Genomic DNA, 57,671 nt, shown 5'->3' on the forward strand with positions numbered 1-57,671 from the left:
TTGTCCTAAACCCGTTTCCTATTATGGAGTCTTCATCATTAGCCATGGAGTTGTATGATCTTTCAAAGGAAATATCATATCCTGTACTTTGAATGTTGATATCCTTATGCTGCTCCATATAGTTTCCAGTAAGTAGGTTGGAACCGTTTCCTGATATCCACTCATTAAGATAGTCATTCTCAGTTCCTGTATGTCCATTGTTAAAATCTATACCAGCAGCATTTTGTGGTTTAAACGCACCTTCCACATAGCTTTTCACATCAAACTGCTGTAAAAGCTCGGAGCACATATTGGTTATCTGCCCAACTACCTGATCTTCGGTCATTCCTGGTATATTATTAATAGCAAATGCCTTCCCACCATCTGCCCCAGCCGCTGTTATCTGAGAGAGTTGATCATATTGTGCATTTGGGCTTATGCCAACTGTGTTTACAATAACTCCAGCTGGTTTCAAATAATTTATAGTACTTAGTATATCTCCAAAGTTTTTCAGTGGTCCACTGGAAAATCCAACAATTATTTTTTCAGAAGTATTAGCGTCACCAAAATAGTCCCTCAAAGTGTTATCAGTAAATGGATAATCAATAACAATAGGATTGGGTACTGGTTCTTTTTGTTCGCATAGGTAATCCAATTTTCTCAGGGCGATATTTATATCGTTGGTAAGGATAGCATTTTCACCAGATGAAGGGTTTACTCCTACATGAGCAAAATATCGACCTTTCTCATCATCATAAGCTAAGACTCCATATCTAAAGTTTGATAAAGACCTTTCAGCCATACATTGTGCCAGTAATTTCGCAACTTGGTATCTCAATAGTTCTTGGTCATTTTCTCGTGCAGATGCAGAAACATCTATATAAAATATGATATCAATATTCTTAGCACTTGGTGCCACAATTTTATCGCCAATAACAAAAGTGCAAATAGACAAACTACTTCCATTAACAACTTTTGCGGCTGTGTTTAGCTTTGAATCCGTTAATATTTCAAATTTGTTTACTGTGTTGTCAAATTTCATAATACATAAATTATTTTCAGGTACATTATTAAGTCCTAAAGGATCATAATTATATGTAATTGATACATTCACTATCCCTCCAAGAGCTCCGATTATGTCAAATGGTGCTGTTACAACATTGGTTTTGTTTTTTGTGATATCTGCAAATTTCTTGTTTTCACTATCAATTATTTGTAGTGGAGAAATAATAATATTACCATCCCCTGATATAACCGCAGATGTTCTTCCATCAGATCTTGTTATTTGCTTTTGTGACTTTATCTCTCCTGGTTTATCGCTTTTTACATGAGTTCCTGTACCAAGTGCACTCTCTGATCCATCAAAAAGTCCATCCTTGTCTGTATCGATATCAACGGGATTAGTTCCAATGGTCATTTCATATCCGTCACCAAGTCCATCCCTGTCTGTATCTGTCAGCATCGGACTTGTGCCAATCAATAGCTCATTAACATTTGCTAATCCATCCCCGTCACTATCAATATTCGCTGCAAAATCAACAGGGCTTATGGATTTATTACTTATAACTACTTCATTTGATTCGGCACTTCCTTTTTCATTAATGGCTATAACTTTATATGAATATATATTTGATCCTATATTCTCATCTTCATATGTATTAGTCAGAAGATTTTTAGCGATCAGCATATATGTGTTTTCTGTTGACAGTTTCCTATATACTTCGTACCTGTCAGCTCCGTTTGGACGTGACCAGGCCAAAACAGCATTTCCGGTACTCTTTTCGCCAAATAACACTGCTTTTTGTGGAGCATTCCTCAGCTGTACCATATTGGAGTTTCTGCTTTCTGCTTCAGCATTGGATGCACAAACAACATAGTAGTATGTTGTTCCGCTTGCTATTGTACTATCTTGATAATTTGTAGCACTGATATTAGATGCTACATCGGTAAATTCTCCGACAGCTGTAGCTCTTCTTACAGTATATGTAATACCTGTACCTACTGCAGCATCCCAAGCCAAAGATATACTCGCAGCCCCTGATGAAGTTATTCTAAGGTTTGCAGGCGGTGTTAGGGTATCTTCTAAAGTAGTTACTGAACAAGTTGCCGAAAAACCACCGTCTTCTGAAGTTGCAGTGATTATTACTGTACCTTTCTTTATTGCCTTTACAATACCTTTTTCATCAACTTCAACTGCTTCTTTATCACTGCTTGTCCACTTTATATTTTTGTTGTCTGCATTTGCAGGAGTGAATTGAGGCTTTAATGGATAGCCATTACCTATCTTTAATTTTAGGCTTGTCTTATTTAAGCTAATAGCTGTAACTGGCTGCACTACAGTAATCCTGCATTCCTCAGAGTATAAACCATCTTCCGGGGATGCTTTTATTATTGCTGTTCCTCCACTCTTTGCAGTAACCTTTCCTGTGTTATCAACAGTTGCAACATTTGCATTGCTTGAGGTCCAGATTATATTCTTATTTGATGCATTCAGTGGCGATATTGTTGGAGTAAAGGTATAGGTATCTCCAACTTTCAAGCTAACTGCCGATTTATCAAGCCTTACCCCTATAGTGGGCTCTATAACTGTTATTTGGGAAGTTGCAGAAAAACTTCCATCTTCCGAAGTGGCAGTTACAGTTGCTGTACCTGTGGCAACTGCCATAATGACGCCGCCTTGACCTACAGTTACTACATTGGAGTCACTTGAAACCCATTTAACATTTTTATTGCTTGCGTTGGAAGGAACAAACACAGGTGTAAGTTTTGCAGTATCTCCCCTTTTTAAAGTCATAGAGGTTTTGTCAATGCTCATTCCCTTAACCGGCTGCACCACAATTACATTACAGAAGGTTTTAAAGCTTCCATCTTCCGTAGCTGCTAATACATCAGCTTCCCCAACGCTTGACGCAATTACAACTCCAGTCTGATCTACACTGGCAATACTGGTATTTGTTGAACTCCATATTATTTTACCTGTTGATCCTGCAGGGGATAAAGTGGCTTTTAGTGTATACTTTTCACCTACATTTATTTTAACCAACTTCTTGTCAAGCTTTAAGCCTGCCGGTTCAGGTTTTACTGTTACATTGCAATTGGCATAAAAGTTTCCGTCTTCTGTTGTAGCTTTTATTACTGCTGTTCCCGCTGCTATTCCAGTTACAAGTCCATTTCCATCAACTATTGCAATTTTTGCATCGCTTGAAGTCCATAGGACTTTTTTATTTGTTGCCTCAGCTGGAGTAACTGTAGCATTTATATTCTGGCTTTCTCCTGCCATCATACTGATACTGGCTTTATCAAGGTTTATACCAGTTACAGGAGTGTTAACAGGATTATTGCCATAATCCTCGGATGTCTGATTGAAATGTTTTGCAATAATCATAACATCAGAAATGTTAATGGCTTTATCCTTATTAAAATCACATGAATCTACATAAATCCCATCTCCAAAAGCAGTATTAAATAATTTTGCAAGCTTAATTATATCTGTCATATTTATTGTTTCATCATTGACAACATCTCCACACCACATTTTTATAGGCTTGTCCTGTGTTGATATTTTAATGTCCGATGTTACTGCTAAATTACTTATGTATCTGGACAAGAAACTGTCTTTGGATATTTTCATTGTATATCCCTGTGTATTCTTTGGTATGTTTAGCAGCTCAAAATATCCATTATCATCAGTACTTGCTGAAATGCCTGTCCCTACAACCTCAACCTTGAAATTTGAGTTCAAGATGGCTGCAACATCTTTTGAAAAAGTAAAGTCTGGCGTTATGTACCCGCTTATTTTATATACTGGGTCTACACTGAATGATGGAGCGGTAAATGTAGTAAAAATTAGTGCAATGATTAAAATATATGATACGTATTTATTTATTTTTCGCATCCTTTCTTACCCCCTAAAAAGTATTATTTTAATTACAAATCTTATAGATTATCTCAGTTTAGTTAATTCTCTGTGGCTGTATTACTGAATAACCTGAGTTATATGTAGCACCATTCCAGTCATATAAATATGTTCCCAGTATAGCTCTTGGCATGGATTTATATCCTTCGAACTTTATATGTGTAGGAGTATTATTCAAAACTTTGAAATTTATTACTGCCAATGTCCCACTTGTCTCAGGCTGAGCATTTTGTCTATATTTAGCCATACAAAGATATGCAGATGAAAAGTTCAAGACACCATTAATTAATTTGTTATCCACCAGGTCAAAAGGGGAATAAGTTTGATTTGATAATATTGTGCCTTTTGTTGGAAATGTCGAATTAGTATATGGGATTCCATCTATTACTGGCTGCAATACAGCTGGATCATACTTAATGTTTATTTGATACCCTATTAAATTAGAAATATCTTGGATTGATACTGTTGCAGTAACAATATCACCAACATTCGCAATAGTTTTATCAACCTGCATTTTGATTTTTCCTGTAGGCATGATGTTTGAAACAACAGGTATATAACTTCCGGGCGTAGCATTGAAATGTCTGGATAATATAGAAATATCAATCATATCGATATTGCCATCTTTGTTCAAATCACGGTCCAACGTATAATCAGGGCTTCCTGCAGAAGTATTAAATCCGCGTGAAATTTCTATCTGGTCAACAGTATTTATTACATTATCCTGAACTCCACTTACAGGCACATCTCCAGTCCACATTAAAATTGGATTAGTTTGTGAGCCTATTTGTATGTTTGAAGTAACGGCAACATTGCCCATAGACCTGAATAAGAATGTAGGTTTACTTATTTTAATAGTATAACCTGATGAGTTTTAAGGAATACAATCAATTTCATAATATCCGCTGCTATCAGTTACTGTGGATAGCTGAAGTTCAACAATTTCGACTATAAAGTTTGATCTTACAATTGCAGAGTTAGTATGATTAATATCAAAATCAGGCTTAATATATCCATTTACTTTATATTTTGGCACATCATTTACTACTTGTTCTGCAAATACTAAAGAAAATTGACTTAACATAAAGAACATCAGCAGTATGCATATACATTTTTTAATTTTTAGCATAGAATTTACTCCTCTCTTATTTTTTATATTTTATATTAATTTATTTAATATCTTATCTAAAATTTAGATATCAAACGAATCAAAATAATTTAAAATATTTGCGTTTTAATGGCGAAATAAATATATTGGATAATTGTCTTCCCCTATTAATAATTATTAATAATTATAATCTATACAGAAATACCTTAAACTCTATATGGTTACTTTTTTAATTTTTATAGATAAATCCATCAGATCATTTTTGATTCTGTTATCTCTTATATAAATATTGACATAATACAAGATAAAATCTTAAAATTATTCTCGTTGTACATTAACATATATTAACATATAAGTCAATTACATAATTTCGACATTTTATTGCATTTATAATTATTGCATAACATATAAGGGTATTGAAAGCTTCTAAATAACTTGCTCCTTATTTTGTTTAACTAAGCAGCTATAGAAATTGTAATTTTTATTGCATAACTAAGGTATATTATGATACATTCTTACAATGGATGTATTTTACTAAACTGTTAATTACAATCCAACTATCGTTGTCTAAGCTAAGGAGGTGGCTAGAGTTCAAATAAGTAATCAAACATTTTATAGAATCATTTATATCATAAGATAATTTTCGAAAATAAGGAGAGAGAATAATATGAAAATTTTAAAGCCAAAATTTACTGCACTTGCTCTTGCATTTACTCTTACTCTATCTACAAGTACCATATTTGCTGAAAATAATGATACTACTACTACAAATACCTCATATGATGTAAGTATTAATGAAGCACGAAATGTTGCTATTACTCATATTATTGGCACCATGAAAACTGATCCAAGTTCTAACTGGAATTCTGGTGTTAAAATTAGTACTGCCAAGGCATTGTTTGACTTGGATAACAATCCTTCCGCCTATCTTTTTGAATTAGAAGATATAGGAAAAAATGACAGTGGATATATTATAGTAAGTGCATCCAAAAATGATATCCCAATTATTGAGTATTCATCACAAGGTAAACCTTTTATTGATAATGCTATAGAAATGACAATTACTAATGCCGAAAAGAATAACAAAGGTAAAAAGGTTAAACGTGACAACACTAAGGTATATTACTTAGACGATTTCACTTATCTATCAGAACATCAATTCGATGATAGTAAGAAAATAGCATATGATATTTCAACTGGTGATTGTACGATTACTAATATTGATAAAATTAAAAAAATAAAGCAAAAGAAAAATAAAGATACTCAATATTTGCAGGCCTGGAATGAGCTTAACAAAAATTTTAAAAAGGCAAGCGGCAGTAGCAGTACTCCACCTGATTCCGGCAGCGAATTTATTACAAACCCATACCAATATGAAAGCGGTTATGTAAGTGCCACTTCAAGTAATGTTACTTCATACTATCAAAAATATATGATGGGTCTCGAATTAGGGTGTGGGGGAGTTTGTGCTCCTACTGCTGCTACTAATATCTGCTTATATTGGTATAATCGAAATTATACAAAATATAAAAATTTGCAGATTACAAGTGGGAGTTGGCAGGCAACGTTTGATAGGTTTTTTACTTTAATGAAAACAGCTAATAATTTAACATCTGATAGCAATATTGCACCTGCATATGAAGCATATTTTAAAGAAAGAGGTGTTGGTGCATTTGTTAGTGGATTAAATTATGGCACCTGGTACGGGGATAGTATTGTCACTAATGTTGACAGAAATAATTGCCCTACACATTTAATATTACATAATCATTATAAATATACCGATCATGCTGTTGTAGCATTAGGATATGTTAAATTTCGTTATACTAGTCTAGGAGGACTTGTTAATAACTACAGTACGTATATTAGAATTGCTGATGGTTGGACTGATTATCCTACCAGGTTTGTATGGGGTGGTTGTAGTGAATATTGGAATTATGTTTTACCTATTCTTTATTAAATATATTCTAATAACACTTATTATTCCATTTTGTTAATAAATTGAACGAAAGGAATAGATGTCTTTATGAAAAAGAATTATTTAATAATTTTACTTACTTTTATAATCCTAGGAGTTGCTGGTTTTAGTTATCTTTATATATTCAGCTCAAAAAGCATTACAAGCTTTTACAATAATGATGTTAGTAAAATAAGCAGTATTGATATACTTGACGGTAATAATGGGAACATAATATCAATCAATGATAAAAAAGTAATAGCTTCTATATCTACCTTTTTATCAACAATCAAATTGAAGCGAGTAATAGAAAAACCAAGTAGCGGTTGGAAATATAGGTTTTCAATCAATGAGTATGATAAAGAAGTATTAAATATAGTATTTATTAATGACGAGTATTGTAAAATTAACAGCATGAAATATAAGATTACTAAATCATCGGATGTTACAATTAAATCCATATACGACGAAGCCGTAAAATCCATTAAAAAGTAAATTAACAGAACCGTATATTACAAAGAAACCGTAAAAAGAGTTTTTTGAAACCACGTATTAATTCGTTTTAATTAACAACTTTTTTACGGTCTTTTTTCTTTACAGATATATCATTTATGTTCCAAATACCACATACGCCTATATTATATGCAATTTCTGTTCATCAATGTGGGACTTGCCTACAGTGACCCATACCCCATTTTGTAGACACATAGAACATAGAGTATAATATATAATATAAAAAAGGAAGGAGATGAGAAAAGTTCATGACCAGGCGTATAAGACTGAGATATGTAAAAGGATAGCTGAAGGAGGATCAACAGTATCGTTTGTTTCTAAAGAAATTGGTATAAGAGATACAACAATATATGGATGGGTATCAAGATACCGTGAAAACAGTTAGAAACCATTTGTCTGTAGTGGTCATATAGCATTTAAAAAGATACAAAGGAAAATTAAAGAACTTAAGGAAGAAAACGAGATATTAAAAAAGGCGGCAGCTTACTTCGCCAAAAATCAAAAGTAGAAATATACAAGTTTATCAAAGCTGAATCGTCAAATTACAGGGCTAGTAAAAATAGCAGAAAAGCTTAGCAAACCGGGCAAAACTACCCAAAATCCGCTACACCTTATCACCAAGCCCTTTCCGCTCTATCAACGCCACCACTTCCACGTGTGTTTTGGCAGTAAGATGATACTGTAACGCAAAAGTATTTTCCACATACCCCCCTTTAAAATTTAGGGGGTCGGGGGTCGTGAGCTTATAAATTTTCGCAAAATTATAAAGTAAGCAGGGTAGTTTTCCCCCGTCTCCACTATCCATCAACTAAAAATATAGACTTTGCCATTCTCATAATATCTGTGTTAATACGGTTTACCAATAAGCCATTGTTTTGCTTCTTCCGGATCTGAAAAAAACTTAATTTGCTGGGCAATATCCATGGTTCTAGCCTTAAACTGCTTTCTAATCTTACATCTGACCAAGATAGAACATCCAACCAGGCACAGCTTATTAATCTTAGAGCGTATGGTTATAATATGTAATACGAGTGTGTCTATGACCTCGTCATCAATTGTGGTTTCATACAAATCAATCCATATCCGGCGATTGTTTAGTCCGGGTGATTTTAAAATGAATTCTTCTTCAGCTTTCATAACAGCAAACAACTTATCCTTGTTTTTAAAATAGCTTCCATATTTCAGTGGGTGTAGTTCACCACCCATGTAATAGTATGGACAAAGACTTCCGCTTGGTGATTTATTCATCATATCCCCCTATGTTACACAGTTGTTCTCTACCTGGCTTTTTCTCACAAACATGCAGTAAACATACCATCAAAACAAACTCCTGTCGAAAAATTTTATAATCTATGTTTTTATTCAACTCCAAGAACTGGTATCCTATATTAGATTTATTTTTTACTTTTCTATAACCTACTATATTTGCCATATTTTTCTAAATATTATACCAAACACATCTTGTTCATGTAAAGTAAATTTTTATTTTTTTATTTTTTAATAAGCTTTTTTAAGCTTTTTTAAGCTTTTTTAATAAGTAGATAAGTATTATATATTAAGGCAATTGTTATAAACTATCCGATATCCATCAATACTCCAATACAAAAAGAGTCATAAAGTTTGAACATCAAATGTTAAGCCAGGAATTCCAGCCTCTCTAAAGAATAAGTCATCTTATTCCAAATGTATTCCAAATAAAATTCTTCACAGCGATGATAGTTGGTTTTGTAGTATATCCATAAACTTCTCTATATCCCCCATGTGTATTGAAGGTTCATAATAGCTGACACACAGTGTAAGGTTATTATGGTATGTACTTGCTCCCAACATAAAACTTGGAGAGTACATTGCAGGGGTTATAATATAGGCATCCGTAACAGTACTACCACCAAACCTAAATGGATACTGTGCAATACCCCCAATGTTCGAAAGAATTGGAGAAGACTTTCCACTGTCTTCTATTCTTTTTCTTATCTTCATTAACGCTTCCGCTGCATCTTTATACTTCATGGTTCTTAATAAATCCATGGATGCGGCACTGTGTACACCCGGATTGCTTCTTTTTAGATTATTCATCACCGTTGAGACCCTTCTCAGTGTTGCACTAAATGTTTCTCCTTCTTTCCTCTCTACTCTGGCATTTACCACCCCTGACAGGTTACATATTCCTGCCGCCTTTCGTTGAGGAAGATAGCGCCGCAAATCAACGGATACATAGATTTCCATAGGCTGTAAAGCCTCAGGCAAAAGCATATCAAACATTGTCCTGTAGAAAGCAGTTAATATCATATCATTTATAGTAGCTCCATTCTCTCTAGCATATGCAGATATTGTATTAAACTGGTCTTTCTCAATTTTCCTAACTGCAGTCTTTAATTTATCCGGTTTGCCTTCATTGTAAGGGAACACCCAGTTAGGTTTTAGTGCTGCTAACTGGGGATTGTATGCCATTCTGGGGTCAGCTATGCCAAGTTTTCTGTATACTTTAGCAGTATCTCCCCTGCAGTTGTTGTTAACTTCAGGCATATAACTCTCATCTGTGCACAAATGATTATAAATATCTGCAAGTACTTGAAGATATTCTTTAATGCCTCCCCCGTCGCAGCACGCATGGTTAATCTTTACACACAGAGTATCCTTTTCATGGGAACGGATTATCCTTACTTGAAGCTGATATAGCTCCGGCTCCAAAGTGCTGGTGATAAACTTATGAACAGCGTCTGCACTATCTTCTGTTTCTTCAAGCATACACCATTCCACACTGTCAATATCCTTAAGCCTTTCCCAGTATGCCTCTTCCGGGTCCTCCACAAAGCTGCAGCCAAGAACAGGCTCTGCATCTACCGACAGCCTTACTGCTTTCTTCATTTTCTCAATATCCAGTCTTTCTTCGAATTCCAATACAGCTTGAATCTGTGCATTACAGCTGCAATACCGTGCAATATGATTTGCCCAATCCTGCCCGTCGGCTTTCATTTTGTTTCTGATCCCTTTAAATTCTTCACATGAGTTCATAATCACTTCTAACCCCTCTCTCATTTACATTAAGTTAAAGATAAATTCCCATTATTCTGAATGCAGATATCTATTTATACTGTTTAGCTCAGCAGTTGCATATAAAACCTACACTTACCCTATAATGCTTCCGAAACATCGCTTCTGCACCTTATCCCGAACTGCTCCGCAATATCGGCAGCAAAGCTTGATTTTGCCGGCGGCCCTGCAACAATGCGATAGGTTCTCCTGCGTATACTTTTTTGGTTATCGGCTTCCAGACTCCTGTCCCCTTCCTGAAACTGGGCTGCCATGCTGACCAGTCTGCTGCTTCCTTCTCTGATTGCCTGTATATCTTTATTTATGCTATCCACCCTTTCAGCAAGCTCATACAGATGGGTGACAAAAGCACACCTAGCTCCTATTACTGCAAGCGCCGACAGAATATCTTCAGCAATCGCACTTCCCTCTCTGGAATTGGTGGAAGCGAATGACTCATTCATAAGCACAAGACTCTTTGGTGTCGCGTTCTCCAGTATAAACAGCATCCTGTCCAGTTCTTCGCCTAATCTGCCTTCATTGCTTTCAGGCTTTTCATCTGCCGGAAAGTGAGTGAACAAGCAATCTACAGGACTAACTGCAGCCTTTGCTGCAGGAACAGGTATGCCCGCCTGCGCAAGCACCTGCAGTATGCCGGCAGCTCTGATATATGTTGTTTTACCCCCCTGGTTCGGCCCGGTGATAATCTGTATCCTGCCTTCATCGTCCAGGCACACCTTGTTTGACACAATTACCTCCATAGGCTTTTCACACCCACTATCGGCAAGATAAAACGCGAAACTCAGATCATATACACCCTGTACATAAATACTGCGCTCACCGGCAGGGGCAATTACCGCCCTGGAGGCTGCAAGGCCAAACCTGTGCATCTTATTTACCAGCTTAAGGGCTCCTTCGTAGAATAAAAGCTCTTCAGAAAGATTCCTAAGGAAGGAGGAAGCTGAAGCAGCCATTGCTTCCAGAATTGAAGAGATGCTTGTAAGCACCTTATCTTTCACTTCGTTGACATTCTGCTCCAGAATGTAGTCTATATGCCTTATTATCTGTGTATCGCTATACTTGCTTCCAATACTGAAAAGCTTTTTCAGCCGCTGCGCCCAAGAACCATAAGCGTATTCTTCCTTGTCGATACAATCGGACCCGAATCCATTGCTGTCAATATCGACAAGCAAGGCCTCTATAAGCTTAAAGGAGGTGTCAAGGCGCACTTCCAGCTTCAGCCTCATATACCCTTTAAGACACTGTTTCAGAGTCAGAAGTGTCTTCTGCAGCTCTGCAAAGTTATTACCGGCTGCATATTCACATACAGTCGCGCAAAACTTTTTCAGCCCCGGAGACATATACTTTCCCCTGTAACAGTTCAGAGCTGCAGCTAGCTTTTTGTAAATTTCACAGTACTCTAAAAATGCAACAATATCCTTTATAAGCTTATACTCTGCCGACACCCTGTTTTTTACCCTTATGGAGGCCTGCCGATCCCTTTCAACAGAATCCAGCCGGGAGAAAAGCACCTCAAGATCCTCAACCAGATGGGGTGACTGAATAAAATCCTGTAAAATGTCGTAGCGGTAATCAATATCTTCACTGTTTTGACAAAGCTCCGTAAAAACGGAAGTGATAATCCTTCTGCAATTTTGATTTTTACTTCCGGCACACATGATATCGATTATTTTATCCAGCTGCAGGTCTTTAATAAACTCCGGCATTTCACTTCTTAAGTGGAGTTTCTCATTGCTATTGCAATATAGTAAACTGACTTTATTAACCATATTCGCACCGCCTTGTTCATACCAGATATCCTCTTCTTTTAAGCAGTTCGTCAAGCTGCTTTGAGGATAACCCATGCTTTAATGTAATATCCCTTGAATATCCGAAGCCGGTAGGCTTTAACCGGTGTATCCTATATGTCCTGTTACCAATCAAACCTTTGCCGTCAAAGTCGTCAATCCCTGCTGCCAGGCTCGCCAGTTTACTCCCTTCAGGTACTTCCCCGTTTAAGTCATCTACATCAAAAGCCAGTTCAGTAAAATGGGTCACATAAATACCAAGGCACCCTTTTTTCATCAGAAGCTTAAGCACATCTCTTCCAAGATAATAACCGTCTACCCTTCTAGTACTGGAAAAGGTTTCATTAAGAAGTATCAGGCTTTGATGGGTTGAGTTATCCAATATCTGAGATATTCTCTGTATCTCCTCTCCCAGTCTCCCTTTTTGCAGCCCCAAAACCTCTTCTTGCGGAAAGTGGGTATGTATTGCATCAACAACATTCATTTCCGCATTATGAGCCGGTACATAACATCCTGCCTGGAACAAAGCCTGGGCAATTCCTACAGAACGTATATAGGTAGTCTTGCCGCCCTTATTCGGCCCGGTCACAACAAATATTCTCCCATTCTCATCAAAGCTCAAGTCATTAGCCACTATAGCTTCTGAAAGATTCATCCTGCCGGAGTCTTTCATCTGCAACGCCAGACTCAAATCATATAACTCCAGAACACTCGCATTCCCGCTTTGGCTCATATGAATCCTGGGCTTACATAACTTCAGCCCACGGTTTTCCATACTCCATACGAGCTCCGAAAACCTCAGATAAAACTCAAGCTCAAACTTGAGTTCACAAATTTCATCAAAGCTGTAACCTGAATAATTCCCGTAAAATTCCTGTATGCTGTTGAATACCAAAGGATTTACCGCCATCAACCTTTCCAGGATCAACTCCTCAAGCCTTGAAAAACGCACATCATAGTATATCTTGCAGTAACTGCGGTCCCTGCCATCCAGGAAGACAGCTCCATTATCAAGTATGCTTGAGATAAAAGGCTTTGCATGAGATATACATCCTTCTATGCTATCCGTGTTAATAACGATATCCTTTAACCCCTCATAGTATCCGAATTCAATAGAAAGCTTCGATACTGTCTCGTATTCCTCTGATATCCGTCTTACAGCTTTCTGCATATCAATAAAAATGCTCTTTTTTGCGATATGTCTTACGAAATCCAGCAGAGCTCTCAACCCTGAGGACTTCAGCTCCCCTTCCCTGCTTTCGAGGCATTCCTTCATTCCGGCGATTAACGATACATATGCTGCCGCCTTTTCGAACAAGCAGGTATAAACATGAATTTCTTTCTGATTCGGGTATTTTTCTTTAGAGGACCTTTCAATTAAAGCAATGATTTTAACAAACTCATTGAAGGCTTCTGAAAGCTCCCGGTTTTCTATGAAATCCTCCATTATGTCCAATCGGTATTGTAGCACACTTCTGTCAGTACACAGCTTTTCAAATAATTCCTCTGCCTTTTTACGGTCTTCCTCCTTAAAAGCAAGGCTATCCAGGATCTTGCCGATGCAAAGGTCTTTTATATAAGAGCCGGATGCCGCACATTTACTGTTCCAATAAGCCCAGTCAGCTTCTCTTGGCCATAACAGGCTATAATACCTGCTGTCTTCCGTTTCTTTGCAATTATTCAGCATGATAATCCCCCTTTCGGCTATATATCACTATTTACTATATCATTATGATATATGGTAATAAAAAAATATAATTACTTATCCTTTATACATCCTCACTACCTGCATTATAAGCCCTGATGCGTTCAATAGTCTCTTCACACCAGCGTACTCTGAACTCAGCATCATATATCCCATAACGTATCGTTGACAGCCAATAGGGATAGCCTTTATCCTCTCTAGCTTTTTTATTATTTGAATATTCCTCTTCCACCTTTCGGAAACACTCCAGGCTTTTGCTATGCCTTTCCCGCACACGTTCCAGTTCCTGCAGAGTGTATTCCACTGGCACCATCTTGGCAAAGGTCAGTTTGAGCATCAGCTCCAGCCGTTGGGGGGTAGGCTCAATGGGTCGCATTAACCAATCAACGAGCTCATCTTTTCCCTTTTGGGTAATAGAATAGACATTCCGTGGAGGTCTGCCTTCATTTTGCTCGACACTTTTCTGAATCACCCCATCTTTTTCCATCTGCTTGAGAACCGGATAGATATGTCCGAAATTCTCATTCCAGAAATAGGAGATTCCCCTGTCACAGTTCTTTTTGATATCATAGCCTGATCCCGGTGCTATGTTGAGTACACCAAGGATTGCATATCTTGTTTTATTTATCTTTGGCATAGAACACTCCTTATACCTATAATATATCACAACTTATTATATCATTCTGATATATATTGTCAATTATTTCTTTGTGGTGCATATAGTTCATTAGTTTCCTTCCTGTAGATAATAAAGATCAGTAACATTCATCGATGCATTGTGCTCTATACCCACAGTAATCTATGAAGTCGAGTGCTGATTTTACTAAGTTTAACATCCCCCCCTTCTAACTGCTTCTGTTTCTCAATAAAAGCATTGAATCCTCCGATGGTATCACTCTCAAGCCCCCCATAGAACCGCTCCTATCAAGAAGAAAAATAATTTCAGTTAAATTCATATCCATTTTAATCATCCTTTCAAATGTGTTCATGATATAATATTACTTGAGTTAGGCTTGAAAAGCGACAATTTATGGGAGGGCATATTACAATGCTGATGAAAAACTATTATTAGAATTACGGCAGTATGTTGAAGAACATCTCAATATTCTTATTTTCTGCACCTGTGAAGAAGCAAGGTATATTGAGAAAAGCGTTTGCGAAGATATTGGTCATAGTGAATTGGAAGAGTATATTAAAAACAACCGCAAGCCGACATTCAATCAGGTATTGTTTAGCTTTATAGATAGGAAAGGGACCACTGATTCAGATATTTACAAAAAAGCTGGTATTGATCGTAGGCACTTCTCAAAAATAAGGTCTAACCCAGATTACCGAATCAGCAAGAATACTGCTGTTTCTCTGTCTCTTGCTCTTGAGCTCACCAAGAAGGATACTGATAAACTCCTCAGTGCTGCAGGCTATTCCCTGTCTGATAGTGATACATTTGATTTGGTAATCCAGTTTTGCATGGAGAAAAAAATGTACGATATACATAATGTCAATGAAGCTTTAGTTTACTTCAGTTTGAAGCCCTTATCTGGGGTTTTGGAATAAAAAAATAAGCCGACCAAGGTGACAGACACCCCAGCCGGTTCGATGCTTAGTTTTATTCAATTTCCGAGCCATCCAGTAGACTGATAATCAATTTCGAATGATTATAAACTGTTATCTTTTCAACGAGTTTGAAGTACAAACCTAAATCAAAACCAGTAATAGCTCCGGTTGTTTTGAAAACCTCTATAAACCTTTTTGCAGTGACCCTTATAAAAACATTCTCACTGTTAATCTGTTCTGCTACATAATCTGCCTCTATTTTTGTTATAGTACCTCGCACTGTTTCTCCCGGAAGCACTCCTTCAATAAATACCTTAATACCATCCACCATTCCGATACCACAGCCATCCTGTGTCAGCCCAATAATATCAAAGGTGTACAAATCTCCTATTATTAGCATCACTTTACCTTTCAAACTTATTTCTTGCTCATTGGAACAAAACCGCCCTTCTCAATCGCTTTTGCACCATCCTCACCGAGAATCCAGGCAATCATCCTGTTTACAGGACTATCCTGAGCCTCTCCCTCTCTTGTCACGGCATATAACACTGCTGTGAAGGGATATTTTTTGCTTATTATATTCTCTTTGTTGCACTCTATACCCTCAACAGATAAAAACTTTACACTTTCCTTCTTATGCATTTCATTTGCGAAGTAATAGAAGGAATACCCTATTGAGTTTTTTGAATTCTTGTAATCCGCAACTGCGTCAATAAGTCCTCCCATGCTGTCGGGTTTCCCTTCAGTAGGTGCCACAGCAAGATTTATGCCTTTCATTACCTTGTTTTCCATAAATGTCTGACTTCCTGAGTTTTGCTCCCTCTGATAAGCCAGTATATCATTATCCTCTCCACCAACCTGCCTCCAGTTGGTAACGTTACCGGAGTATATATCCTGTATCTGCTTTACTGTCAGGTTATTAACAGGGTTATCCTTGTGCACCAGGAAAACAAATGCATCCCTTCCAATGGGCGTCAGTTTCATTTTAACTTTATTTTGTTCGGCCAATTTCAATTCTTCGTCTGATGGCCCTGCAACAAATATTATATCAGCTTTTTTCTCTATAAGCCTCACATACGCATCATGAGTTGTACTGAATCTTACAGTATCAGCCTTTCTATTGCTTACTCCAGCCAGTTCTTTTATGAGAACCTTGCCAAATGGAATGGCAGCAGTAGCACCATCAACTTTTGGATATGTATATGCAGTAAACATTTTGGAATTTGGAACCAGAACAGTTGTCAAAATACAAATTACTAGTATACCTGGAATTGCTGCTGAAACCAGCTTTATCTTTTTCCTGCTGACATACCTTGTAAGATATTTTTCTGACCAAACACCCATAAGGAATGCCATGCATGGAATAAACACAGCTGCCAGATTTAAATATACCAGAATCCCAGTATTGGATACATAATCCTCAAGACCACCAATAAGTACTACTCCCCACATTGCGTATAAATCATATAGAATCCAGGCTAAATCATTTATATTCTTAATTGAGCTTGAATAGCCGGTATACCATAACAAAATCCCCATAACAATTACTGGCAATACAATTATTACCTGTTTAATAAAGTTATCTCCAATTTTCTTTGCCATAATAAATCCCAAAATACCCAAAGGCAAATATACAACGAAACAGTATAATATACCAAAAAACAGCAAGCCTGTATCACTGAGATTATCAAGTAATCCCTTAACGTTTGTATTTATCATATCTGCAACTGCTGTAATACTTAAAAGTGCAAAAAACAAACATTCAAAAACAAAGTACGACAGTGCAAACATAAAACAAAGTGATATTGTGGACATTTTCTTTGTATTACCTTTTATTTGCTCATCCATTTTTTCGCCTCCGCAAATTTAGCTATATTAAAAGTGTTAATGATTTTACATTCCGTTCTCAATTATACCAGATTATTTGTTTATATAAAAAGACAATCACAATTCCAGGCAAGATTAATATATTACTAATAGCAGCAATTAATAATTATATTAAAAGTTTTAATAATAGGATCCTAGGAGATTATTTTCATGTTTATATCAGAAGATAAACAACACTGCCTTTTACTGGCAATATCTTTACTTATATTCATACTGCTTGCAACAGGTTCCACAGGGCTATCACAAACACCCGATTCACCAACTATAATTCCAACTGTCATATAGGCAGAGTACAAAAGGGGGGACATTCCTGTGTTTTCACAAGATAATTTAAACAAGATCTTAAGGGATGTCATGGGTTGTTTAAATAGAAATGTCCCTGGCAGCAATTCAGATAAAAACAAATCAAATAAAAACTCCAATGGCAATAAAATAAACATTACACCTGCACAAGCCCTAGTCATCGCAGGAATTATAGGAGGTGTATTGGAAGTTGACTCAGTTTTGGTTGACAAGGATCAAGTTGTGCAAATTGTTTTAGCCGGATCTCTAAAGCAAAAGACAGAACTGGAGAAAATGTTTGATGATATTGGCTCCATGCCTTTTGATGAAGTGTTAAAGGCAATGCTGGGCAGGCTGTAAGTTTGTTGACATAACAAGCAATTTATATAAGAATACACCATAAGGTTAATGTTACAAGGGACAAGTTTACTATATTCGTTATTGCAAATAAGTAAAATCGATACTTCACTCTCAAGATTTAAAACTTTAAAGCCGATATTTAATTAAAGCAATAGTTATCATGCCCTGCCAAAGTATGGCAAAATGATACTTTTAAATTCAGAAAGGGTAAAAAATGCTGCCAAGATTAAATATCGGTGTAATCACTCACCGCACAGAAGCTTCCTATTTCGGCACTTTACTTAATGGCATTCATGAATCTCTTAAAAAAGAGGATGCCAACATGTTTGTCATCAATACCTTTATGATGTACAGATTTGATTCCAATTTAAAAAGGCAATCAAGTTTTTATCCTCTTGCTTCCAAAAATATAGACGGGTGGATAATTCTATCGCAAGGGGCCGATGATGAATATCTTAACATGCTGTTTAATTCCGACAAACCTGTAGTATTAATAAGCCATGATCCCCAAAAATATAACTGCGACTGCATTATACAGGAAGACAATCATTATGGTGCTGAAACTATCACCCAGCACCTTATTGATCATGGGCATACAAAAATAGCTTATATCGGCTGGTCTCAACTGTTTGACATGAATGAGCGTTTTGAAGGTTACAAGCGTGCATTGAAAAAAAACGGCATACCCTTTGATGAAAAATTAGTATTTGATACCGAGAAAGATGCATTAATAGACTCAGGTAAAATTGCTGCAGCCAGCTTATTGCAAAGCGGGTCATTATTTACAGCAGTTTTTTGTGCCAATGATTTTATTGCACTCGGTGCTATGGAAACTTTTAAAGAGTCAGGTATAAATATTCCAGGCGATGTAGCTATTATGGGATACGATGATGTATTATATGCCAAAAACTGCACACCCTCATTATCCAGCTTTCATCAGAACATAAAAACCATTGGGTATACAGGAGGAGAAACTTTAATTAATATCTTAAGAAATAATGTTCCTCCAAATAAAATCATACACATAAAGTCAGAACTTGTATTAAGGGAATCCTGCGGCTGCAATATAAAAACTGAAGAAGACCTAACCCTTGAAAACCTGAAATTAAAGGATTCAATAATTAAATGTGTAGAGGACATGCTTTTTAGAAACTACGGCTTAGGTACCGAACTATTTTCATTAGATCTGGAAGGAATAAAGAAACTTATGCCACAAATAGTCAACAATTACTCCTGGCTATGTTTAGGGCTATTCAGCGAAGATAATCCCAACAATGGTCAACTCACTATTGAACATATGTCAAATTTTAACACAGAACCGATCCCCAGTCCAGCTTCAGTCTGTCCTATTGAAGAGTTTCCAAATATCAGCATGGTACCTGATTTATACCCCCTCGGGCCTGATGATATAATATGGGTACTTCCATTATCGACAATGGCAAAGAACTGGGGAGTTATCTCATACATAAGTCCTTTTAATGATACCAGTACCCTTTACGCTTATGACATTTCCAATACAATATTTAACCTTTTGGGTATTGCTCTTGATCGTGAGGTAGCCAGCAGAGAATCCAAAAATAACCTACTCGTTCTCCAGAAAACCCTTGATACTCTTCGTGAAACTCAGGAACAATTGATTCAGACAGAGAAAATGGCATCCCTTGTGGGTGTCGTATCAGGTATTGCACATGAAATAAATACCCCCATAGGAGTAAGTTTGACAGCTGCTTCATTTCTTGAGCAAAGCACCAATAAAGTAATTGAGCAGTTTCATACAAAAAAGCTTGGACACAAAGATTTTATGGGCTTTTTGGAAGAATGTCTTGAAACAAGTAAAATTCTCATGTCAAATTTGCAAAGGTCGTCAGGGCTTGTCAACAGGTTTAAGGAAATTGCTGTTAACCGTTCAAACCAGAATAAAGTCAAAATAAACCTTAAGCACTTTATAGATGATATATGGACTCTATTACCTCCTGTACTAGCCAAAAATAATGTAAGCATAAACATAAACTGCCCCCATGACCTTTTAATATTGACCTATCCGGAAGGACTCATTCAAATCATTACCAGTCTTTTTGAAAACTCTATAGTTCATGGCTTTTCTGAAGGAAACAATGGGAGTATCAACATTGATGTAACTTCAAACAATAACCTATTATACATAGTTTATTCCGATGACGGGATAGGAATAGAAAAAAGTAACCTTTCAAAAATATTTGACCCATTTTTTACCACAAAGAGAGGCCTTGGCAGAATTGGTCTTGGATTAAATATTGTTTATAATATAGTAACTCAGGAATTTGGAGGGACTATCAATTGTGAAAGCGAGATTGGCAATGGAACAGTATTTCATATAACAATTCCACTCATCGGTTAAAACACACCACAATTTGACAGTCATAAAATAAAATGATTTTACTGCAAATCAACAAAAGTCACACAAATTTGTAATTGCAGTAAAATCATTTTTTAATGTTTAGAAAATTCTCATCAAAATATCATTAATCATTAATTGAAAATTGCATTAGTTAACCTGTCAAAAAGTTTTTCTCCATTACCTGAACCTGTACAGTTTGTCATTATAATTACAGCCGGATTACCGTTACCTGTAAATCCATGCTTTAAATTATTATTGGCAACACAATTTTTAAGAACATGTGGTACAGAAGCCGTATCATCCCCTAGTTTATATCCGTTTCCATCACCACCTGTTGCGGTTCCGTTAGTCTCTTTGCCGTTTCCGCTGGCTTCACAGTTTTCCATGGTAACAACTCCAATAGCTCCTGTATCGGATTTTGTGTACAAGTCCCATCCGTCATCACAGTTGTATAAAGCTTTACAGTTTCTAAATACATTTCCATTTCCGCTAGTAAGCTTGGCAGCAAATCCGTCTGCATTTTCCAGAGTAGAGTCCTTATTCTCAGTTGATATGCAATCCAATATAAGATTGTTGCTTGGCCATTTGTCTATTGTTTTATAAGCCGAATTGTATCTTGATATCTGAAGTCCTGAATCATGATTTTTCTTGAATAGACATCCCTCAATTTTATTATTGTTTCCAGCTAAAAGCATTCCATTGTCCCCTGCATTTTGAATGGTTATACCTTTAATATACCAATAATTTGCTGCAAGTACGATACCTCTGTTTGAAGATTCCTCACTCATTGCCGAGAAATCCAAGACAGGCTTGTCGCTTCCATATGCAAAAATATTCTTTGTAGCGGCTGCACTTCCGTTATTACCCTCTGCAATAATTATTGTTGAAGATAGATTATAGGTACCGCCTTTTAAGAAAATTGTTTTGCCTGGCTGAATATCTTTAATAGCCTGAGCTAAAGTTACAGATCCGTTAGGCTCAATTATTATATCTCCGCTTGCTGGAGTGGAAGATACAGCACTTGTTGGAGTAGGAGTTGATGCTTTAGTAGGTGTTGGTGCCTTGGTTGATGTTGGCACCTTGGTAGGTGTCGCAGTTGGATTAGTTATTGGAACTATCGTAACGTTTTGAGGATAATCACTTGAGGTTTTACCGAAATATTTTGCAATAACGATTATATCCGTCATATTTACAGAGCCATCCATATTCAAATCATATGCTTCGTTATAACCAGAGCCGCCCTTTGAAGCGTTAAATGCTTTTGCGATTTGAATTATATCGGTCATGTTTATAGCATTATCCCCATTTATATCTCCTGCCATCATTAATACAGGCGAGCTCTGTGGGCCTACCATGACACCGCTTGCATTATTGACATTTCTAATTTCTCTGGTCAAGTATGATGCTTTGCTTATTTTCACTGTATAGCTTGAACCCTGGGGAACATTGGGCAATTCAAAATAACCATTGTTATTAGTTACAGTACTTCCCACTCCTATAACTTCCATTTTGAATCCGCTTCTTAAATCAGCAGAACTCCCATTTAAATCCGGCTTTACATATCCTGAAATTGAATAACCATTACTGTTTGAAGAAGAAGGTGATACTTTAACTGTAGGTGTCGACGTTGGTTTCATTGTTGAAGGTGGGTTGCTGGCTGTTCCTTCAAGTTTTCCTACGCCGGCATACTGTGTTACCATCGCCTTAACACTGCTCGCAGGACTTAATGCTTGGGAGTATTGATACGATGGAGTAAAACTGCATGTTGATGTAGTAGGCTGGTTTCCCTTACAGTTTATAAACTGGTTGTCCTTTACATCCCACATACCAACTTCATCACTGAAATATGTACCTATCGGTCCTTCAGCACATCCAGTTGTATCGTCAACTGATCCGGAGCCGACATTTTCAAATACATTGCCTTCAACACGGAGTTTGGCACCTACTCTGGAATTAACAGCTGAACTTTCTATGTCCAGATAGTAATTGTTGAATATGTGTCCGGTTCCTCCTCTATAGCTAGGCAAACGGGATTTGCAGTTTTCATAGAAATTGTGATGGAAGGTAATTTTTCTGTCATAGTCATCACTATCTGACGAACCCACAAGGCTTGTCTTGAATGCATCATGGAAATAGTTCCAGGATACGGTAATGTACTCACTGGTTTTCTTTGCATCAAGGAGTCCATCATACCAGTCAACATCTCCGCCCGATATATCTCCCTTTTCATCTATTTTACCATCTCCGTTACAATCACCTATCATATTGTATATCTCGCAATGATCAACCCAAATATGATTGCTGCTTTCTATGCCTATTCCATCAAGGGGTGCCAAAGTATGATGAATCTTTAAGTTCCGGACTATAATATTGCTGGACTTATATATATTTAATCCGATACCTTCCAATTCCCCCTCGTTCCAACGCCTATAACAGAGATATTTTTAACTTCTTTTATATCAATTTTTCCAGCACCGCTTATCTTTCCATCAATTTTCATTATCAGCGGTGATGTATCATCTTCCTTTTTGCGGGTATTTAAAAGATCATTTGCTTGAGTAAGACTGGTAATGGTTACTTCTTTTCCACCAGTTCCTCCAGTAGTGCCGCCTTCCAACGTTGCAAAACCAATCAGATCGAAATTAACCTGTCCATAGTTCTCAGCTGCAAAGACACCTGTTCTGAATAAAAATACCTGTGTACAAATTAAAGATACCATCATGCAGCCTACAAGTATTTTTCTAAAAAAGCTTTTACTATTCATTGACTTACCCCTCCCTAAAATCATTGTTTTAGTATATTCTTAAAATTCTCTAACCTAAACCTCCTTTTGATATTTTTCACTTTATTATAGTAGTTCGAAAGTTATATAAATTTTTTTGTGCCACATTTGGATAAAAGAACATTTTAATATCTAAAAAATCATGGAAATGGTGTAATAAATAGTTAGAACACTGCTAAATGCTTAGTAACAGCTAAGAAATAACATTCGATATAAATTTCGCTCATGTGTTGACTTAGCTCGTCAACAACCGTCTTAATATAGATTATAGCACTTATAAGAACTGTTTTCCATACAATATATAAAAGCAGGTGAATACCTTAATCCGGTACTCAACCTGCCTTAGTAATGATTCAAATATAACTCACATCTTATCCATCATGTCTTCCAAGCTTCTGCTTATTAATTGTGCTATCATCTGATAGCCTGCTGAATTCGGATGCAGGTTATCGGATGCAATAAAGCGATTAAGGTTTAATTTAAACATATCATAAGTCGGAATAAAAACAGCCTTAATGTCATCGGCAAAAACCAGTGAAGTAGCATGGTTCCAGCTGTTCATAAGCTGTGCATAATCATTGGTAATTCCGTCATCATAAGGATTGTATAACCCTACAAACATTATAAATGCATCCTTGTTTGTATTGCGAACCTTATTTGTTATTTCTTTCAAAGCTGCAATGTATGCTCTTTGCTTTTCCTTAAACGCATTTTCCAGGTTATTACCTTCCTGCCTCTGTATTTCCAAGAGGTCATTACCCCCTATGGAGATCAGTATAATATCTGAACTTTTAATCTCATTATCCAAACTGCCATTTTTAATCTGATCCATCAATTCTGCACTCTTAAGCCCGTCTATACCAAGATTGCTTACGATAATATCTTTTGCAGTATAATTCTTAAGGTTATCGGATAGATATCCTCCAATCCCTCTAAATGTTTCATCACCTGTTCCTTTTGCTATTGAGTCACCCAAAATAAGAACCTTCACTGTCTTTGGATCGTTGGAAGAATTCCCTCCATTTGGTACCCCCTGCTGTGATATGGGCTTGCTTACTTCCTTAACCGGCCCGGTTGAAACTTTTACTGCCATAACAAAACCAGCACAAACAGAAATCAACGATATAAATACAATTACTAGAATACTGAACCACATGACCTTTTTAGCCATCAAAGCACCCCTTTCACACTAGAATATCCCTTTTGGTAAAATATCCAAAACTAACAACAACAGATAATAAAATCCATGCAGACAGAACTGCTAATGAAAATGCCATGTTCATGCCTTCAATCGGATGCAGTGAGCCTGATATATAATCTGTTAACTTCAGGTTCGCAGTAAAAAAGTAGCGAGGAAGTTTCCAGTCTTCCAGGAAGGTAGTCAAAAGAGATCCTCCTATAAGGGTTGAGAGCACAATTCCAATAGAAGCTGCAGTACTTCTAACAAGTGTTGATATCATAAATGAAACAGATCCCACAACCACTGCTACGAAATAGGCCAGCCCGTACGTCATCATCAAATACTTCCATTGTGGTACATTAACAACATCAGATGTAACAAGCTTTCCCGCTACAACCTTAAATCCTGTCACTACTGGGGTTGTCCATCCCCCATATCCAAAGAAGATTCCTGACACCCCAATGGTTAATATCAATACAAAAAACATGACCAGAGCCTCTAATAGTATTATGGTAATATACTTGCTAAGCAATATCTTCCACCGTGAAACACCCCTGACAAGAAGAAGTTTTATAGTCCCTCCGGAAAGCTCCCCAGATACTATATCTGCCGATAATATTATCATTAATAGGGGCAGCAGAAATAACAATGATTGTTCAATAAACTTAGTACTAAAGCTTACAGCAGAAACTTCTAAAGGGTTTATATTCTTATCCAGATAAAACTGCATCTGCTCCGCACGTACCCTAAGGTTGGCCCTTCTATCATCATCTATATATGGACTATCCATTCTTCTTTTTATATCAATAAGCTGCTGCTGTAAAACATTTTTCCAATCACTTGTAGCCTCAATACCTATTCGTTTTGAAAGGTTGTCTTTGGTCCTGTCAAGTGAATGGTACTGCCCATAGGCAAATGCAGCAATTATTACAAGGATAATTCCCAGGGTAATATAAAGCCTTTTCTTGCCTATCATTTTGAAAACTTCATTTCTTACAAGATTATACAATTTCATCACCCTCAGTAAGTTTTAAGAACAAGTCTTCCAGTGAGTTTCCATGGGATTCGCAGTAAGATATTATTAAGCCTTCATTGAAAAACATCTGGTTAATGTCTTCCACACGTACCGCTCCAATCCCTGCCCTTACAGAATTTTTTCTGGTCTGTTCCCCATCAATATTCCATCGTTCCTTCAGTATTTCCAATGCTTTTGCAGGTTTATCCAAATACCACTCTACAATCATATCCTGTGCAATTTCATTAACCTTTACAGATTTTACAACCCGTCCTTTACTTACAATAGCTACTGTATCACAAACCAATTGAAGCTCCGATAATATATGGCTTGATATAAAAACTGCCATTCCTTCCTCATATGCCAATTTCCTTATAAGGTGCCTGAATTCAGCTATTCCTGCAGGATCAAGGCCGTTTGTAGGCTCATCCAGTATAAGAAGTTTGGGCCTGCCCATGATAGCTTGTGCTATTCCAAGCCTCTGCCTCATGCCCAATGAATAGGTTGAAACCTTATCATTAATGCGATGACTAAGTCCAACCATCTCCACCACTTCATCAATTCTTTCCCTGGTAATACGTTTATCCATTGCTGCAAAATGCTGTAAATTCTCCATACCTGTAAAATACTTATACATATCCGGACTTTCAATTATACATCCTACATTGGCCATGGCCTTTTTAAAGTCATTCCTAATAGAGTATCCGCAAACCTTTATTTGTCCGCTGCTTGGCTTGATAAGTCCTACAATCATTCTAATAGTAGTTGTTTTACCTGCACCATTAGGGCCTAAAAATCCGAATATCTCCGAGGAGGACACCGATAGATTCACATCTCTCACAATATCTTTACTGCCAAACTTCTTAGTCACTCCTGTAAGTTCAAGTACCTGAGCCATCACAGTTCACCTACCATAATCAAAGTCATATTCCACAAAATTATAACATATATTATAAGGCATTTCCATGAACACCCTATTATATGGTATTGAAAAAACACATTATACTAATCCTTTATTAATAATACCACTGAATTAAGTTTTTTCAAATGCTATATTAACCAGTTAAGGCATGATTGAAATATTACTTCCCGTTTTGAGCGTGTGTTCACGAGTTAAGTTAACTTAGAAAGCGAAATTATACGGGAAGTTATATCTTCAACATGACTAATTTTTAGCATTGTAAACATCTCACGAGAATTATTCCCATGTTTATGTATTATTATTAAGAATATACCCAATAAACAAAAGTACCAACAGGAATTCCCGTCGGCACTTTAAAATTATTTGCTTTTACATTTTATTACAACATTAATAACATACAAAGCTTTCAATATTTCTCAGATCCACACCAAAATAAATCCATCTGAATCCTGTCCATCTCCAGCCTGCTGCCGACCTTCTTCCTACATATACAAGCCATGCCCAAAAACTCTCACCAGTATTTAGCCAAATATAGATATATCTAAAAGTACATGGCCTTATTGCACCAGGATCAACGGCAAAAATTCCAACTCCCTGAGTTTGAGACTGCTGCGGCACAAAGGAAGGCGGCGGGCCTGACGGAGGCCTTGATGCTCCCCCTTGCATCATTGATGGCGGTCCGAATGGTGGACCGAACTGCTGCCCTTGCCCGAATGGCTGACCAAAGGGCGGTCCAAATTGCTGGCCTTGCCCGAATGGCGGTCCAAACTGCTGGCCATCCTCCTGTGGCTGCCTATCCAAGCTGTTATAATATTCGTACATACTTATTTCTCCTTAAATATAGGTTTCCATAATACATTTTATGCTATATAAAAGAGTTGGTTACATAATATGTAATCACTTTTCCAGACATTATTCAACAAAAGCAGGATTGCTTTGTTTACTGCAACCCTGCTTTTGTCAATTTTCCTTAATTGGTAATTCTTTGAGCATTACTTATATCCGTTTTCTCTATCAATAGCTTCATCTCTGATTTCTTTCCTCATACCATTAAGTGCATCTCTTCTTCTGTCATTCTTCTCCATGAGCACTTTCTTCATTTTTTCATCATCTGTATTGTGAATCATTTCATCTGCGAGCTCCATATTGTGAATAGTCATATTAATATTCTCTTGAATTCTTTCTACATTATCTCTTCTATCATCTGGCTTTGGCTTATTTTTCATAATTAAATCACTCCCTGAAAGTAAGAATGTTTTCTTATTTATTATGCCCGTTAATAAAACAAATAATTTCACTGGATAAAAATCACTATATATATCTTGGAAAAACCTGAATCATTTTTATGATAATTGTACATATTTTATATGCAAGTGCTTTTAATTATGGAATGCCTTAGAAATAACTTCGTATTCTCAAGGACAAAATCCCGACGATTTAACGGGGTTTTTGGACGATAAGAATCAGATGTTATTTCTTAGCCATTACTAAGGAAAGGGATGAAACTATGAAAAATCATCAAAAAGGTGACAAAGTTTCTATTAATGTCATAAAACAACCAAATCATGTTGATACAGTCTCTGACAAACCGGTTGGAAGAGCATCTGAAGTTCCATCATGCATTTATAACCATATGAGACATGCTGAAGGCTCAAAAATGACAAATGATGACGGTTCCGAAATGATATGCAATAAAGAAGGTTCATGGGAACACACAAAAAAGAAGTAATTTCCCAGACATAAATTAAGCAGGCTGCCTTTATAGGTAACCTGCTTTGTTCTTATTTGTTTTATTTATTGTCATCCACAATGATTTCAAATGCCCCAGACTGTTCCATTACTGACTTAACTTCCTGTGCCTTTTTCTTTGCGACTTTAACAGATACAACTATTCCATCTTCCTCATCTAACTTTTGTACATTTTCAGCAAAAGCTTTAAGCTCGCCTACATCATCCTGATCAGACATTATTACAGGTGTGGACTGAGTGGCATTTTCCCTCATATCTTCAAACTTTTCTTCATCATAAGCACTTATAATCATGTCTCTTCTTTGAATGCCGCTGTTTTTAAGGGTATCCACCAAACCTCCAACCTGACTGGGTTCAAGAAATTTACCTATTATATGAATAAGAATCCCTCCTCGTAACTTAGCATTGAGTTTTTTAGGAGTCAATACCTTTTATTTTATTTTGCCCACAAATATATTTTGTAGACTATAAAATAATTAGTTTTTCTTTTCATATAAATTCTGCCCGGCTAATTTAGTTTTGGTAGATTTTTCAATAAAATGCTTGGAAGCCAAAGCTAAAATCATTCTTCCCAAATCATCCTAAGGTATCTAATTATGCTCTCTTTCCACCATATAATCCAGCAAAACATAACTCCCATCAGGCATTTTCTGTATATCTGCTGTCATTGTCTTTACCAGTTTTGGCTTTTCAGTGTTATAAACCCATTTACTCTTTTTTTCATAACAATTTTCCTGATTACCATCCACCACAGTTGTGGAATATATTTCTACCAAAGCAGAAAATTTACCACCACCGTTATCTACCAAATTTGTCACATATGAAAAATCAGGAGTATCCCAAGTTGCATAGCCATAAACATAATATCCATTCTCAAACTTATAGTCATATGCAGATTTATGGTTTTTGAATGATAGCCCTAAATATTTTCTGATAGTATTTTCAACATTAACAGCCTTTATCCTTCCATATGTATCATCATAATGCTCCAAAGCCTTAGTCTTATTTATTATATTGTGACTTACTCAAAATCTGATTAATTCAGTATCATCAACCTTGCCTTTTTCAAAAGGTTTCATGGCGGCCTCTGAGAAGTTGCTGAAAAATATATTAAGCTTCTTTTGCTGCTCATCATTTAGTGCTACTTCTTTTTCATTATGAAAATTGCTTTTACTTTTTGAATTATTTTCTTGTTTATTTTCTTGGATATTAGCCTGCTTCTCTTCTTGCTTATTTTTTTTAATTGCGTCTGTGACTTTATCTTTACTAGATATATCTTCAAATCAGATGGCTTTGTATTCATTCACGCAGTAAGAATACAGAGCAAAAGCATGTATGCTGTAAAAATTGCAAATTTTCTCAATATGTTTCTCCAATAAAAGATTTTAAATTAAATAAAACTTTTTTATTTATTTAGGCTTCTTATTTGCATTAATTACTTCATCCGAATTCATTACATCATCGTTTGAAAATTCATCATTCTGTTGAATTTTTTCGCCAGCACCAGTAGTTTTATTTGAATCATTGTTTAAACCTGGTGTTGGTGTAACTGTAGGTTTTGCCTCAGGTTTAGAAGTAACCTTTTTATTTGCGTTAATCACTTCAGTAGGACTGATATTGTCTTTTGGAGTTTCATCAATGGATTCAGGAGTTACTGTCGGTGTTGGAACAGGTGTATCGATAGGCAAAGGCGTTTCCTTTTTGTTTGCTTCTATAACTTCATTTGAATTCATCACATCATCATTGGAAAACTCATTTTTCGATTTGCTGCATGCTGTTAATGAAAAAATAACGGCCACAACTAAAAATAGAATCTTAAATTTCTCCATAACTACGCCTCCTGAAAACTAATTTCTATTTATTTGTATTATATAACTTATTATCAGTATTGTAAATAATACCATTAGGTATATAATTATATATATGTATAAAATTATCATATTTACCTATATAGATCTATATAAGTATATATGTTTATTGACATTCCAAGCCTCATCTTAATATTATATACTTAGAGATCGGTCTATAAAAAATCACTATAGGCTTGGCTGGAAAATTTCTTTCAGCAATAATAACTAATAATTTTGGGGGGAGTAAAAAATGAAATCAAGGTTTTTTAAAGTATTAGTATCAAGCATTTTAGCACTAGTGATGCTGATAATGCCTTTGGGGAATTGCCTTGCAGCTAGCGGAGGCAGCGTATCGGGAGGTATTATCAATCTTAATGTCATCGTAATGGATGACACCAATTCCAGCATTAAATACGGTCAGACACATGAAGATGTGGTAAAAGCAGTAAAAGACAGTTTTAAGGAAGCATCCAGTTATCTTTATAATGCCACAAAACAGCAAAACAGGTTTGGAAAAATTACAATTTATGTTCCTGCTGCGAAACCAGGCGGCTGGCCTGAAATAGCAGGTGCCCTTCCTATGAACAATTTCGATCCCGAAAAGTCCGATGTTTACATACGGCCTGGAAATGGAGCTTCAGCAAATGTTGCCGGCTTTATGGGTGCTGAAGATGCACATATGTATATAGGGATAGGCCAGGCTTTTTCACAAGGTGCAAAAAGTATGGGTAAAACTTTAATTCATGAATTTGGTCATTACGGATATGGTCTTGGTGACGAGTATTGCGACTATAAAAGCAATATTATCGACAAGTTGTTAGGAAGAAATTACCAAGTTTTTGGTAAGAAAGAAAACAACAAGATTGTCTGGAATAAATGCGAGGAAAGTGTAACTTTTGCTGTTTATGATTCAGCAGGAAATACAATCTTAGAAGTTCAGAACGGTTCGTCATATTCCCCTGTATACAACTCAAACGGACGTCCTGCAAGTATCATGTGGGTACAACATGATAACAGTATTGTTGATTTTTGTGACAGCAGTAATCACAATTCTTCAGCCCCGAATAATCAAAACAGAATACATAATGGGAAATCCTGCTGGGAAGTGATGGCTGCTAAAAGCCAGTTTGGTCTCACTGCCCCGGGAGGAGCAATAACCTCAATAGGCTACCAGGAGCCTGACTTTGAAGTAAGGCAAGCCAATAGATGGAATGATATTGAACTTGTCATTGATAGATCAGGTTCTATGTCCGGCAATAGTATTACTTTGGCTAAAGGTGCAGCAAAGATGTACATCGACTTGACAGAGCTGCCGCAATCCGGTGATAGCGGTGATGGTATAGGAGTTGTGTCATTTAGTAGTCAATCCAAGGTTGAACAAAACCTCAAAAAAATCACTACAGCTGCAGATAAATCATCAATAAAAAGCATTATAAATAAAATCACTGCAAGCGGAAGCACTAATATAGGTGGTGCTTTAGATTCAGCATTGAATGATCTGGTTTCATCAGGATATAAACAAGGAACAGGTGCTATAATACTCTTATCGGACGGAGAGCATAACACAGGCACTGACCCGACAAGCGTAATACCAGCAATCAAGGCTCAGGGAGTTCCTGTCTATACAATAGGTATAGGAAATGTTGATAAAAACCTGATGAATCAAATAGCTGAGCAAACTGGTGGAGAATTCTATTATGCATCAAGTGTAAGCGATATTAACCTCATTTATAAAACTATTAAAAATAAGCTTAGTATTTTTGATAGATTAGCAAAGTTCTTTAAAAAAGTGTTTAACTCATTGGAAAAAAGCTCAGAAATTATATATGTTGACTCAACGATGGAAAGAGCAAGGTTCACAATAAGTTCAATAGATGCAAAGAAAATTGCTTTTTCACTTAAATCACCTGATGGCAAAATATACAGCTCGGAAAATACATATGGTGCAGAATATATATCAGAAGATACATATACAATGTATACAATAGATAATCCTGTACCAGGTGCATGGGAAGTAATAATAGAAAATCCGTCGGATGCCAAGGCAGAAGTGGTATTTGACTTATCAGGAAAAACATCAATAGCTTTGCAGGGAAATACAGATTATAGTTCATATACTTATCCTTCTCCTGTAAAAGTGACTTCCTTACTGCACAAAGAAGGAAAACCCATATGCAATGCCAATGTATCTGCAAAAGTAACAAGACCTGATAATTCCGAGTCAGCTCTTAGCTTGCATGATGATGGATTGATGGGAGATGAAATGCCTGGAGATGGAGTGTATACAGGATATTTTTCCGATTTCAAAGGCGATGGACAATACCAAATTTCCATAACAGCGAATAATGAAAACAAAACAGCTGTTGTAGGAGAATCTTTTATTGATATTTTACCTGACAGCACCGGCAAAATAGTTCTACCTCAAAGCGAACCGATAGATCAGGACTTTTCAAGAACTATGATGCTCCCTTCTATCAGCATAAGCGGAACATCAATCGAAAAAGGCCTTATCCAACTTGCATCTGATTGCTTAATTTTAGATGAAAAAACTAAAAATGTAACAGCAAGTGTATATAGATTAGGCAGCAATGTTGGAACTGTAAGCGTTGACTATTCAACTTCCGATGATACAGCTGTTGCAGGGGTTGACTATGAAGCAGCAAAGGGCACCCTTACATTTGCCAGCGGTGAAACTGTTAAAAATATTGAAATTAAGAGCCTTAAGGATAAATTTGATACTGAGAGAATAAAAACTTTTAATCTTAATCTTAGCAACCCTGTAAATTCAATTTTAGGTGTGCCATCAAGTGCACAGATTAACATTTTAAGAACAACTCTCTCAAATAATGCTGATTTGTCAGGTCTTAGTGTAAGCTGCGGTGCCTTGGATAAGGAGTTTTCCAACGATGTATATGAATATAATGTATCGGTGCCATATAATGTTGATTCTACAACTGTAACATCATCAGTGTATAACGATTATTCGACAGTAACCGTTAATGGAATGAATGTTTTGAGCGGTGAACCGTCAGCAAGTATCAATCTAAAACCAGGATTAAATAAAATATCTGTTGCTGTAAAAGCTGAAGATGGTATTACGGAGAAAGTATATTCAATAAATATAAACAAAAGCAACTCACCGCCTGCAAATACACCAACAAATACACCAACAAACACACCATCATCAGGAACAAGTTACAATTACAATACCAGTACATCAACTCCGACTGCTACCTCAACACCAACCCCTACTGCTACAGCTACAGGTACTTCCACAGCTACTCCAACACCAACGCCTTCAGTTACCCAGGAGCCTACAAGTAAAGTACCCCAAATATCCATACCTGATGCAAAAGGTCACTGGTCAGAGCCATATATTCTTGAACTCAAACAAAAAGGAATATTGGATATGTATGAGGATGGAACTGTTAGACCCGATATTCAAATAACACGTGCAGAAGCTGTAAAGATTTTAATTAAATCACTAAATATTAAAACCAATAAGAATGTGAATCTGAAATTCTCCGATTCCAAGAAAATACCTGACTGGGTCAAAGAATACCTTGCAGCTGCACAAGAAAATAAAATAATCGTAGGTTTTGAGGATGGAAGCTTCAGACCTGACAATAAAATGACCAGAAGCGAAGCAGCAACAATGATTCTAAAAGCATTTAAGCTTGAGGAGTCAGCAGGAAAAACCAATTTTGCAGATGATAATGTCCTGCCATATTGGGCTAAAGGTTTTATAAAGAAAGGATCAGAGCTGGGTATCATTAATGGCTATGAAAACAATCTTTTCATGCCTCAAAGGGCAATCACCAGAGCAGAGTTGTTTAAAATTGTATCAAAAACCATGAAGGATTTACAAAGCAAAAATATTACCAAATAAATGTACAATACAATAAAAGCAGAATACACCATAATGCTTCGAATCACTAAAAAAGGGCTGTTGCAACAGCCCTTTTTTATATAATGTTGGAGTTATTAACCCTTGTATAAATTCTCCAACTCCGCTTTTAATAAATCCCTTCCTTCATCCTGTTCTAAATCCTTATCATATGTCAATTCAAAAATTACATTTTTATTATTTGTCGTACCTCTTTTTCTTATTTCATATATAGAATCACTCTTCCTGGAAATAACATAAGTATCATTACAAAATAGCTTTTGTTCCCTCTTAAACTTACTTGGTACACCCAAAGTAGCTATTGTTCTCTTGCCGTCTTGACTGGTAGTAAAGCTGTTTCCCATACTTCTCAAGTGTGCTTCAAGTGCTGCTTGAGCCACAGCAAGATCACATTGCGGCAATGTGCTTGACCCACTCCTTTTGGGCCTCAAACATGCTTTTATAACGAAATTTGCTGCAAGATCTGCTAAAGTTAAAGGAATAATCGCTTTGTATCCTTCTATTTGTTTTGAAGTAATAATAAATTTACAATTTTTTTTCTGATAGTGATTGGTAACCCATTCCCTAAGATCATTTGGGTCACAATTAATATAATAATTATTTGACTCAGAATTTTTAATCGTTTCATAACGTGACTTTACATTTATGAAATCCAATATATTTTTAGTGTTTCTATCCATAGAGGTTTTATTACCTTGGGAGAATACGAATTCTTCACCTGTATCTATGACAGAAAACTGTCCGCTCTGGGCTGGTGAAAACTTGGTTTCAATAGAAAATTCTTCTTTTCCACCTTTAGTTATTACAATATCAGGCTTTGTTGAATTATGTCCGCCAAAGCGTTTTGCAATAATAGGTACCTTTTTCCCAGTACTCACCTCTTCACATAATCCTACAACATAATTAAACGCTGATTCCTCAAATTTCTCCCAATTCTCTTTTTCTACAGCCATACTAATCTCCCCCCAATATTTATTGATACATCTTATATATAAATAATAAACCCAAATTTTGTATAGTAAAATCTTATCATAAAACATATGAAAATTAAAGCTAAATGTAGTAAATTGTAAAAGTCTGGTGTCAATATAAAACCAATTCTACTCTCACGCATATTATAATTTCTAACCATTAAAAAATCCTTAAGAGTATTATCGAATCTTCAAATAGCGAATCTGTGGTAAATATTGACACACGGACTACTAAATAGCCTATACAAATGCCCCATCAACCAGCTAATTATTTTATAGTACTAATATGCATATACACTTTATCAGAAACGTAGATATTATAAATACTAAAAACGAGCGAGGGATAATAATGCTTTTAAAGGGGAAAAAGATAGGTTATTCGTTTACTGGAGCCAATGGATTTACTTGATATCTCACCATGTACAGGATGCAGCTTGTCAAAGCTGGCCGATGGTGCTACCGATACATCTGTATTAATGATGGCAAAAGAGCTTTATAGAAACAATAAACCTGTAATAATCGGAATTGCAACAAATGATGGACTTGGAATAAGTGCAAAAAGTATAGGGATATTGCTCAGTACAAAGAATACTTACTTTATTCCATTTGGTCATGATAATCCAATAGATAAGCCCAATTCTCTAGTAGCAAAATTTGAATTAACTGTCCCTGCCGTAATAGAAGCATTAAAAAATCAGCAAATTCAGCCAGTCCTTGAAAAATACTAACCATACTAAAACTGTCTATATTAAGTAATAGACACTGTAATATATAGAGACTGCATTTTGCAGTCTTTATATATTGCACACTTAATTTCTCTGTAAATAACCTACTTATCTTAAAGTTATCTCAAAGTAAAATTTTGTGATGTATTACAAGTAAATATTTACAATACACCACATTGATTATATTATTGTTCTATAACAAAACGAACATAAATCATTATATTATTATGGGAGTGAAATTAATGAAAATCAATTTTAAAAAAATGGCGTGTATCCTATTGCCACTAGCATTATTGACAGCAACCTTCTGTCCTATGGTGACCGGTGCTTATCAACAAGGTACACTTATTGCCGATTTTTCCGAGAATAATCTAAATGAAGCAATTCTTACATCATTGCAGGATCATACTTTATATTCGGAAAAGATTTATCATGATTATTCCGGTAAAATTCCCGGGACAGGCTACTTTGGATCAGGTGACAGCGGAGAAGACGGAATAAGAACACATAACAATTATTTATTGGTATATGCATTTCTTTTTTCAGAAAATTCAGGCAAGCTTGACAGAGAATTGCTTAAGTCAAGAATCATAGCTGGTATAAAATACTCGGTTAACACCCATAAAGTTGGAAGCTACAACTGTGCATCAAACGGAAAATGGGGTCTGGTATGGGAATCATCCTTATGGACATCTGCCCTTGCATATGCAGGCTATTTGATGGGGGACGAGCTTGACAGCGAAACAAGAGAGAAACTCAAAAACGTAGTAGCAGCTGAAGCTGACTATAATTTAAACCGCACAATACCTACTCAGGTAAAATCTGATACCAAAGCTGAGGAAAATGGCTGGGACACAAACGTTCTGGCAATAGCAGCAAACATGTATAAGGAAGATTCAAGGGCAGCACAATGGGATGAAAAGTCAAAAGCCTTTGCCATGAATACATTATCCATGAGTAAGGATTTGACAGATCAAACTATTGTTGATGGAAAGATGGTCAAGGAGTGGGTTATAGGGCCAAATCTTTATGATGATTACTCACTTGAAAACCACGGCATTTTCCATCCCGTTTACCAGATGAACCCAATACTGGAATTGGGAGATTCTGCACTTTATTACAAAATGACAGGCAATGAAGTTCCAAAAGCCTTTGAACATAACATATTGGATATGTACAATACTGTATTGAAGAAAATTGTATTAGCTACCGGAGAATGGGCATATCCCAATGGCTGCGACTGGTCGGTGGACCTTTTGGATCATATAAATTCTGTAGCATTTATGTCCACATACTTTAAGGATGTTGACTCCAAGATGCTAGAGCATAGACTAATCCAGTTTATAAGGGCAAGACAGTTGGATAATCAGGACGGAAGATTCATAGGACCAAACAGTGATATAGGGGCCAGGAGAGAATCGGTTCAAGCTGAAAGACTGGTATATACATATATGTTCCATAAGTATTTCGGGCCAGGGCCAAGCGAAAATACAACATGGGAAGACTTTGTTTCAAGAAATTCCGGCAGCAGCACATATACTGACGGCGATATAATATTAAATAAAAATCAAAATAGGTTTGCATCATTCTCATGGAACAGCAAGAACATGGGACTTGTAATACCTGATAGCAACAATTATTTAGATAACGGTTTTGTTAATTTTCCATACCAAAAAAGTTTAACAGGAAGCTTTACTGTTAAAAACAAACCTACAAATCAATTTCATATCAAACATAAAAACAGAGTAGAAAGCACTAATTTCACTACCACAGGACTTTTATCCGAAAATGACTCCACAATAGATCATTATATATCATTTGCAGCACTTCCGGGTAATGCTGCAGTTTATATGGATGTGGCCAAGTCAAAAGCAGACATAACTGTGACTAAGGAAGAAGGAATTCCTTTGGCCTTCCAGACTGACAATATTTCCGGTAATACCAGAGTGGTGACCTCAAATGACAACAGTGCTGTGTTAGATGGAACCTCCTTAACCAATATCAGCGGAAATTGGGTTAATGTTGACAACAGCCTTTCGGTAGTTGTAGATGGAAGTAACGGCATGAAATATGGAAACAGAACCCTTTCAAACTCAGTTTATTATTCCACTCTTTATGGTTCTTACAACGACCAGGAAAAACTATCTTCCAAGGGTGATACAATAGCAAACCGTACTGCTGTATTCTATTCCAATATAGATTCCGGTATGACAGCAAACCTGTCAAAAGGCATAATCTACCCGAAGATGGCTGATGGGTGGAAATCAGCTGTCACTCAAGATGTATACTCCAATCAATACCTTATAGCAAGCAATTTCTACGGAAATGCTTCAAAGATAGCTATATCATTGCCACAAGGTGCACCAGTGCTTGCAGAGGACACTATAATAAAGAAAAACACTTCATATTCCACTTTAGATTATGAGAAATTGGATACCCGGATAACCAACTTGTTTGCTTTTGTTGAAAGCCCTTCCTGCTCAAATTTGCAAGCTGTGCAAAGCAGCAAAGTTCCAGGGAGGTTTTATATAAAGAACAACGGATTTGATGCTAAAGTTAAAATCAGCATTATTCATAATGGTGTTAACACAACAGGTCAAAAATTATTAAAAGCCGGAAGGTCTTACATGCTAGAGTTAAAAGATAAAACCATAAAGGCAGTGGAAGCTAAATACCCTGAAAAACCAGAGCTGGAGAAAATTCATGCCTTTTTATATGATGATAAAATAACTGTTGACTGGAAGGTTAATTTTGGCAATACAGCCAAATACAAATCACTCAACAATTCAAATAAAGTCCTGGAGTATATTATTGAAAAAAGGAAATTTGGTGGCAAGTGGAGTAAAGCAGCCGCAGTTCCCTGCAACCAAACAATATATGTTGATAATGATATATCAAGCTCCAGCACATATCAATACAAAATAACAGCCGTTACAGATGAAAGAACATCTTCAAAGGCTTCCAATTATGTAGCTACAAGCCCGCAAGCAGATAAATACGGGCTTATCAATATTTTAAAAGGAAAGCCTGTTTATACATCCTATCAGCAGTCCCAGTATCAGCCGGCAAACGTAAATGATGGTGATCAGAATACTTTCTGGGTATCGGAGAATAAATATCCCTCAGTAACAAATTCCGTATACTGCACTGTGGATTTATTGAATAAGGAATCAATAAACCGTATTAAAATAGTTCCAAGGAAAAACTATGGGCCAAAGGATGTGGAGATTTTAATATCCAATGATAATATTAAATTTACTTCCATCACAACCCAAACGCTGCCAAACTCTGCATATGAGATAATAATTCCACCTGTTACTACAAGGTACATTTCTCTTATGGTAAAATCCTCATATGATACGGTTGCACCATCAAGAAATGTTCAAATAGCTGAATTAGAGGTTTATAAGAGTGCACAAAACCTTTTCTCGCCCTCCTATTTGACTGCAGAAGCCGGAACATTTAAGAATAACAATATATCTTGGCAGGATATATCCAATAATGAAGACGGCTTCATTATTGAAAGGTCATCGATAGAAGGTGTATTTGAAAAAATAGGTGTAGTTGGACCAAACACAACGGTATTCTATGATACAAATCCGATTTCGGGACAGCAGTATACATACGTTGTAAGTGCATATAACAAAACAGGCAGAAATTACAGCAGAACTTCCTCAGTTACCACACTAAGTTCGGGTGCCGGAAAAGTTCAAAATGGTGACATTACTGCTTATGCATCTTCTGCACAAGCAAATTATCCAATTACAAAGGCATTTGATGACAATGCAGGTACTTTCTATGTTTCAAATGAAGTCCCAAGCAGCACATCTCCCGCTGTTATCGATTTAACGTTAAAAGAAACTTTAACTTTGGATAAGCTTACATTCCAGCCCAGAATAAACGGTTCTTATTATTATAATCCAAAAGATATATCTGTTTATGTGGCTGTTTATGGATCTGACTATACCAAAGTAAAAGAAGCAAGTATTCCTGCCGGTAATACTGTACAGACAGTTGATATTGACCTTGTAAAAGCTGAAAAGATCCGTATTGTTGTAACCTCTGTCAATAATCCGGGTGCTACTAAAAACTTGCAGTGTGCAGAAATTGGTGTATACAGCGGAGTAAACTCCTTTGACAGAATCACCACTGCCATAGATAATTCAAGCTTAACTAAAGGCAGCACCGCCAAGTTGACAGTAACAGAAGGAAAAATGTCAGACGGAAGCACTGTAGACCTTAATAGTGCAGAATATTTCTATACAACAGATGATTCCACGGTTGCTGCAGTAAATGATAGCGGTGTTATAACTGCAATAGGTCAGGGAACCGCAAATATCTGGGTTTATGTAAAGGTCGGCGATTATTGGGTTAGAAACAGTGCACAAGTAAGTGTTATTGAATTGATGACATGATTTATACGAATTGATGCTAATACAATTAAAGGTCTGGTTCCGGATATATACTGGAATCAAGCCTTTTCTAATTCATATACGAACTATTTAGTCATACCTTAACATTGATATAAACAAAAATATGTATATTTCCGATAACTATGTAGCAGATTGGTATTTATCGAAATGGAAGGTATTAAAGGCCAATCCTTAACTCAAATACTAAAAGAAAATAAATTAAGTCTCACTGAAAAGCTATCACTTGCTGTTAATTTAACCGATTAATTACTACAGATTCATAAACATAATATAATACATAAAGATATAAATCCCTCCAATATTATTTAGAATATGGATAATAGCCAACTGCGAGTTGTTGATTTCGGTATTTAATCAGGCCTTTCTATTGAGAAACCTCAAAAATTGTCAGTATTGGAAGGCACAATACCATATATTTCAGTTATTAAGGAGTTATATAAAAAATATTCCTGTAAAGCTCAAATGCAATAAACAATATAGTTTTGAAACCTCTTGAAGAAAATGCAGTTAACACTATGGTATCCGGAAGGAACCGTGCAATACATTTTGGCCCTCAACAATCCAGCAATTATACTGCAAAGGAAATAAAAGGCTATATATTGAGTCTGACCGAAGGATCGGATATTGATGAAAAATATCTTAGCATTGAAGAAGTGACTTGATTAATATAGTCAAATTTACAGTAAAATGATTATAGCAAAGCACTTTAACCAAACCTCCTTGGATTATAGTTCAATAATTTGCAATTATTTTTTATCTACCCTTTTTACTTCCCTGGTGGTTATGATATCTGCACCTGAACCCAGTATATCCTTCAATACTATCTGATGAAATCCAACTGGTGCCTCCAGCTCCACATCCTTAAGAATCTTCATTATCTCGAACATTTTCTCCTTGGGAACAGGCTTATTGCTGCGGACACTTACAAGAGACAACTCTCCATTACTTACTTTAACTGTAGAAGTCAGGTTTCTTACAGGATTTATCAGTTCATTGCTGGCATATTCTTCACCCTTTGGACACAAAGCATTTTTTACAATTAAAGAATCACCATAAATTACTTCCAGCCTGCATCCATTGGGGCAAATAATACAGGTCATTTCCTTTTTATTCTTCATCTACTGACACCTCCAACCCTTTTATTCCTTGCAGCTCTGAAGCCTTAATGGTTACTACCACCATCTCGGAGGGGTTCAACCTTCTGTGCCTGATAGATTTTATTTTTTTTCCATTGCTTTTAAATGATAGCTTTTTATTTTCCCACTGTCTGTCAACCCTCATTGAAAAGGTAACATCATTATTTCCTGATATTGTGTGAGGAATTACATATCTTACGCCCATTCCTGCTTTTATTTCTATTTTTTCATGCCATATACATTTATTCTCAAGGCCCTCAAGATAGCACTTAACTGATCTTGCGGCTTTTTCCGCTTCATTGGAAACATGGTCAACAAGATCATGTACCTGCAGCACATTTCCACATGCAAAAACACCCTTGATACTGGTCTGGAGATTTTCATCAACAATCGCTCCCTGGGTTATGTCATCCAATTCAATACCAGCACCTAAAGTCAGCTCATTTTCCGGAATAAGTCCTACCGAAAGAATCAGAGTGTCACACGTGAACTTCTGTGATGTCCCCTCAATAGGCTCCCCTTTTTCATCGACTCTTGCAATTGTAACACTTTTTAGCCGCTCCCTGCCCTCTATATTGATTACAGTATGACTTAACAAAAGTGGTATGTCATAATCCTCAAGGCATTGGGTTATATTCCTTGCAAGGCCGTTTGAATACGGCATTTTTTCAACAACTGCAATAACTTCTACACCTTCTAAAGTAAGCCTTCTTGCCATAATAAGTCCTATATCACCTGACCCTAAAATAACCACCTTATTACCAATCATCATGTTTTTAAGGTTTACAAGATTTTGAGCTACACCTGCGGTAAAAATCCCGGCAGGTCTTGTACCAGGTATACCTATAGCTCCTCTTGTCCTTTCCCTACATCCCATGGCAAGGATCACTGCTTTAGCCTTATATGTTATGAGTCCTTTTGAGCTTAGGACGGTTATCTCCTTTTCCCTGCTCATAGCAATTACCGTATGGCTTGTCAGAATTTCAATTCCCAGCTTTTCCGCTTCATCTATATATCTGTGTGCATACTCAGGTCCAGTTAAAACTTCATTAAACTTTATAACACCAAATCCATCATGTATACATTGGTTCAGAATCCCTCCGGCAAAAGGCTCCCTTTCCAGAACAACAATATCTTTGATGCCATTTTTAAAAAGTTCCACTGCAGCCGCAAGTCCAGCCGGCCCGGCTCCAATGATAACAACATCCTTCATTATAACCATAACCCATAACCCCTCTATTTGACTTTTCCTGTAAACAGTCCGGATTCCTTACCTCTAAGTGTTATTTCTTCCAATGGAACTCCATATTCCTTTGTAAGTATCTCAACAATCCTGGTAAGGCAATAACCTCCCTGGCATCTTCCCATCATAGCCCTTGCCCTGTACTTAATCCCTGCAAGAGTCTTTACACCCAAAGGATTCTCTATTGCATCCATAACTTCTCTTTTCGTAATTTGCTCACATCTGCATACAATTTCCCCATATTCAGGGCACTCCCTGACCAATCTGTCTTTTTCCTCTGTGCTTAGTAACCTGAACTCTTTAATTCCTTTTCTCTCATTTATAAATTCAGGCTTTAAGGTTAGGTCTTCTTTACTTCCAATTATGTCCCTCACCATCCTGGAAATAGGAACAGATGAAGTTAACCCCGGGGATTCAATGCCTATCAACTGAATCAATCCTGCTACACTTTGGGATTCTTCAATAACAAAATCCCCAAACCCTCCTACTTTAGGTCCTACCAACTTTGACCTTATGCCTGAATAATTCCTTATTATATCTTTAATGCTTATTGGCGGCAGCAATTCTTTTGCCTCGCTGAAAAGCTGTTTCATCACATCCTGTGTGACTGCATAGTCACATTTTGTCTTTATATATTCGGCACTTGGGCCTATCAATATATTCCCCTCAATTGTAGGCGTAAGGTGGACCCCAAGCCCTCCTATTCCCGGCCTTGGCACCGGATACACAGGCATACTTAAGTACTTGCTTGTCCGCTTATCCAAAATATAATACTGTCCTCTGCAAGGATAAATTTTATAGCTTTTATCCCCTGCCATGGAAGAAATTTTATCGGAATACAAGCCTGCTGCATTTATAATGTACCTGCAATAATAATGCCTGCCACCTGCATTGATACGAAACTTGTTTTCCCGCCTGGTTATACCTCTGACCTCGGTATCAAAATAGAACTTTACACCATTGGCACAAGCATTTTCAGCCAATGCTACCGTGTATATAAATGGATTGGTAATTGCAGTACTTGAAGACAGCATTGCCCCAATGCCTCCAACGTGCGGCTCCAATCTTCTTACTTCTTCTTCATCAATAAACGAAAGCCCAGGCACACCGTTCTTTTTGCCTCCATCCATGAGTCTTTCAATACCCTTAATATCACTCTCATCAAATGCCACTACAAGCTTCCCAGTCTTCTTATAAGGCACGTCCAATTCTCTGCAAACCTTTTCGAATCCCAGATTTCCTTCCACACAAAGCTTTGCCATGAGGCTCCCTGTTTTGTTGTTAAAGCCCGCATGAACCACAGCACTATTCCTGCCGCTTGTACCCGCTGCCACATCACTTTCCTTTTCCAGTACCGCTATATCAAGCTTATATTTTGAGAGCTCTCTAGCCACAGCACATCCTACTGCACCTGCTCCCACGATAATTATATCAAAATGATTTCCCATATTTTCTCATTCCTATGCAAAAACAAATTTTAAATTATTCAAAGAGATTATACCATGAACTATATTAAAAGTGTTAATAATCTTTACATTTGGCGGAGCATGAAAAGTATTATTAAAAAGTTTTATATAATTAATGCAATCTATGCTTCATCTATTATATAATATTTCAGGACACTCTTATATTTAAGAAAGAAGGAGCAAAAATATGCCAAAAAGAAATGACATCCATAAAATTCTTATTATAGGTTCAGGACCTATAATTATTGGACAGGCATGTGAATTTGATTACTCCGGTACTCAAGCATGTAAGGCTCTCCGTAAATTGGGCTATAAAATAGTACTGGTAAACTCAAATCCTGCAACAATTATGACTGACCCAGCTATAGCTGATGCAACTTATATTGAACCGCTTAATGTGGAAAGAATAACACAGATTATTGATATCGAACGCCCGGATGCACTACTTCCTAATTTGGGTGGGCAATCTGCCCTTAACCTGTGTCTGGAACTGTCTAAAGCCGGAGTACTTGAAAAGTACGGTGTTAAGGTTATAGGAGTACAGGTAGATGCAATAGAGAGAGGCGAAGATAGAATTGCATTTAAAGAAACGATGAATAAACTTGGCATAGAAATGCCACGAAGCAAACCGGCATTCAGTGTTGAAGAAGCTGAAAAAATTGCACTTGAGCTTGGATTTCCTGTTGTTATTCGTCCTGCTTATACCATGGGCGGAACAGGCGGCGGACTTGTATACAATCTTGAAGAGTTGAGGATTGTAGCTCAACGTGGAATAACGGCAAGTATTATCGGCCAAATACTCGTTGAAGAATCAGTGTTAGGCTGGGAAGAGCTTGAGCTCGAAGTTGTTCGTGATTCTAAAAACCAGATGATCACAGTATGTTTTATTGAAAATATAGACGCTATCGGTGTACACACAGGTGATTCCTTCTGCTCGGCACCAATGTTGACAATCAGTCCCGAACTCCAGCAGCGTTTGCAGAAATACTCCTACGATATAGTAGAAGCAATCCAGGTTATTGGAGGTACTAATGTACAGTTTGCCCACGACCCTAAAACAGGCCGTGTAGTAGTTATTGAGATAAACCCCCGTACTTCCCGTTCTTCAGCACTTGCATCCAAAGCTACAGGTTTTCCTATCGCTTTGATTTCATCAATGCTGGCTGCCGGTCTTACTTTAGACGAAATTCCTTACTGGCGTGACGGATCACTGGACAAATATACTCCATCTGGTGATTATGTGGTTATAAAATTTGCACGTTGGGCTTTTGAGAAGTTCAAAGGTTCTCATGACAAACTTGGAACACAGATGAGAGCTGTTGGTGAAGTAATGAGCATAGGGAAGAACTATAAAGAGGCCTTCCAGAAAGCTATCCGTTCTCTTGAGACAGGACGTTACGGCCTGGGTTTTGCCAAGGATTTTAACAACTGTACATTGCCTGAGCTTATGGCAATGCTGGCGGAGCCATCAAGTGAACGCCAATTCATAATGTATGAAGCATTGCGTAAGGGAGCCGATATCAATGAACTAAACCGTCTGACACATATAAAGCACTGGTTCATTGAGCAAATGAAGGAACTTGTTTTATTAGAGGAAGAGATACTGAAATACGCTGGAAGCAAACTGCCTGATGACTTGCTTGTAAAAGCTAAAAAAGATGGGTTTGCCGATCGCTATTTAGCAATGCTTATAAACATCCCTGAGGCAGAAATCAGAAAGCAGCGTGTTGCTTTAGGTCTGGTAGAAGGATGGGAACCTGTTCCCGTCAGCGGCGTTGAAAACGCAGCATATTACTTCTCAACCTACAATGCAAATGACAAGACAGATTCCAGCGATAAAAAGAAAGTAATGATACTCGGTGGAGGTCCTAACCGTATAGGTCAGGGGATAGAATTTGATTACTGCTGTGTACATGCAGCGTTTGCTTTGCGTGATTTGGGCTTTGAGACAATAATTGTAAACTGCAATCCCGAAACTGTTTCAACCGACTATGATACATCAGATAAGCTATATTTCGAGCCGCTTACTGTTGAAGATGTTCTCAGTATTTACAATAAAGAAAATCCTATAGGAATAATCATTCAGTTTGGTGGTCAGACTCCTCTGAATATCGCAGGAGAACTTGAGAAAGCAGGAGCAAAAATCCTGGGTACCACTCCCCAAACAATAGATCTTGCAGAAGATCGTGACATGTTCCGCAAAATAATGGATGAGCTTGAAATCCCAATGCCTGAATCGGGTATGGCAAGCAACCTTGAAGAAGCAATCTCAGTTGCAAACAAAATTGGATATCCGTTGATGGTCAGACCTTCATATGTCCTCGGCGGTCGTGGTATGGAAGTTATTTATGATGAAAATATGCTGCTCCAATATGTTAAAGCAGCTGTAGATGTAACTCCTGAACGCCCGATTCTTATAGACAGGTTCCTGGAAAATGCTATTGAAGCGGAAGCAGATGCCATCGCCGATGGAACAGATGCATTTGTACCTGCTGTAATGGAGCATATTGAATTGGCAGGTATCCATTCAGGAGACTCAGCATGCGTTATACCTCCAATTAATATACCACAAAAGCACTTGCAAACCATTTATGAATATACGGCTAAAATTGCAAAGAAACTTAAGGTAGTAGGACTTATGAACATGCAATACGCTATTGCAGATGATCGTGTTTATGTGTTGGAAGCCAATCCCCGTGCATCAAGAACAGTTCCCCTGGTTTCAAAGGTCTGCAATATATCAATGGCACATATTGCAACAGAAGTTGTAATGTCTAGTGTAACTGGAAAAAAATCAAACATAAATGAGTTAAAATCCAAAGAGATTAAGCATTTTGGTGTAAAAGAGGCTGTTTTCCCATTTAGCATGTTTCATGAAGTAGACCCTCTTTTAGGTCCTGAAATGCGTTCCACCGGAGAGGTTTTAGGTATGGCTAACTCCTTCGGGCTTGCATTCTTTAAAGCTCAGGAAGCTACTCAGGTTTCACTTCCAACTTCAGGTACAGTTTTGATCAGTGTAGCTGGCAAGGATAAATCCGCAATGCTTGAGGTTGCTGAAATGTTCATAGAACTCGACTTTAAAATAAAGGCTACTGAAGGAACACATAATTATTTAGCTCAAAACGGTATTAAGTCCGAATTGATTAAGAAATTACAAGAAGGCCGCCCAAACATTACTGACGCAATAACAAACAAGGAAATTCAACTTATCGTTAATACTCCAATAGGCAAACAAGGTCAGCATGACGATTCCTACATCCGTAAGGCTGCTATAAAGTATAAAATACCATACATTACAACCCTTACTGCTGCATTAGCCACTGCTAAAGGTATTAAGGCATATAAAGAAACCCACTTAAAAGAAGACAAGGTAAAATCCTTACAGGATTACCATGCTGATATTAAATAACATAGGAGAGTGTATTTATAATGGGAGGACTATTTGGTGTAGTTTCAAAAAACAGTTGTGTTATGGATTTGTATTTCGGTACGGACTACCATTCGCATTTAGGCACAAGCCGCGGAGGAATGGCAGTTTGGAATGGCAAAAGCTTTGTAAAATCCATACACAATATACAAAATATACAGTTCAGAGCAAAGTTTGAAGATGATTTATCGGGAATGGAAGGAAATATGGGAATAGGGTGCATCAGCGATACAGAGCCACAGCCCCTGACTGTATTTTCACATCTTGGCCACTATGCAATAACCACTGTTGGACGTATAAACAACATTCAGGATCTTGTAAATAAATCTTTAGCAAAACAAAACACTCATTTTCTGGAAATGAGCAGAGGAGTTATCAACCCCACTGAAGTTGTATCAAATCTGATAGATGAAGCAGATTCCTTTAAAGAAGGTATCCTTAATGCACAAAAAGCTATCGACGGCTCATGCACAATGTTGATACTGACATCTGAAGGAATTTATGCTGCCAGAGACCGTTTTGGTAAAACTCCGCTGGTAGTAGGCGAAAAGGAAGGATCTTACTGTGTATCATTCGAGTCCTGTGCTTTTCCCAACCTGGGATATCAAGCCAAATATGAGCTTGGACCAGGAGAGATCATTCTATTGACACCTGACGGCATTCAAAAAATTTCACCTCCAGGTGACAAAATGAAAATATGTGCTTTCCTTTGGGTCTATTACGGTTACCCCTCCTCATCTTATGAAGGAATGAATGTCGAGGTAATGCGATACCGTAATGGTGCGGCTTTAGCCCGCAACGACGATGTAAAAGTGGATTTGGTGGCAGGAGTACCTGATTCCGGTACAGCACATGCCATAGGTTATTCCAATGAGGCACGTGTTCCTTTTGGCAGACCTTTTATTAAATATACACCTACATGGTCGAGAAGTTTTATGCCCCAAGACCAAAGCATAAGAAATCTCGTCGCAAGGATGAAGCTCACACCTATAACTGATTTGGTTGGGGGAAAACGTCTCCTGTTTTGCGATGACTCAATTGTACGTGGTACTCAGATGAGGGAGACAGCTGAATTACTTTACAATTGCAATGCTAAAGAGGTTCATGTACGCCCAGCTTGTCCCCCGCTTGTACACGGCTGTAGATACCTTAACTTCTCAAGATCCAACTCGGATATGGACCTGGTAGCCAGAAGGGCCATACTGGATTTGGAAGGCAAAGAACCCGACTCATTGGATGAGTACTGTGACCCAAATACAGAAAAATACGATTGTATGGTTGAATGGATCAGAAAGCGTCTCAACTTTACTTCATTAAAGTACCAATCCCTTACTGATATGCTGGACGCTATAGGCTTACCGCATGACAAAGTATGTACTTATTGTTGGAATGGTAAAGAATAAAAAAAAATTAGTATTGAATATTTCTCCAATTAGTCATAAAATATTTATAGTAGCACGGTATTATTGTAGAAATATTCCTATTAAAGTAGAAATGGTTCAATATAATCACACCTTGTGAGGCAAATATTGAGGATTTTTCTATATAAAAATACCCTGTAAAGGGTATTTTTTGTATTTTAAAATTAATTTCTACATTCAATAAGAAGATTTTAAAAATTTCCTTGGTCAATTTTTTGAAATCTCCAGTTGACCAGTTATTTTTTAGGAATCAACTAAGTAATGCTTTAGATATAACTTCTCGTATTGTCAAGGACAAAATCGATTTAACGGGTTTTGGACGATAGAATCGAATGTTATTTCTTAGCCATTTCTAATTCTTATGATACCTGCACAAAAATTAATATCTATATTATATAGGGGTGATTAATGGATGTCTGAAGTTAAATTCTATTACGGTGATAGTGTACCTTTGGAAATGCATAAGGTACGAATAGTACAAAAATTGAACCTAGTCCCCATTGAACGTCGCTTGGAAGCTATTAATGAAGCAGGAAACAACACATTCTTATTAAAAAACTGTGATGTTTTTATGGATATGCTTACTGATAGCGGGGTAAATGCCATGAGCGACAAGCAACTGGCTGCTATGATGGAAGCTGATGACAGCTATGCCGGCTCTGCGACATTTACAAAGCTGGAAGATAAAATTAAAGAAATATTCGGCATGAAATATTTTCTTCCTGCACATCAGGGAAGAGCCTGTGAAAATATTCTTTCCCAAGCCTATGTAAAGCAAGGCGATATAATCCCCATGAACTACCACTTCACAACAACTAAAGCTCATATAACATTAAATGGTGGTACTATAGAAGAAATTATAATTGACGAGGGTTTAAAAACAACCAGCAATCATCCTTTTAAAGGTAATTTGGATATTGCCAAACTAAGAGGGCTCATCAATAAGCATGGTGCTGAAAAGATCGCTTATGTCCGTTTGGAAGCTGGAACCAACCTAGTCGGCGGTCAGCCCATATCCCTTGATAATATGCTGGAAGTCCGGAATGTTTGTGATGAATTTGGTATCATATTGGTCTTTGACGCAAGCCTTTTGGCAGATAATCTTTACTTCATAAAAAACCGGGAAGAAAAATATAAAGATATGAGCATTCGCGAAATAACCCGTATTATAGCAGACCTTTCCGATATCATATATTTTTCTGCAAGAAAACTTGGATGTGCCCGTGGGGGCGGAATATGTACCAATAGCCATGAAGTATATATGAAGCTTCGTGAATATATAACACTTTATGAAGGCTTTCTTACGTATGGCGGAATGTCTGTGCGTGAAATAGAAGCACTTGCTGTCGGGCTTGAGGAGACCATGGACGAGGATATGATTAACCAGGGCCCTCAATTTATTTCTTATATGGTTGAAAAGCTTGATAAAAGCGGTGTACCTGTTATAACACCTCCAGGTGGTCTGGGAGCTCACCTCAATGCAATGGAATTTGTTGACCACATTCCACAAAAACAATATCCCGCAGGTGCACTTGCTTCAGCATTATATCTTATAAGCGGTGTTCGTGGTATGGAAAGAGGAACTATATCCGAACAAAGGGATGCAGACGGGAATGAGCATTTTGCAAATATGGAATTATTACGTCTTGCAATGCCTAGACGCGTATTTACCCTATCCCAGGTTAACTACGCAATTGATCGTATAAAATGGTTATATGAAAACCGCAAGTTAATAGGTGGTTTGACTTTTGTAGATGAGCCTAAGATGTTACGTTTCTTCTTCGGCAGATTGGCTCCGGTTTCAAATTGGCAATCTGAGCTTGTTTCAAAATTCAAGAGAGATTTTGGTGATAGCCTGTAGTATTTTCGGGGCATTTCTTTAAAAAGAAATGCCCCTTTTATTTTGTTTAATGGCCTTTTCTCACATTCTATGATTATTTTCTATTCAATACTAAATCATATCTATTGAAACCCCATTAAAATGGTGACTTATTAAGACTTTTGTTATAGCCATTTGACAATTGACAACTACAATAACACATGTTATTATTAACATATGTTATTGTAGTTGTGTTTTTTATAAACTTTAAGACATACTCAAAAACCAAAGTAATTTTTTAATCATAACCAAGCTACATAATAATAACAATAAAGAAAGGGAGTATTAGATATGAAAGATGAACCTATTTTCAAAAGCATGCAAGCAAAAGATAAAATATTGGGAATATATGAGAAACTCTTAGCTGCAATACCTTATAAGAATGAACAATTAACAATTCCAACCAGTCATGGCAAAACCTTCTGTATTTGCTGCGGAAATGAGAATAATCCGCCATTGATACTTATTCATGGGTCAGGTTCCAATTCCTCCATATGGGCAGAGGATATGAAAAAGTATAGTGATCACTTTCGTGTTTATGCACTTGATATAATAGGTGAACCGGGCAAAAGTGAGCTAACCCGTCCGTCTATGGATGGGGATACATATGCCCAATGGCTCATGGACATAATTAAATATTTAAATATAAAGAAGGGTAGTGTCAATATCTTGGGAATGTCACTTGGCGGATGGATGGCACTGAGGTTTGCTACACATTATCCCGAGTACGTAAAGCGACTGGTACTTCTCTGTACAGCTGGCATCACAAATTTAAAGCTGTCATTTGCACTAAAAAGTATTTTATGCTCATTACAAGGAGATGAGGGTATCAAAAAAATATGCCGCATGCTCAGCCATCCACAGCCCCTTCACCCAGAAGCCGAGGAAATTATAATGCTTATATCAAAAAATTTCAATTACCGCCGCTATATACCGCTCTTTTCTGATGAGGAATTAAAAAAATTATCCATGCCTGTTATGTTTGTTGGCGGAGCCGTTGATGCGATGTTTCCTTCGGAAAAAAGTGGAAAACGCTTAAGCAAATTAGTCCCTCAGTTGAAATTGGATATCATCCCTGATACAAGTCATGTATTGATTAATATGTATCCAAGGATTATTCCGTTTCTTAAATCTTGAAAACTATTATCTTTTTATTTTTCTGGAAGTTGTCTTATCAAACTCCCCTGTTCTAACAACCACCTGCGTAATCTGCTTATAGGTTGGTAGATCCCTCGTTACACTTTTGATGTCTTTTAGAACCTCTTGGGGAGTTCTTTCTTCACTTAGGAAAACCTCTGCCATAAGTGATTTTTCATCCCCTTTATCATCGGCAAGTCCTCTTACAACAACCTCCACAATATAGTCAATACCTTGAATATATCCTTCTATCTCTTCAGGATAAACATTTTTCCCATTGTTCAAAACGATAATATTCTTTTTCCTGCCTGTTATTACAAGCTGCTGTTTGTCATTAATATAGCCATAATCACCGGTATAAAACCAGCCTTCTTTAAGTACTTCTGCCGTTTTTTCCGGTTGCTTGTAATAACCAAGCATTACGATATCACCCTTGATACATATTTCCCCTATGCCCTCATCATTAGGGCTGTCAACCTTCCAGTCGATACAAGGAAGCTTTATACCTACAGTATTATAATCATTAAACATGTCATGGTTCGCAGACACAAGTGGAGAACACTCTGTAATCCCATAACCGTTAATCAGGCTAATACCTATATCGTCAAAAAACTTTCCTATCTCGGGGCGAATTGGTGCACCGCCGCATACTATTTTCCTCAGCCTTCCGCCGAAAGCATTGTGTATGGATTTAAAGAATAATTTTCTCAAATCAATGCCAATTCTTCTTAATGCATTGCTTACAACAATTAATTTGTTAAAAGCACTTTCCTTTCCGGATTCCTTAATATTTTTAATTATCTTGGAATGAAACATTTCTGCAAAGGCAGGAACAAGGTATATATAAGACGGATTATACAGTTGCAGGTTCTTTAGCACAGCACTTAAGCTGTCGTTGATACAAATGGTGGAGTGTTTATGAAGCGAAACTAAAAGTCCGCTTACCGCTTCATATGTATGATGATATGGTAAAACTGAAAGACCGGTATCATAAACTGTTGATACCTGCAATCCATAATAGACACTGGATACCAGGTTGTGCTCTGACAGCATTACCCCCTTGGCGATACCGGTTGTCCCTGATGTATAAACAAGCAATTTAAGTGAATTGGGCTCACTTTTAAGTGCCTGGTATTTTTTACAATCGCACTTCTTTCCATATTCAATAAGTTTGTTAAAAGATAGGAAGATGCCAGCATCATCAGCACGATCGAATCCTATGTAAAGCTTTACATTTGGGAGCTTATGAGTATTGTTCATAAACATTTCTTCTTGAGCTTGTGAATAGAATACAACGGTGCATTCACTATCATTTAACACATGAAAAACGTCATTTGGGGGAAGGTCTTTATCGACAGGAACATATACACCTTCACTCTTAAGTGCGGTAAGATAAGTTAAAACCCAGCTATAACTGTTTTTGCCTATACATCCGATATGCTTGTTTGAAAATCCCATTTCAGTTAATGCGGCACCAAGCCATATGGTTTGCTGTTGAAATTGTGAATAGCTCACCTCAACAATTTCATTGCTATTTTCCTTGTACTTGAAAGCAATTTTATCTCCCGCTTCCTTTACAGCTATTTCCATCATTTCTTTGATGCTACTAAATTTTGTAACTTTATAATATAAAAAATTTGGTTTTGTCATAAATTATATACCCTTCACTTTTCTCTAATTTAAAAAACATGAAGTGATTTTTTAGTAAACATTAAAAAATCAAATTCAATAGACCGATAATAAACCCAAGACCGGCTCCTAAATTTATCACAGAATCCAATTCGTTTTTCATAACCGATAATACAAGCTTCTCAAGTTCTATTACATCCATATCCTGAATTTTATTTCTTACTATTCCTACAATATCAATTTGCTTAATAATGGCATCTGATGACCTATCTATACATTCAGTATAAATACGTCCGACAAATTCCTTTATTTTGTTTTCGTTAAATGATATATTATTTAGTATGGAATTCACTGTTTCATTTTCCAGGTTTTCTATCTCTTGACCAATAACAGGCTGAATAATTTCCACACCATGATTTTGTATATATTCCTTTACCTTTTCACCGATTGGTTGTGCTAAAGAGGCTATCAAACTATCGTTTATCATCATAGCAAACATAGTACCCTGAAGTTTTCCTTTTACTGCTGCACCGGCTTCACTTGTAATAATAGCACCTAAATCAATACCTGAAAGTCCTGCCGCCATCCTTTCACTTAACAGCTCTTGCAGATGTACTTTGATAATCTCATAATCCTTTTCATTTACATAGCAATTTAATGTATCTTTTATTGTCATGGCAGCATCTGTCTTATTCTTCACATACTCTACTATACCATTTGTTATCGACTGTTTCATCCCGTCAGACAACAAGGCATTTTTCAAATCCTCCTGTGTAATTAACATATTGCTTATGGTTGTCCCAAGAGCCCCAGCCAACTCTTTTTTCCTTCTTGGAATAACCCCCGGTGTAAACGGCAAAGTAAAATTTCCAACCTTAACCGGATTTAATGGCCTAAAAAGCATCTTCACAGCAATATAATTTGTAAAATAACCGATAACAGCACCTATAACAGGCCCAGACAATACTTGAACCACATTCATGTTGTACTCTTTCCTCCATACTATAAGTTTTATTATATATAAAAGTTAAAAATCTATTACTTTTTTAATTTGCAAACAATAAAGCCCACGGCTGACTACAACTTATGCAATCAACCACAGGCTCATTTACATACTCATAAAACACTCCTACTTCTTTATTAGTTTAACCTCGGTGACATGCATCGTTAAACGTATTTCATCCCTATATTCAGGTTTAACCAAATAATAAACATAGCTTTCAATTACAGCGGCACGGTGCTGTGAACGCCCTTCAATTTTAAAGTTTTCATAACCCATAGGTACATATCTCTCATAAATTTCCTTTGGTGTTATATGTGTTCTATGCTTTGTGGTTTCATAGAAATGAGGCGTTATACAGTCGCATTTAAATTCTTCAAACTGGAACGGCCTGTTGGTTGATCTCTTTACATGTTCTGCAATAGCAATCTGATATCTGCCAATATAATCATAATGCTCTTTTCTACGCTTGCAATTAGGAACACAGCATGGATTAATAAGTAGTTCACAGCGTTCCTTATGAGGAATTTTATCAAGTTCCTCAAAGCGATTGTTCCAATTATAATCAAGCACAACCAAGCTATAATCCTTTTCCAGCTCCTCTTTCAAACCATCAACATCTTCAAGCTGCTTGCAGGTTGAACTGATAATTTTATATTTGGGATAATTTTTTCTGATATAAGCCTCTAAAACAGGAGAAACAACAATAACCTCATTCATGCCATTATGCCCTAATCTTAAACACATATTGCAAAAGCTATCATTTAGATGCTCTTCTTTAATATGTGGATTGCTGAAAGTATAACGGCAAGGAATATCACGAGTATTAAATTGTCTGAGAATTTCCGCCACATAGCTTCGCTCACTGGATATTCCGCCATAGGTACGCCCGCCATTCCACATTGAAGTTGGAAATGTACCATAAACAGAAGCAATTTTTATATCCGGCCAAAAACATTCAGGTCTGGTTTTCATCAATTCATACAGCATGATGTTTAAATCAAAATTCTCGACAAAATCAGGCAAATGAAATTTAATACTCATCTAAGCCACCTCTTTATAATAAATAAAAAGCATAATTTTTATACCACTTCCGCCACTACTTATGATATCATTATTATATAAAAAGTTCAATAGAACACGCTTCACTGAACTTATACAAGCTAAAGAAAGGGTGAAAAAATCATTTCATTCCTGGATTATTGATTGAGCTTTTTCATTACATTTAATACAGTAAAAAATGAAGCCTTAAATTATTTATAGAATTTTATTATATTGATAATAAAACACATAGAATTTTAGCACTTAAAATAATATTTTCTGCGAATTATTAAATTAAGGAATACTTCGCTTAAAAACCTGTCATAAGAAATTATAGTGTCTGCATCTTCTGTTATCGGTGCATTTCACTTCTTAATAAGGCACCTTAATTTCTTAGGCATAAAAAAATATATATAATCTAAGGGGGATTTTTTTATGAAAAAAAGGATTCGTTTCACGAGTTTGGTAACGTTATTGACTTTTTTATTGGTCCTGGCGTTACCTCAAAACATGTATGCGGCATCTACAGTTACTCTTGACTGGGATACCAATTATCAGAATATTGATGGATTTGGTGTATCGGAAGCTTTTCATCAGTCAAATAATATTGCACTTTTAGGCGACACTAAGAAAAATGAAATCTACGATTTGTTATTCTCAACAACCAAAGGAGCCGGTTTTTCCATCTTCCGTTCAATACTAGGCGATGGGGGGACTTGGGGTAATGCAGAAGATGGTCCAAACAAAACAATGCAGCCATCTGAAACAACATGGGACTGGAAGGAATCAAACGATGATCAGATACCTATGTATAAAGAAATCCGTGAAAAATACGGAATTGATAAGCTTCTTTATACTGCATGGAGCCCACCGGCCTGGATGAAATCAAACGGTTCTACTTCCAGAGGAACTATTAAAGCAGATAAATATCAAGCTTATGCTACATATCTAGCTGAACATATAAAAAACTACAAATCGAAATTCGGTATTGATATTACACATATTGGAATTTCCAATGAACCTAACCTGGAAACCAACTATTCCTCATGTACATGGTCATCATCTCAATTTAAAACATTTATGAAGGATTATCTGGTACCAACTTTCGATAAAGAAAATATAACTGCAAAAGTTATTATGGGAGAACCCATGGCATGTACCGAATCCTTTGCAATAGACAGCCTCAATGATGCTACTGCATCTAAAAGAACCGATATAGTTGGCTGCCATAACTATGGATCTACATATGTAGCATTCCCTACTACAAAGTCAAAGGGAAAAGGTATTTGGATGACAGAAGTATCGGATATGAATGGTAATGATATTACAATTAACGACGGCTTGAAATGGGCAAAGGAAGTTCATGATTTTATGACTATAACCCAGGGAAATTCATGGAGTTACTGGTGGGGTGCATGCTACAAAACACACAATGGTGAAGGTCTAATTCAAATGAACATGGGTGCAAAAACTTATACAGTTGCTAAAAGGCTTTATACAATCGGACAATATGCAAGGTTTATTAGACCTGAATGGCAGAGATTTTCTGCTACAGCAAGCCCAGTATCAGGTGTATATGTGACAGCATACAAAGATCCGGCTACCGGTGAGTTTGCAGTAGTTGCTATCAATAATGGTTCATCAGATCAATCTGTATCATTTAACTTAAAAGGTTTTACTGCTTCAGCAGTTACACCATATACAACTTCAGCATCCCAGAATTTAGCTGAAGGTTCAAGCATAGCAGTAAGCGGATCAAGTTTTACAGGTAATTTACCTGCAAAGTCGGTAACTACATTTGTTGGAGCAAAACCAACCAAAAAGGTAAGCGGATATATTTCAAGTTCTTCATCAGACCTTAAGGAAGGTTTTAAAGTAGAAGCAGAAGGAACATCAACCTTAACTGATGACAAGGGATACTTTGAACTCACAAATATACCTGAAAACACTACTGAAACTACTGTGAAAATAAGTAAAGATGGTTATCTTGCCAGAGAAATAAAAAATGTAAAGGTATCCGGAACGTTAGGAACCAATGGTAATCCTGTGGAGATCTGGGCTGGAGATACTACCCAGGATGGTGCTATCAACATGGCTGATGTCCTGCAGATAGCGAAATTTTTCAACAGCACATCAGGCAGTACCAAATATAATGCCGAGGCTGACCTAAGCAATGATGGTGTTGTGAATATGGCGGATGTCTTGATAGTTGCAAAGCATTTTAATGCAACAATTGATAGTTACCCAGCATTGTAAGCCAACTTAAAAATCATTAAAGG

General features: G+C 36.8%; 44 protein-coding genes and 1 pseudogene (1 of these 45 cut by a window edge). 17 read left to right on the plus strand and 28 right to left on the minus strand.

All coding sequences use genetic code 11. The annotated features are described in order from the left end of the window. The 3 genes in view from Bccel_RS19930 to Bccel_RS19940 are tightly spaced (at most 58 nt apart) and all read right to left on the minus strand, a layout consistent with a single transcriptional unit that may run on beyond the window. On the minus strand, positions 1 to 3,874 hold the start of the coding sequence (locus Bccel_RS19930) for an Ig-like domain-containing protein (RefSeq protein WP_036937631.1). The gene continues 5,909 nt to the left of window position 1, outside the view; only the first 3,874 of its 9,783 coding nucleotides appear in the window; its start codon is at positions 3,872 to 3,874; the stop codon falls past the left edge of the window. A 58-nt stretch (positions 3,875 to 3,932) separates the two neighbouring features. Next, positions 3,933 to 4,715, minus strand: coding sequence for a cohesin domain-containing protein (locus Bccel_RS19935; protein WP_036937628.1), 783 nt, complete (start codon positions 4,713 to 4,715; stop codon positions 3,933 to 3,935). A gap of 54 nt (positions 4,716 to 4,769) precedes the next feature. Further along, positions 4,770 to 5,024, minus strand: coding sequence for a hypothetical protein (locus Bccel_RS19940; RefSeq protein ID WP_036937626.1), 255 nt, complete (start codon positions 5,022 to 5,024; stop codon positions 4,770 to 4,772). Between the two features lie 646 nt (positions 5,025 to 5,670). Here Bccel_RS19940 and Bccel_RS19945 point away from each other — a divergent pair. From Bccel_RS19945 to Bccel_RS29760, 3 genes are all read left to right on the plus strand, one after another. Next, positions 5,671 to 6,963 (plus strand): hypothetical protein, encoded by a 1,293-nt coding sequence (locus tag Bccel_RS19945; protein ID WP_036937624.1) that lies wholly within the window; start codon positions 5,671 to 5,673, stop codon positions 6,961 to 6,963. A 66-nt stretch (positions 6,964 to 7,029) separates the two neighbouring features. After that, a complete protein-coding gene (locus Bccel_RS19950) occupies positions 7,030 to 7,455 on the plus strand; it encodes a hypothetical protein (protein ID WP_036937621.1) in 426 nt (141 codons plus the stop codon). Between the two features lie 253 nt (positions 7,456 to 7,708). Further along, complete coding sequence (locus tag Bccel_RS29760) at positions 7,709 to 7,858, plus strand: transposase (protein WP_152966054.1); 150 nt, start codon at positions 7,709 to 7,711, stop codon at positions 7,856 to 7,858. A gap of 461 nt (positions 7,859 to 8,319) precedes the next feature. Here the strand turns inward: Bccel_RS29760 and Bccel_RS19965 are convergent, their stop codons facing one another. From Bccel_RS19965 to Bccel_RS29765, 6 genes and pseudogenes are all read right to left on the minus strand, one after another. After that, complete coding sequence (locus tag Bccel_RS19965) at positions 8,320 to 8,724, minus strand: hypothetical protein (RefSeq protein ID WP_036937616.1); 405 nt, start codon at positions 8,722 to 8,724, stop codon at positions 8,320 to 8,322. A 453-nt stretch (positions 8,725 to 9,177) separates the two neighbouring features. Beyond that, a complete protein-coding gene (locus Bccel_RS19975) occupies positions 9,178 to 10,488 on the minus strand; it encodes a condensation domain-containing protein (RefSeq protein WP_050753663.1) in 1,311 nt (436 codons plus the stop codon). 119 nt (positions 10,489 to 10,607) lie between these two features. Next, entirely contained in the window at positions 10,608 to 12,296 is a 1,689-nt protein-coding gene (locus tag Bccel_RS19980) for a MutS-related protein (RefSeq protein WP_036937612.1), read from the minus strand. 16 nt (positions 12,297 to 12,312) lie between these two features. Continuing rightward, positions 12,313 to 14,001 (minus strand): MutS-related protein, encoded by a 1,689-nt coding sequence (locus tag Bccel_RS19985; RefSeq protein ID WP_036937609.1) that lies wholly within the window; start codon positions 13,999 to 14,001, stop codon positions 12,313 to 12,315. A gap of 82 nt (positions 14,002 to 14,083) precedes the next feature. Further along, positions 14,084 to 14,656, minus strand: coding sequence for a PadR family transcriptional regulator (locus Bccel_RS19990; protein ID WP_036937607.1), 573 nt, complete (start codon positions 14,654 to 14,656; stop codon positions 14,084 to 14,086). Positions 14,657 to 14,859: 203 nt separating this feature from the next. Next, a pseudogene (locus Bccel_RS29765) lies at positions 14,860 to 14,981 on the minus strand (vWA domain-containing protein); the annotation flags it as partial. 217 nt (positions 14,982 to 15,198) lie between these two features. Here Bccel_RS29765 and Bccel_RS19995 point away from each other — a divergent pair. Next, positions 15,199 to 15,573, plus strand: coding sequence for a hypothetical protein (locus Bccel_RS19995; protein WP_242853065.1), 375 nt, complete (start codon positions 15,199 to 15,201; stop codon positions 15,571 to 15,573). Between the two features lie 52 nt (positions 15,574 to 15,625). Here Bccel_RS19995 and Bccel_RS31700 read toward each other — a convergent pair whose 3' ends face one another. Beyond that, positions 15,626 to 15,973, minus strand: a complete 348-nt coding sequence (locus tag Bccel_RS31700; protein WP_242857034.1) for a hypothetical protein — start codon at positions 15,971 to 15,973, stop codon at positions 15,626 to 15,628. A gap of 17 nt (positions 15,974 to 15,990) precedes the next feature. Next, positions 15,991 to 17,421 carry a PstS family phosphate ABC transporter substrate-binding protein gene (locus tag Bccel_RS20005; RefSeq protein WP_036937601.1) on the minus strand — a complete coding sequence of 477 codons (1,431 nt, stop codon included), beginning with the start codon at positions 17,419 to 17,421 and terminating at the stop codon, positions 15,991 to 15,993. A gap of 189 nt (positions 17,422 to 17,610) precedes the next feature. On the opposite strand from Bccel_RS20005, the gene Bccel_RS32185 reads away from it, so the two are divergent. The 3 genes from Bccel_RS32185 to Bccel_RS20015 all read left to right on the plus strand — a co-directional run bounded on the left by Bccel_RS32185 (position 17,611) and on the right by Bccel_RS20015 (position 20,479). Next, positions 17,611 to 17,745, plus strand: coding sequence for a hypothetical protein (locus tag Bccel_RS32185; protein WP_276326229.1), 135 nt, complete (start codon positions 17,611 to 17,613; stop codon positions 17,743 to 17,745). Positions 17,746 to 17,772: 27 nt separating this feature from the next. After that, entirely contained in the window at positions 17,773 to 18,102 is a 330-nt protein-coding gene (locus Bccel_RS20010) for a hypothetical protein (RefSeq protein ID WP_050753665.1), read from the plus strand. A 214-nt stretch (positions 18,103 to 18,316) separates the two neighbouring features. Further along, complete coding sequence (locus Bccel_RS20015) at positions 18,317 to 20,479, plus strand: substrate-binding domain-containing protein (RefSeq protein ID WP_050753666.1); 2,163 nt, start codon at positions 18,317 to 18,319, stop codon at positions 20,477 to 20,479. Between the two features lie 131 nt (positions 20,480 to 20,610). Here Bccel_RS20015 and Bccel_RS31705 read toward each other — a convergent pair whose 3' ends face one another. From Bccel_RS31705 to tlp, 7 genes are all read right to left on the minus strand, one after another. Next, entirely contained in the window at positions 20,611 to 22,887 is a 2,277-nt protein-coding gene (locus Bccel_RS31705; protein WP_242857035.1) for a pectate lyase family protein, read from the minus strand. After that, a complete protein-coding gene (locus tag Bccel_RS31710; protein ID WP_050753667.1) occupies positions 22,869 to 23,243 on the minus strand; it encodes a hypothetical protein in 375 nt (124 codons plus the stop codon). The genes Bccel_RS31705 and Bccel_RS31710 overlap by 19 nt, the downstream gene beginning before the upstream one ends. 382 nt (positions 23,244 to 23,625) lie before the next feature. Then, positions 23,626 to 24,432: a DUF459 domain-containing protein gene (locus Bccel_RS20030; RefSeq protein ID WP_036937598.1), complete on the minus strand. Its 807-nt coding sequence runs from the start codon at positions 24,430 to 24,432 to the stop codon at positions 23,626 to 23,628. A 13-nt stretch (positions 24,433 to 24,445) separates the two neighbouring features. Continuing rightward, positions 24,446 to 25,456, minus strand: coding sequence for an ABC transporter permease (locus tag Bccel_RS20035; RefSeq protein ID WP_036937595.1), 1,011 nt, complete (start codon positions 25,454 to 25,456; stop codon positions 24,446 to 24,448). Next, a complete protein-coding gene (locus Bccel_RS20040; RefSeq protein WP_036937592.1) occupies positions 25,443 to 26,354 on the minus strand; it encodes an ABC transporter ATP-binding protein in 912 nt (303 codons plus the stop codon). Before Bccel_RS20040 ends, Bccel_RS20035 begins: the two co-directional genes overlap by 14 nt. A 411-nt stretch (positions 26,355 to 26,765) precedes the next feature. Beyond that, a complete protein-coding gene (locus tag Bccel_RS20045) occupies positions 26,766 to 27,200 on the minus strand; it encodes a hypothetical protein (protein ID WP_036937589.1) in 435 nt (144 codons plus the stop codon). A gap of 170 nt (positions 27,201 to 27,370) precedes the next feature. Next, positions 27,371 to 27,604: a small acid-soluble spore protein Tlp gene (tlp, locus tag Bccel_RS20050; RefSeq protein ID WP_036937586.1), complete on the minus strand. Its 234-nt coding sequence runs from the start codon at positions 27,602 to 27,604 to the stop codon at positions 27,371 to 27,373. A gap of 281 nt (positions 27,605 to 27,885) precedes the next feature. Here tlp and Bccel_RS20055 point away from each other — a divergent pair, with 281 nt between their 5' ends. Next, entirely contained in the window at positions 27,886 to 28,107 is a 222-nt protein-coding gene (locus tag Bccel_RS20055) for a hypothetical protein (protein WP_036937583.1), read from the plus strand. A gap of 61 nt (positions 28,108 to 28,168) precedes the next feature. Here Bccel_RS20055 and Bccel_RS20060 read toward each other — a convergent pair whose 3' ends face one another. From Bccel_RS20060 to Bccel_RS20070, 3 genes are all read right to left on the minus strand, one after another. Further along, positions 28,169 to 28,459 carry a hypothetical protein gene (locus tag Bccel_RS20060; RefSeq protein ID WP_242853063.1) on the minus strand — a complete coding sequence of 97 codons (291 nt, stop codon included), beginning with the start codon at positions 28,457 to 28,459 and terminating at the stop codon, positions 28,169 to 28,171. A gap of 258 nt (positions 28,460 to 28,717) precedes the next feature. After that, on the minus strand, positions 28,718 to 29,119 hold the full coding sequence (locus tag Bccel_RS20065) for a hypothetical protein (RefSeq protein WP_036937580.1): 402 nt from the start codon (positions 29,117 to 29,119) through the stop codon (positions 28,718 to 28,720). Between the two features lie 417 nt (positions 29,120 to 29,536). Further along, entirely contained in the window at positions 29,537 to 29,956 is a 420-nt protein-coding gene (locus tag Bccel_RS20070) for a hypothetical protein (RefSeq protein WP_036937577.1), read from the minus strand. A gap of 271 nt (positions 29,957 to 30,227) precedes the next feature. Here Bccel_RS20070 and Bccel_RS20075 point away from each other — a divergent pair, with 271 nt between their 5' ends. Continuing rightward, a complete protein-coding gene (locus Bccel_RS20075) occupies positions 30,228 to 33,866 on the plus strand; it encodes an S-layer homology domain-containing protein (RefSeq protein ID WP_036937571.1) in 3,639 nt (1,212 codons plus the stop codon). 95 nt (positions 33,867 to 33,961) lie between these two features. Here the strand turns inward: Bccel_RS20075 and Bccel_RS20080 are convergent, their stop codons facing one another. Next, a complete protein-coding gene (locus Bccel_RS20080) occupies positions 33,962 to 34,837 on the minus strand; it encodes a PDDEXK family nuclease (protein ID WP_036937568.1) in 876 nt (291 codons plus the stop codon). Positions 34,838 to 35,250: 413 nt separating this feature from the next. Between Bccel_RS20080 and Bccel_RS20085 the strand changes: the two genes are divergently transcribed. The 3 genes from Bccel_RS20085 (at position 35,251) to Bccel_RS29770 (ending at position 40,675) form a co-directional block, all read left to right on the plus strand. Then, positions 35,251 to 35,583, plus strand: coding sequence for a flavoprotein (locus Bccel_RS20085; RefSeq protein ID WP_201781973.1), 333 nt, complete (start codon positions 35,251 to 35,253; stop codon positions 35,581 to 35,583). 239 nt (positions 35,584 to 35,822) lie between these two features. Next, positions 35,823 to 39,995 carry a discoidin domain-containing protein gene (locus Bccel_RS20090; protein ID WP_036937564.1) on the plus strand — a complete coding sequence of 1,391 codons (4,173 nt, stop codon included), beginning with the start codon at positions 35,823 to 35,825 and terminating at the stop codon, positions 39,993 to 39,995. Between the two features lie 533 nt (positions 39,996 to 40,528). After that, a complete protein-coding gene (locus Bccel_RS29770; protein ID WP_160317747.1) occupies positions 40,529 to 40,675 on the plus strand; it encodes a hypothetical protein in 147 nt (48 codons plus the stop codon). Positions 40,676 to 40,759: 84 nt separating this feature from the next. On the opposite strand, the gene Bccel_RS20095 is transcribed toward Bccel_RS29770, so the two are convergent. The 3 genes from Bccel_RS20095 to Bccel_RS20105 are packed head-to-tail and all read right to left on the minus strand — an operon-like array spanning position 40,760 to position 43,840. Then, positions 40,760 to 41,131, minus strand: a complete 372-nt coding sequence (locus tag Bccel_RS20095) for a DUF1667 domain-containing protein (protein WP_036937561.1) — start codon at positions 41,129 to 41,131, stop codon at positions 40,760 to 40,762. Beyond that, positions 41,121 to 42,362, minus strand: a complete 1,242-nt coding sequence (locus tag Bccel_RS20100; protein WP_476748375.1) for an NAD(P)/FAD-dependent oxidoreductase — start codon at positions 42,360 to 42,362, stop codon at positions 41,121 to 41,123. The genes Bccel_RS20095 and Bccel_RS20100 overlap by 11 nt, the downstream gene beginning before the upstream one ends. A 23-nt stretch (positions 42,363 to 42,385) precedes the next feature. After that, positions 42,386 to 43,840, minus strand: coding sequence for an NAD(P)/FAD-dependent oxidoreductase (locus Bccel_RS20105; protein WP_036937556.1), 1,455 nt, complete (start codon positions 43,838 to 43,840; stop codon positions 42,386 to 42,388). A 205-nt stretch (positions 43,841 to 44,045) separates the two neighbouring features. On the opposite strand from Bccel_RS20105, the gene carB reads away from it, so the two are divergent. The 4 genes from carB to Bccel_RS20125 all read left to right on the plus strand — a co-directional run bounded on the left by carB (position 44,046) and on the right by Bccel_RS20125 (position 51,722). Beyond that, positions 44,046 to 47,267, plus strand: coding sequence for a carbamoyl-phosphate synthase large subunit (carB, locus tag Bccel_RS20110; RefSeq protein WP_036937554.1), 3,222 nt, complete (start codon positions 44,046 to 44,048; stop codon positions 47,265 to 47,267). A gap of 20 nt (positions 47,268 to 47,287) precedes the next feature. Next, positions 47,288 to 48,688: an amidophosphoribosyltransferase gene (locus Bccel_RS20115; RefSeq protein ID WP_036937553.1), complete on the plus strand. Its 1,401-nt coding sequence runs from the start codon at positions 47,288 to 47,290 to the stop codon at positions 48,686 to 48,688. Positions 48,689 to 49,118: 430 nt separating this feature from the next. Then, positions 49,119 to 50,567, plus strand: coding sequence for a tryptophanase (locus tag Bccel_RS20120; RefSeq protein ID WP_036937552.1), 1,449 nt, complete (start codon positions 49,119 to 49,121; stop codon positions 50,565 to 50,567). 309 nt (positions 50,568 to 50,876) lie between these two features. After that, a complete protein-coding gene (locus Bccel_RS20125) occupies positions 50,877 to 51,722 on the plus strand; it encodes an alpha/beta fold hydrolase (protein ID WP_036937551.1) in 846 nt (281 codons plus the stop codon). Between the two features lie 6 nt (positions 51,723 to 51,728). Here Bccel_RS20125 and Bccel_RS20130 read toward each other — a convergent pair whose 3' ends face one another. From Bccel_RS20130 to Bccel_RS20140, 3 genes are all read right to left on the minus strand, one after another. Continuing rightward, on the minus strand, positions 51,729 to 53,372 hold the full coding sequence (locus tag Bccel_RS20130; protein ID WP_036937550.1) for an AMP-binding protein: 1,644 nt from the start codon (positions 53,370 to 53,372) through the stop codon (positions 51,729 to 51,731). 61 nt (positions 53,373 to 53,433) lie between these two features. Further along, positions 53,434 to 54,333: a DUF445 domain-containing protein gene (locus tag Bccel_RS20135; protein WP_036937549.1), complete on the minus strand. Its 900-nt coding sequence runs from the start codon at positions 54,331 to 54,333 to the stop codon at positions 53,434 to 53,436. Between the two features lie 147 nt (positions 54,334 to 54,480). Beyond that, positions 54,481 to 55,395, minus strand: coding sequence for a hypothetical protein (locus tag Bccel_RS20140; RefSeq protein ID WP_036937547.1), 915 nt, complete (start codon positions 55,393 to 55,395; stop codon positions 54,481 to 54,483). Between the two features lie 432 nt (positions 55,396 to 55,827). Between Bccel_RS20140 and Bccel_RS20145 the strand changes: the two genes are divergently transcribed. After that, positions 55,828 to 57,648 carry a glycoside hydrolase gene (locus tag Bccel_RS20145; RefSeq protein ID WP_160317748.1) on the plus strand — a complete coding sequence of 607 codons (1,821 nt, stop codon included), beginning with the start codon at positions 55,828 to 55,830 and terminating at the stop codon, positions 57,646 to 57,648. Positions 57,649 to 57,671 lie beyond the last annotated feature (23 nt).

The organism is Pseudobacteroides cellulosolvens ATCC 35603 = DSM 2933 (genome assembly GCF_001262605.1).
Classification (GTDB): Bacteria; Bacillota; Clostridia; order Acetivibrionales; family DSM-2933; genus Pseudobacteroides; species Pseudobacteroides cellulosolvens.

What these genes read in the sequence shown, in the direction of transcription:
- Bccel_RS19935 (WP_036937628.1), bottom strand. Translation starts at nt 4,715, where the DNA reads ATGGGCAATGTTGCCGTTACTTCAAACATACAAATAGGCTCACAAACT.
- Bccel_RS19940 (WP_036937626.1), bottom strand. Translation starts at nt 5,024, where the DNA reads ATGCTAAAAATTAAAAAATGTATATGCATACTGCTGATGTTCTTTATG.
- Bccel_RS19945 (WP_036937624.1), top strand. Translation starts at nt 5,671, where the DNA reads ATGAAAATTTTAAAGCCAAAATTTACTGCACTTGCTCTTGCATTTACT.
- Bccel_RS19950 (WP_036937621.1), top strand. Translation starts at nt 7,030, where the DNA reads ATGAAAAAGAATTATTTAATAATTTTACTTACTTTTATAATCCTAGGA.
- Bccel_RS29760 (WP_152966054.1), top strand. Translation starts at nt 7,709, where the DNA reads ATGAGAAAAGTTCATGACCAGGCGTATAAGACTGAGATATGTAAAAGG.
- Bccel_RS19965 (WP_036937616.1), bottom strand. Translation starts at nt 8,724, where the DNA reads ATGATGAATAAATCACCAAGCGGAAGTCTTTGTCCATACTATTACATG.
- Bccel_RS19975 (WP_050753663.1), bottom strand. Translation starts at nt 10,488, where the DNA reads ATGAACTCATGTGAAGAATTTAAAGGGATCAGAAACAAAATGAAAGCC.
- Bccel_RS19980 (WP_036937612.1), bottom strand. Translation starts at nt 12,296, where the DNA reads ATGGTTAATAAAGTCAGTTTACTATATTGCAATAGCAATGAGAAACTC.
- Bccel_RS19985 (WP_036937609.1), bottom strand. Translation starts at nt 14,001, where the DNA reads ATGCTGAATAATTGCAAAGAAACGGAAGACAGCAGGTATTATAGCCTG.
- Bccel_RS19990 (WP_036937607.1), bottom strand. Translation starts at nt 14,656, where the DNA reads ATGCCAAAGATAAATAAAACAAGATATGCAATCCTTGGTGTACTCAAC.
- Bccel_RS31700 (WP_242857034.1), bottom strand. Translation starts at nt 15,973, where the DNA reads ATGCTAATAATAGGAGATTTGTACACCTTTGATATTATTGGGCTGACA.
- Bccel_RS20005 (WP_036937601.1), bottom strand. Translation starts at nt 17,421, where the DNA reads ATGGATGAGCAAATAAAAGGTAATACAAAGAAAATGTCCACAATATCA.
- Bccel_RS32185 (WP_276326229.1), top strand. Translation starts at nt 17,611, where the DNA reads ATGTTTATATCAGAAGATAAACAACACTGCCTTTTACTGGCAATATCT.
- Bccel_RS20015 (WP_050753666.1), top strand. Translation starts at nt 18,317, where the DNA reads ATGCTGCCAAGATTAAATATCGGTGTAATCACTCACCGCACAGAAGCT.
- Bccel_RS31710 (WP_050753667.1), bottom strand. Translation starts at nt 23,243, where the DNA reads ATGAATAGTAAAAGCTTTTTTAGAAAAATACTTGTAGGCTGCATGATG.
- Bccel_RS20030 (WP_036937598.1), bottom strand. Translation starts at nt 24,432, where the DNA reads ATGGCTAAAAAGGTCATGTGGTTCAGTATTCTAGTAATTGTATTTATA.
- Bccel_RS20035 (WP_036937595.1), bottom strand. Translation starts at nt 25,456, where the DNA reads ATGAAATTGTATAATCTTGTAAGAAATGAAGTTTTCAAAATGATAGGC.
- Bccel_RS20040 (WP_036937592.1), bottom strand. Translation starts at nt 26,354, where the DNA reads ATGGCTCAGGTACTTGAACTTACAGGAGTGACTAAGAAGTTTGGCAGT.
- Bccel_RS20045 (WP_036937589.1), bottom strand. Translation starts at nt 27,200, where the DNA reads ATGTACGAATATTATAACAGCTTGGATAGGCAGCCACAGGAGGATGGC.
- tlp (WP_036937586.1), bottom strand. Translation starts at nt 27,604, where the DNA reads ATGAAAAATAAGCCAAAGCCAGATGATAGAAGAGATAATGTAGAAAGA.
- Bccel_RS20055 (WP_036937583.1), top strand. Translation starts at nt 27,886, where the DNA reads ATGAAAAATCATCAAAAAGGTGACAAAGTTTCTATTAATGTCATAAAA.
- Bccel_RS20070 (WP_036937577.1), bottom strand. Translation starts at nt 29,956, where the DNA reads ATGGAGAAATTTAAGATTCTATTTTTAGTTGTGGCCGTTATTTTTTCA.
- Bccel_RS20075 (WP_036937571.1), top strand. Translation starts at nt 30,228, where the DNA reads ATGAAATCAAGGTTTTTTAAAGTATTAGTATCAAGCATTTTAGCACTA.
- Bccel_RS20080 (WP_036937568.1), bottom strand. Translation starts at nt 34,837, where the DNA reads ATGGCTGTAGAAAAAGAGAATTGGGAGAAATTTGAGGAATCAGCGTTT.
- Bccel_RS20085 (WP_201781973.1), top strand. Translation starts at nt 35,251, where the DNA reads ATGGATTTACTTGATATCTCACCATGTACAGGATGCAGCTTGTCAAAG.
- Bccel_RS20090 (WP_036937564.1), top strand. Translation starts at nt 35,823, where the DNA reads ATGAAAATCAATTTTAAAAAAATGGCGTGTATCCTATTGCCACTAGCA.
- Bccel_RS29770 (WP_160317747.1), top strand. Translation starts at nt 40,529, where the DNA reads ATGGTATCCGGAAGGAACCGTGCAATACATTTTGGCCCTCAACAATCC.
- Bccel_RS20095 (WP_036937561.1), bottom strand. Translation starts at nt 41,131, where the DNA reads ATGAAGAATAAAAAGGAAATGACCTGTATTATTTGCCCCAATGGATGC.
- Bccel_RS20100 (WP_476748375.1), bottom strand. Translation starts at nt 42,362, where the DNA reads ATGAAGGATGTTGTTATCATTGGAGCCGGGCCGGCTGGACTTGCGGCT.
- Bccel_RS20105 (WP_036937556.1), bottom strand. Translation starts at nt 43,840, where the DNA reads ATGGGAAATCATTTTGATATAATTATCGTGGGAGCAGGTGCAGTAGGA.
- carB (WP_036937554.1), top strand. Translation starts at nt 44,046, where the DNA reads ATGCCAAAAAGAAATGACATCCATAAAATTCTTATTATAGGTTCAGGA.
- Bccel_RS20115 (WP_036937553.1), top strand. Translation starts at nt 47,288, where the DNA reads ATGGGAGGACTATTTGGTGTAGTTTCAAAAAACAGTTGTGTTATGGAT.
- Bccel_RS20120 (WP_036937552.1), top strand. Translation starts at nt 49,119, where the DNA reads ATGTCTGAAGTTAAATTCTATTACGGTGATAGTGTACCTTTGGAAATG.
- Bccel_RS20125 (WP_036937551.1), top strand. Translation starts at nt 50,877, where the DNA reads ATGAAAGATGAACCTATTTTCAAAAGCATGCAAGCAAAAGATAAAATA.
- Bccel_RS20130 (WP_036937550.1), bottom strand. Translation starts at nt 53,372, where the DNA reads ATGACAAAACCAAATTTTTTATATTATAAAGTTACAAAATTTAGTAGC.
- Bccel_RS20135 (WP_036937549.1), bottom strand. Translation starts at nt 54,333, where the DNA reads ATGAATGTGGTTCAAGTATTGTCTGGGCCTGTTATAGGTGCTGTTATC.
- Bccel_RS20140 (WP_036937547.1), bottom strand. Translation starts at nt 55,395, where the DNA reads ATGAGTATTAAATTTCATTTGCCTGATTTTGTCGAGAATTTTGATTTA.
- Bccel_RS20145 (WP_160317748.1), top strand. Translation starts at nt 55,828, where the DNA reads ATGAAAAAAAGGATTCGTTTCACGAGTTTGGTAACGTTATTGACTTTT.